At 64.4% G+C, this 57,671-nt stretch carries 48 protein-coding genes (1 of these 48 cut by a window edge); 36 read left to right on the forward strand and 12 right to left on the reverse strand.

What is annotated here, in order from left to right:
- Positions 1–589: 589 nt before the first annotated feature.
- The 8 genes from XH96_RS18585 to XH96_RS18620 all read left to right on the forward strand — a co-directional run bounded on the left by XH96_RS18585 (position 590) and on the right by XH96_RS18620 (position 9,534).
- Entirely contained in the window at positions 590–967 is a 378-nt protein-coding gene (locus XH96_RS18585; protein ID WP_194394174.1) for a DUF2946 domain-containing protein, read from the forward strand.
- A gap of 95 nt (positions 968–1,062) precedes the next feature.
- Positions 1,063–3,462 (forward strand): TonB-dependent receptor, encoded by a 2,400-nt coding sequence (locus tag XH96_RS18590; RefSeq protein ID WP_194393720.1) that lies wholly within the window; start codon positions 1,063–1,065, stop codon positions 3,460–3,462.
- 26 nt (positions 3,463–3,488) lie between these two features.
- Positions 3,489–4,700 (forward strand): sialidase family protein, encoded by a 1,212-nt coding sequence (locus XH96_RS18595; RefSeq protein ID WP_194393721.1) that lies wholly within the window; start codon positions 3,489–3,491, stop codon positions 4,698–4,700.
- The gene (locus XH96_RS18600) at positions 4,697–5,194 is read left to right on the forward strand and encodes a TlpA disulfide reductase family protein (RefSeq protein WP_194393722.1); all 498 of its coding nucleotides are present in this window, start codon (positions 4,697–4,699) and stop codon (positions 5,192–5,194) included. Before XH96_RS18595 ends, XH96_RS18600 begins: the two co-directional genes overlap by 4 nt.
- A gap of 27 nt (positions 5,195–5,221) precedes the next feature.
- Positions 5,222–5,758, forward strand: a complete 537-nt coding sequence (locus XH96_RS18605) for a copper chaperone PCu(A)C (RefSeq protein ID WP_194393723.1) — start codon at positions 5,222–5,224, stop codon at positions 5,756–5,758.
- A 390-nt stretch (positions 5,759–6,148) separates the two neighbouring features.
- Complete coding sequence (proS, locus tag XH96_RS18610; RefSeq protein WP_194393724.1) at positions 6,149–7,468, forward strand: proline--tRNA ligase; 1,320 nt, start codon at positions 6,149–6,151, stop codon at positions 7,466–7,468.
- Positions 7,469–7,541: 73 nt separating this feature from the next.
- Positions 7,542–8,822: a lipoprotein-releasing ABC transporter permease subunit gene (locus XH96_RS18615; protein ID WP_131868183.1), complete on the forward strand. Its 1,281-nt coding sequence runs from the start codon at positions 7,542–7,544 to the stop codon at positions 8,820–8,822.
- 7 nt (positions 8,823–8,829) lie between these two features.
- Positions 8,830–9,534: an ABC transporter ATP-binding protein gene (locus XH96_RS18620; protein WP_028177652.1), complete on the forward strand. Its 705-nt coding sequence runs from the start codon at positions 8,830–8,832 to the stop codon at positions 9,532–9,534.
- 94 nt (positions 9,535–9,628) lie between these two features.
- On the opposite strand, the gene XH96_RS18625 is transcribed toward XH96_RS18620, so the two are convergent.
- On the reverse strand, positions 9,629–10,708 hold the full coding sequence (locus XH96_RS18625; RefSeq protein WP_194393725.1) for a zinc-binding alcohol dehydrogenase family protein: 1,080 nt from the start codon (positions 10,706–10,708) through the stop codon (positions 9,629–9,631).
- A 108-nt stretch (positions 10,709–10,816) separates the two neighbouring features.
- Here XH96_RS18625 and XH96_RS18630 point away from each other — a divergent pair, with 108 nt between their 5' ends.
- Both XH96_RS18630 and XH96_RS18635 read left to right on the forward strand, forming a co-directional pair.
- Positions 10,817–11,590: a helix-turn-helix transcriptional regulator gene (locus XH96_RS18630; RefSeq protein WP_194393726.1), complete on the forward strand. Its 774-nt coding sequence runs from the start codon at positions 10,817–10,819 to the stop codon at positions 11,588–11,590.
- 266 nt (positions 11,591–11,856) lie between these two features.
- Positions 11,857–15,006 (forward strand): GAF domain-containing protein, encoded by a 3,150-nt coding sequence (locus XH96_RS18635; RefSeq protein WP_194393727.1) that lies wholly within the window; start codon positions 11,857–11,859, stop codon positions 15,004–15,006.
- Positions 15,007–15,237: 231 nt separating this feature from the next.
- Here the strand turns inward: XH96_RS18635 and XH96_RS18640 are convergent, their stop codons facing one another.
- Positions 15,238–16,644, reverse strand: a complete 1,407-nt coding sequence (locus tag XH96_RS18640; protein WP_194393728.1) for a PLP-dependent aminotransferase family protein — start codon at positions 16,642–16,644, stop codon at positions 15,238–15,240.
- Positions 16,645–16,761: 117 nt separating this feature from the next.
- Here XH96_RS18640 and XH96_RS18645 point away from each other — a divergent pair, with 117 nt between their 5' ends.
- The gene (locus XH96_RS18645) at positions 16,762–17,223 is read left to right on the forward strand and encodes a carboxymuconolactone decarboxylase family protein (RefSeq protein WP_194393729.1); all 462 of its coding nucleotides are present in this window, start codon (positions 16,762–16,764) and stop codon (positions 17,221–17,223) included.
- A 42-nt stretch (positions 17,224–17,265) separates the two neighbouring features.
- On the forward strand, positions 17,266–17,904 hold the full coding sequence (locus XH96_RS18650) for an HD domain-containing protein (RefSeq protein WP_194393730.1): 639 nt from the start codon (positions 17,266–17,268) through the stop codon (positions 17,902–17,904).
- A gap of 54 nt (positions 17,905–17,958) precedes the next feature.
- Here the strand turns inward: XH96_RS18650 and XH96_RS18655 are convergent, their stop codons facing one another.
- Together XH96_RS18655 and XH96_RS18660 are read right to left on the reverse strand one after the other, a co-directional pair.
- A complete protein-coding gene (locus XH96_RS18655; protein ID WP_194393731.1) occupies positions 17,959–18,225 on the reverse strand; it encodes a DUF3551 domain-containing protein in 267 nt (88 codons plus the stop codon).
- Position 18,226: 1 nt separating this feature from the next.
- On the reverse strand, positions 18,227–18,535 hold the full coding sequence (locus XH96_RS18660; protein WP_061879524.1) for a DUF3551 domain-containing protein: 309 nt from the start codon (positions 18,533–18,535) through the stop codon (positions 18,227–18,229).
- Positions 18,536–18,789: 254 nt separating this feature from the next.
- Between XH96_RS18660 and XH96_RS18665 the strand changes: the two genes are divergently transcribed.
- From XH96_RS18665 to fabZ, 15 genes are all read left to right on the forward strand, one after another.
- Positions 18,790–19,515, forward strand: coding sequence for an outer membrane protein (locus XH96_RS18665; RefSeq protein ID WP_194393732.1), 726 nt, complete (start codon positions 18,790–18,792; stop codon positions 19,513–19,515).
- Between the two features lie 470 nt (positions 19,516–19,985).
- On the forward strand, positions 19,986–23,489 hold the full coding sequence (gene dnaE, locus XH96_RS18670) for a DNA polymerase III subunit alpha (RefSeq protein WP_194393733.1): 3,504 nt from the start codon (positions 19,986–19,988) through the stop codon (positions 23,487–23,489).
- Positions 23,490–23,619: 130 nt separating this feature from the next.
- Complete coding sequence (locus XH96_RS18675; RefSeq protein ID WP_194393734.1) at positions 23,620–24,363, forward strand: carbonic anhydrase; 744 nt, start codon at positions 23,620–23,622, stop codon at positions 24,361–24,363.
- 364 nt (positions 24,364–24,727) lie between these two features.
- Positions 24,728–27,376, forward strand: coding sequence for a caspase domain-containing protein (locus XH96_RS18680; protein WP_194393735.1), 2,649 nt, complete (start codon positions 24,728–24,730; stop codon positions 27,374–27,376).
- A 212-nt stretch (positions 27,377–27,588) separates the two neighbouring features.
- Entirely contained in the window at positions 27,589–28,584 is a 996-nt protein-coding gene (locus XH96_RS18685; protein WP_124158102.1) for a 30S ribosomal protein S2, read from the forward strand.
- A gap of 132 nt (positions 28,585–28,716) precedes the next feature.
- Complete coding sequence (gene tsf / locus XH96_RS18690; protein ID WP_028177638.1) at positions 28,717–29,640, forward strand: translation elongation factor Ts; 924 nt, start codon at positions 28,717–28,719, stop codon at positions 29,638–29,640.
- A 60-nt stretch (positions 29,641–29,700) separates the two neighbouring features.
- Entirely contained in the window at positions 29,701–30,417 is a 717-nt protein-coding gene (pyrH, locus tag XH96_RS18695; protein WP_061879549.1) for a UMP kinase, read from the forward strand.
- A 68-nt stretch (positions 30,418–30,485) separates the two neighbouring features.
- Positions 30,486–31,049, forward strand: coding sequence for a ribosome recycling factor (gene frr / locus XH96_RS18700; RefSeq protein ID WP_061879517.1), 564 nt, complete (start codon positions 30,486–30,488; stop codon positions 31,047–31,049).
- Positions 31,050–31,059: 10 nt separating this feature from the next.
- Complete coding sequence (locus tag XH96_RS18705; protein ID WP_061879516.1) at positions 31,060–31,818, forward strand: isoprenyl transferase; 759 nt, start codon at positions 31,060–31,062, stop codon at positions 31,816–31,818.
- Positions 31,815–32,657 (forward strand): phosphatidate cytidylyltransferase, encoded by an 843-nt coding sequence (locus XH96_RS18710; protein WP_194393736.1) that lies wholly within the window; start codon positions 31,815–31,817, stop codon positions 32,655–32,657. The genes XH96_RS18705 and XH96_RS18710 overlap by 4 nt, the downstream gene beginning before the upstream one ends.
- A gap of 4 nt (positions 32,658–32,661) precedes the next feature.
- The gene (dxr, locus tag XH96_RS18715; protein WP_194393737.1) at positions 32,662–33,885 is read left to right on the forward strand and encodes a 1-deoxy-D-xylulose-5-phosphate reductoisomerase; all 1,224 of its coding nucleotides are present in this window, start codon (positions 32,662–32,664) and stop codon (positions 33,883–33,885) included.
- A gap of 44 nt (positions 33,886–33,929) precedes the next feature.
- Positions 33,930–35,081, forward strand: a complete 1,152-nt coding sequence (gene rseP / locus XH96_RS18720) for an RIP metalloprotease RseP (protein WP_194393738.1) — start codon at positions 33,930–33,932, stop codon at positions 35,079–35,081.
- 176 nt (positions 35,082–35,257) lie between these two features.
- On the forward strand, positions 35,258–37,798 hold the full coding sequence (bamA, locus tag XH96_RS18725; protein ID WP_194393739.1) for an outer membrane protein assembly factor BamA: 2,541 nt from the start codon (positions 35,258–35,260) through the stop codon (positions 37,796–37,798).
- Between the two features lie 125 nt (positions 37,799–37,923).
- Positions 37,924–38,991 (forward strand): UDP-3-O-(3-hydroxymyristoyl)glucosamine N-acyltransferase, encoded by a 1,068-nt coding sequence (gene lpxD, locus XH96_RS18730; RefSeq protein ID WP_194393740.1) that lies wholly within the window; start codon positions 37,924–37,926, stop codon positions 38,989–38,991.
- On the forward strand, positions 38,988–39,449 hold the full coding sequence (gene fabZ, locus XH96_RS18735) for a 3-hydroxyacyl-ACP dehydratase FabZ (protein ID WP_024341283.1): 462 nt from the start codon (positions 38,988–38,990) through the stop codon (positions 39,447–39,449). The genes lpxD and fabZ overlap by 4 nt, the downstream gene beginning before the upstream one ends.
- A 28-nt stretch (positions 39,450–39,477) precedes the next feature.
- On the opposite strand, the gene XH96_RS18740 is transcribed toward fabZ, so the two are convergent.
- Positions 39,478–39,801, reverse strand: a complete 324-nt coding sequence (locus tag XH96_RS18740) for a KTSC domain-containing protein (protein ID WP_194393741.1) — start codon at positions 39,799–39,801, stop codon at positions 39,478–39,480.
- Between the two features lie 176 nt (positions 39,802–39,977).
- On the opposite strand from XH96_RS18740, the gene lpxA reads away from it, so the two are divergent.
- The 3 genes from lpxA to lpxB are packed head-to-tail and all read left to right on the forward strand — an operon-like array spanning position 39,978 to position 42,827.
- Complete coding sequence (gene lpxA, locus XH96_RS18745; RefSeq protein ID WP_194393742.1) at positions 39,978–40,769, forward strand: acyl-ACP--UDP-N-acetylglucosamine O-acyltransferase; 792 nt, start codon at positions 39,978–39,980, stop codon at positions 40,767–40,769.
- Between the two features lie 19 nt (positions 40,770–40,788).
- The gene (locus tag XH96_RS18750) at positions 40,789–41,646 is read left to right on the forward strand and encodes an LpxI family protein (protein WP_194393743.1); all 858 of its coding nucleotides are present in this window, start codon (positions 40,789–40,791) and stop codon (positions 41,644–41,646) included.
- A complete protein-coding gene (gene lpxB, locus XH96_RS18755) occupies positions 41,643–42,827 on the forward strand; it encodes a lipid-A-disaccharide synthase (protein ID WP_194393744.1) in 1,185 nt (394 codons plus the stop codon). The genes XH96_RS18750 and lpxB overlap by 4 nt, the downstream gene beginning before the upstream one ends.
- Positions 42,828–43,387: 560 nt before the next feature.
- Here lpxB and XH96_RS18760 read toward each other — a convergent pair.
- Positions 43,388–44,824, reverse strand: a complete 1,437-nt coding sequence (locus tag XH96_RS18760) for an IS1182 family transposase (protein WP_194393745.1) — start codon at positions 44,822–44,824, stop codon at positions 43,388–43,390.
- Between the two features lie 664 nt (positions 44,825–45,488).
- Here XH96_RS18760 and XH96_RS18765 point away from each other — a divergent pair.
- The gene (locus XH96_RS18765; RefSeq protein ID WP_194393746.1) at positions 45,489–45,941 is read left to right on the forward strand and encodes a universal stress protein; all 453 of its coding nucleotides are present in this window, start codon (positions 45,489–45,491) and stop codon (positions 45,939–45,941) included.
- A 242-nt stretch (positions 45,942–46,183) separates the two neighbouring features.
- On the forward strand, positions 46,184–46,489 hold the full coding sequence (locus XH96_RS18770; RefSeq protein ID WP_194393747.1) for a hypothetical protein: 306 nt from the start codon (positions 46,184–46,186) through the stop codon (positions 46,487–46,489).
- Positions 46,490–46,727: 238 nt separating this feature from the next.
- On the opposite strand, the gene XH96_RS18775 is transcribed toward XH96_RS18770, so the two are convergent.
- From XH96_RS18775 to gltX, 3 genes are all read right to left on the reverse strand, one after another.
- Positions 46,728–47,045 (reverse strand): hypothetical protein, encoded by a 318-nt coding sequence (locus XH96_RS18775; RefSeq protein ID WP_194393748.1) that lies wholly within the window; start codon positions 47,043–47,045, stop codon positions 46,728–46,730.
- Positions 47,046–47,496: 451 nt separating this feature from the next.
- Positions 47,497–48,801, reverse strand: coding sequence for a citrate synthase (gltA, locus tag XH96_RS18780; protein ID WP_194393749.1), 1,305 nt, complete (start codon positions 48,799–48,801; stop codon positions 47,497–47,499).
- 145 nt (positions 48,802–48,946) lie between these two features.
- A complete protein-coding gene (gene gltX, locus XH96_RS18785; RefSeq protein ID WP_194393750.1) occupies positions 48,947–50,371 on the reverse strand; it encodes a glutamate--tRNA ligase in 1,425 nt (474 codons plus the stop codon).
- Positions 50,372–50,514: 143 nt separating this feature from the next.
- Between gltX and XH96_RS18790 the strand changes: the two genes are divergently transcribed.
- The 4 genes from XH96_RS18790 (at position 50,515) to XH96_RS18805 (ending at position 55,315) form a co-directional block, all read left to right on the forward strand.
- Positions 50,515–52,191 (forward strand): glutamine--tRNA ligase/YqeY domain fusion protein, encoded by a 1,677-nt coding sequence (locus tag XH96_RS18790; RefSeq protein WP_194393751.1) that lies wholly within the window; start codon positions 50,515–50,517, stop codon positions 52,189–52,191.
- A 6-nt stretch (positions 52,192–52,197) separates the two neighbouring features.
- Positions 52,198–52,584 carry a nuclear transport factor 2 family protein gene (locus XH96_RS18795; protein WP_194393752.1) on the forward strand — a complete coding sequence of 129 codons (387 nt, stop codon included), beginning with the start codon at positions 52,198–52,200 and terminating at the stop codon, positions 52,582–52,584.
- Between the two features lie 121 nt (positions 52,585–52,705).
- Positions 52,706–52,939 (forward strand): DUF2171 domain-containing protein, encoded by a 234-nt coding sequence (locus XH96_RS18800; protein WP_024341296.1) that lies wholly within the window; start codon positions 52,706–52,708, stop codon positions 52,937–52,939.
- A 96-nt stretch (positions 52,940–53,035) separates the two neighbouring features.
- Positions 53,036–55,315 (forward strand): ComEC/Rec2 family competence protein, encoded by a 2,280-nt coding sequence (locus XH96_RS18805; RefSeq protein ID WP_194393753.1) that lies wholly within the window; start codon positions 53,036–53,038, stop codon positions 55,313–55,315.
- 124 nt (positions 55,316–55,439) lie between these two features.
- Here the strand turns inward: XH96_RS18805 and XH96_RS18810 are convergent, their stop codons facing one another.
- From XH96_RS18810 to glp, 3 genes are all read right to left on the reverse strand, one after another.
- The gene (locus tag XH96_RS18810) at positions 55,440–55,874 is read right to left on the reverse strand and encodes a hypothetical protein (protein WP_027574385.1); all 435 of its coding nucleotides are present in this window, start codon (positions 55,872–55,874) and stop codon (positions 55,440–55,442) included.
- Positions 55,875–56,358: 484 nt separating this feature from the next.
- Complete coding sequence (gene lexA / locus XH96_RS18815; RefSeq protein WP_028177622.1) at positions 56,359–57,060, reverse strand: transcriptional repressor LexA; 702 nt, start codon at positions 57,058–57,060, stop codon at positions 56,359–56,361.
- 176 nt (positions 57,061–57,236) lie between these two features.
- On the reverse strand, positions 57,237–57,671 hold the end of the coding sequence (gene glp, locus XH96_RS18820; RefSeq protein ID WP_194393754.1) for a gephyrin-like molybdotransferase Glp. The gene runs 777 nt beyond the window's last position; the window shows 435 of its 1,212 coding nt (coding positions 778–1,212); its start codon lies beyond the right edge, outside the window; its stop codon occupies positions 57,237–57,239.

Genomic DNA, 57,671 nt, shown 5'->3' on the forward strand with positions numbered 1-57,671 from the left:
CCTTCGAGCGGAACATCGCCCGCGCTTCCGCATGCAGCTCGAACAGACGTTGGTAAACGGTCGGGGGATCGCCGCGCGGTGTCTAGGATTGGATGAGAGCCACGTTCATCGGCAGTTCAGCCGCGCGGGTAAAAAAAGAGCGGGGCCCTGGCCCCGCTCGAAAATTGTGTCGACCCTATTATCCCCGATTCTAAGATTTGCTCTTGATTGACGGGGCGACGCTGCGTTTTGCGCGCCAGGGGCTCCTCCCGAGACTTGGACCACCAGACTTCGCCTCGCGGCCAGCCTGAGCAAGGGGGATGCTAGATCAACTTTTCTCACTTGTCATCATTTTCGGCAACGAATGTTCAAAATTCGAGCAGTTAACGAAACGATCGAGCTCAAAGTCACCTAAATATATGACAAGTATAAGAAATTTGTGGACAGGCGGGATGGTTGCCCTGCCTTAAATGGCGGACGGGCGCCGGTGCTGGAGCGCGCCGACCACACTCTTCGAGAAATTTGCGCCGGGCCAAGAGGGCGGCGGAACTGACCTCGACTCGGCCCTGACTGCCGTGTTTAGTTGGCTGACGAACGAATGGTTCGGCGGATGCGCGCTCGGCTACAGAAATTCCTACCCATCGTCCTGCTCGCCCTGGTGATGCAGGTGCTGGCGCCGATCGCCGCGTGCTTGGCGGCCGGCCAGGCTATGGCCGATCCGCTTTCCGCCGCCGCCATCTGCCACAGCGCGAGCGAGCAGGGCGGCGGTCCTAACGATCCGACCGGCTCGCCGACCGCGCATGCCGGCGCCTGCGCGCTCTGTTGCCTGGCCCAGGCCAACGCGACGCTCGATTCGCCGCCGCAGGTTGCGCTCGCCACTTCCTTGCGTCACGCCGAACGTGTCGTGTGGCTCGCGGCGGATGTGTCCGCCATCCCCGCTTACAAGGGCTCGAGCGCCCAGGCTCGCGCACCCCCTCGATTTTCCTGACGTAGCGACAAACCGAACCATTGGCGCGCGCCGTTGCCGTGCCGATGGCGTGTGCAATGGACCGGCCGACGTGCCGGATGTCAGGAATTCAAGAGATGTTACGCATTCGTGCGATCAGCCGCGCGAGCCTGCCCGTGCTTTGCGGGCTGGTGTCCTCGATCGGCTCGGACGCGCTGGCTCAGGGCGCCTCGGAATCGCTTCCCGCGGTGACGGTTGAGGCGCCGCAGCCTTCGCGTCCCAAACCAACCACCCGGCCATCACGACTGCGCTCAGCTTCGGCGGGACGCGCAGCCAGACCCGTTGCGCAGAACGCGACCGCCAGCGCGCCGGCCCAAAACCTGGCCGCGTCTGCCGGCGCAGCGCGGGCTGGTCTCAATCAATCGCCGGCCGGCCAGACCGCGACGACCATCGATCGCAGCCAGTTCGACAATCGCCCGGCGTTTTCGGTCAGCGACGTCTTGCGGGACAGTCCGGGCATCTCGATCAAGCAGGGCAATGGTCCCCGTGATTCCGGAATCTCGATTCGCGGATCCAACGCCCGCAACGGTTTCGCCATCCGCAATCTCGTGATCTTCGACGATGGCTTCCCGGTGACGCAGCCGGACGGCCTGTCGCGGAGCGACCTCATCGATCCCCACGCCTATGGCGCGATCGACGTGATCCGCGGCCCGTCGTCGGCGCTCTATGGCAACTACGCGACCGGCGGTGCGCTCAATTTTCGGACGCGGCCCGGCGGCACGATTGACGGCGTCGAATATGGCGTGGACGGCGGCAGTTACGGCTACCTCAACAACTATATGGCGGCGGGCAAGAAGGTCGGGAATTTCGAGGGCTCGCTGTTCGCAAGCGACGTGCGGGGCGATGGCTATATCGGCAACAGCTGGTTCAATACGCAGACCGTCAACTTCCTCGGCACGCTGAAGGCGACGCCGGACGATCGTTTCACGGTCAAGGTCATCAACAATGATCTCAGCACGCGATTGCCGATCCGGCAGTCGCTGAACCAGTACGACCTCAACCCGTTCCAGCAGGGATGTGCCACCGGTCCCACCGCCGCGCCGGGATGCGGGACGGTCAGGCTGTTCAACAACGGCTTCAACGCAACTGCCGGAACCGACACGGAAACGGCTCTGCAGGCCGGCCTCGGCCGCAACGACCGGCGGACCATCGTCGGCGGCCGGTGGGAGCACGATTTCGACAACACGATGACGTGGCGCAACCAGTTCGTGTTCGACGACAGGAACATCAGCCAACCGACTGGACAGACCAGCTCGATCGGAGATTTTCCGTCGTACAATTACATGAGCGATCTCACCAAGCGCGGCGAGATCTTCGGGATGGAGTCGACCGCGTTCTTCGGCGCCTTCTACAACACTCTGACGGCGTCGAGCGACACGCGAAATGTGATGCCGGGGGGCAATGCCACGCTCGGCAGGCTCTCGAGCAATCTCTTCAGCGAAACGACCAATTATGGTGTGCGTGCCAGGGAAGAACTCAGGCTGACGACCTCGCTGACGGCGGTCGCCGGCATTGGTTGGGAGACCACGCTACTGAAGGGGACAAACACCGCGTATGCGTACGCGGGTCCCACCGGCATCACCACAACAACCCTGACGACCGCGGACCGGCAGTTTCAGAATGCTGCGCCAGAGTTGGCGCTCCTCTACAATCTCAACAACGAATGGCTCTTCCGCGGACGAGTTGCCACGGGATACGGCACTCCGCAGGTTTCGAACCTCTTCGTCCTTCCGACGGGTTTGTCCGGCAACAATACGCAGCTCCAGACCCAGAAGAATCTAGGTTACGAGCTCGGTTTCGATTGGACGCCGAACAACACGCTCAAGCTCAGCGCGACCGGCTTCTACGAGTTCTTCCGCAACGAGATCGTCAGTCAGGCGACTCCGATTGCGGGCATATCCTATACGTTCAACGCGCCACGGTCGGAGCACCGCGGCATCGAGCTGGCCGCCGACTGGAAGTTCTATCCAGGCTGGCGGTTCATGGCGGCGTATACCTATCTCGACGAGGTCTACACCGAGTATGTCGAGAACATCACTAATGGCGCGGTGTTCAGCTTCAACCGGGCAGGTAACAAGATTCCCGGCATCTCGCCCAACGAGCTGACGGCGCGAATTGGATATGACGAGTTCGCCGGGCCGCTTGCAGGTCTCGGAGGCTTTGTCGAACTGCAGTGGAAGGACTCCTTCTACATGGACAACGCGAATCTGCTGAAGGCACCCGGCTATGAGCTGGTCAATTTGAACGTTCACTACAAGACCGATCTGGTGTCGGACACCTTCAGATCGCTGAATCTGTTTCTCGAGGTCAGGAACGTATTCGACCGGACCTACATCGCTTCGGCAAACAACATCGCCAACACGGTGACGGCGGCTGGCCTTCAGAATCCTGCGAGTGTGCTCGCAAACACCACAGGATCGATCTATGCCGGCTCGCCGCGCGCCTTCGTTGCGGGTATGAAGGTGGCATTCAAATGATCGGGGTTCTCGAAGGGAACAGGGCCATGATCCGAACTGGCCTGCTCGGGATCGTCGCTCTCGCATGGCTGCAAGGTGCGGCGCTCGGACAGATGCGGGCTCCGCATGCGTCCGAAGCGGCGTGTGAGGAGCCGACGCTGCGCTGTGCAACCAAGGCGACGCCCGCATTCGCTCCGGACGGAACGCTGTGGCTGGTCTGGATGGCGGGAGGGCAGGTCTCGGTTGCGAGTTCGCAGGATGCGGGCCGCAATTTCTCGGTCCCCGTCCTCGTCACGACGAAGCGGCTGAACCTCGATTGGGGACCGGATGCGCGGCCGAAGATCGTGGTCGATCGCAAGGGCGGCATTGCCGTTGCGTTCTCGATCTTCAGGGACGAAGCCTTCAACGGCCAGGTGCTCTACACGCGTTCGACCGATGGCGGAAAGAGCTTCGCGGAGCTGAAGCCCATTACCGCAAGCAATGAGAGCCAGCGTTTCGAAGCGCTGGCGCTCGATCAGGACGGAACGGTCTTCGCAGCCTGGCTCGACAAGCGCAATCGTGTTCCCGCAAGAGAGGCGGGACGAAAATATGAGGGAGCAGCGCTGTTCTTTGCCTCGTCTCGCGATGGCGGCGCCACCTACACCGAGGCCAGTCTCGCCCGTGACGGCACCTGCGAGTGCTGCCGGTTGGGGCTGACGTTCGCGGCGCCCGGACGACCGGCCGTGATCTTCAGGAACATCTTCGATGGCGGCGTGCGCGACCACGCGATCATGACGTTCACCGACGTCTCGACGCCCGGGGAAATCCATCGGGTCAGCAACGACGACTGGCAGATCAATGCCTGCCCGCACCACGGGCCCAGCCTCACCATCGGGCCGAATGGAACCTATCACGTCGCCTGGTACACGAACGGGAAGGCTCGTAAGGGATTGTTCTACGCCCACTCGCGCGACGAGGGCCGCACGTTCTCTGCACCGATGGCGTTGGGACGGCCGGATCGCAATCCGACGCGCCCCTTCGTGCTCACGGGCCCGGCGGGGACGGTGATGGTGTGGAAGGAGTTCGATGGCGAGAAGACAACGGTCCAGATGACGATCTCTCATGACGATGGCGAGACCTGGTCGCCACCGAGGGCGATATCGAGCACGACCGACACATCCGACCATCCCTTGCTCGTCTCCAATGGCGGACAGGTCTACCTGTCATGGATGACGAAAGCGGACGGCTACCGCCTCACAGCGATCGAGGATCAACGATGAGACGTCGATTTGCAGCCATTCTGGGTCTGGGTATCCTGATTGCTTCAGCGTCTGCGCTCGGATCGCCTCCGGGCCTCAAACCGTTCGAACGCGGCACCTGGCAAAGCTTGCTCAAGGGGCATGCCGACCGCCCGACGCTCGTGCATTTCTGGGGCGTGACCTGCGGGCCCTGCAAAGTCGAGCTGCCGTTGCTCGGGAAGTTTGCGAAGGACCATCCCGAAATCGATGTCGTCACGGTCAGCGCGGACCTCGTGCCGAACCTGCCGGCCGCGACGCAATCGATGCTCGACAAGGCGGGACTATCGTCGACCGAGAACTTCATCTTCAACGACGGCTTTGTCGAGCGCTTGCGGTTCGAGATCGATCCTGCCTGGCAGGGCGACATCCCCAGGACGATGCTCATTTCGCGGGATGGGAGTATCACGACGATCGAAGGCTCCGCCGAAATGTCCGACCTGGAGAAATGGTCGGCGCAGCAGCTCTCCAAACACTGAAATTCAATCTGCAAAGGAAATACCGATATGAAGTCAAGGCTGAAGGATATGCTGCTCGCTGCGTTCGCTCTTGCACTCTGCGCAGCGCCGGCAATCGCCGACGACGTCAAGGCCGGCGATCTCGTCATTTCACAGGCGTGGAGCCGTGCGACGCCGGGCGGTGCCAAGGTCGCCGGCGGCTATCTGATCATCGAGAACAAGGGAACCGCTGCGGACAGGCTGGTCGGCGTCTCCGCCGATATCGCGGGGAAGGCCGAGATCCACGAGATGGCCATGGACAACGGCGTGATGAAGATGCGCCCGCTCGACAAGGGGCTCGCGATCGATCCCGGTAAGACGGTGAAGCTCGCGCCCGGCGGCTATCACCTGATGCTCCAGGAGCTGAAGGGCCCGTTCAAGCAGGGTGACAAGGTGCCCGTGACGCTGCAATTCGAGAAGGCCGGCAAGGTCGCCGTCTCTCTCGACGTCCAGGGCGTCGGCGCGCAGGCGCCGGGAGATGCGGGGCACTCGGGTCACTTGGACATGAAGAAGATGCCGGATCACTCGGGAATGAAGATGAAGTGAGGCCGATCCGGGCTCCCGGGAAGACCGAATATATCGAAGCGATCCTGCCTGACCCTGATGGCTGCGCTCGCCGCTTCACCGGTGGCGGCGCACGTCTCCCTTGGGATGCGCAAGCCACGGTCGGTGCGGATGTCGGATTGAACGCGCTGATCTGGCTGGCGCGAGTTGGCCTTCACGTGCCCCGGTCGTCTCGGGCTGCCGCTTCCGGCTGTCGTGACGGCCCTCCCTGGAACGTCGCCTTCGCAAGCAGCGCTTCAAGCTGAACCTGAAGCCGACGGAAAAATGACAAGGAATTTCGCTGCGTTAGCGGCTTTTCCTCATTCTCGGCCTTGTATTTTCGCTCTCAATCCGGTTTCACTGCGGACGATCACTGATTCCCAGAGTATTACCATGCGGTTGTCGCGGTTCTTTCTGCCCATCCTGAAGGAAAATCCGAAAGAGGCGGAGATCGTCTCGCATCGGCTGATGCTGCGCGCGGGCATGATCCGGCAGGAGGCGGCCGGCATCTATGCCTGGCTGCCGCTCGGCTTCCGTGTGCTGAAGAAGATCGAACAGATCGTGCGTGAGGAGCAGGACCGGTCTGGCGCGATCGAGGTCTTGATGCCGACCTTGCAGCTCGCCGATCTCTGGCGCGAGAGCGGCCGCTACGATGCCTACGGTCCGGAGATGTTGCGCATTGCCGACCGCCACAAGCGCGAGCTGCTGTACGGGCCGACCAACGAGGAAATGATCACCGAGATCTTCCGCGCCTACGTCAAGTCCTACAAGAACCTGCCGCTCAATCTCTATCATATCCAATGGAAATTCCGCGACGAGCAGCGTCCGCGTTTCGGCGTGATGCGCGGCCGCGAGTTCCTGATGAAGGACGCCTATTCGTTCGACCTCAACGAGGCCGCGGCGCGCGTCGCCTACAATAAGATGTTCGTGGCCTATTTGCGCACCTTCGCGCGGATGGGGCTGAAGGCGATCCCGATGCGCGCCGAGACCGGCCCGATCGGGGGCGACCTCAGCCACGAGTTCATCGTGCTCGCCGAAACCGGCGAATCCGGCGTCTTCATCAATCGCGACGTGCTGGACCTGCCGGTCCCGGGTGAGGATGTCGATTATGACGGCGACCTGACGCCGATCATCAAGCAATGGACCTCGGTCTATGCGGCGACGGAGGACGTTCACGACGCCGCGCGCTTCGAGCGGGAGGTGCCCGCGGACAAGCGGGTCAACACCCGCGGCATCGAGGTCGGGCAAATCTTCTATTTCGGCACCAAATATTCCGAGCCGATGAAGGCGCTGGTGGCGGGCCCCGACGGCGTCGACGTGCCGATCCACGGCGGTTCCTACGGGGTCGGCGTATCGCGCCTGTTAGGTGCCATCATCGAGGCCTGCCATGACGATGCCGGGATCAAATGGCCGGAGGCCGTCGCGCCGTTCCGCGTGTCGATCCTGAACCTCAAGCAGGGCGATGCGGCCGTCGATGCGGCCTGCGAGAAGCTCTATGCGGAGCTCACGGCCAAGGGCGTCGACGTGCTCTACGACGACACCGATCAGCGTGCCGGCGCCAAGTTCGCCGCCGCCGACCTGATCGGCATCCCCTGGCAGATCATGATCGGGCCGAAGGGGCTCGCCGACGGCAAGGTCGAGATCAAACGACGTAGCGACGGCGCGCGCGAGACCATGTCGCCTGCCGACGCTGTCGCCCGGCTGGTCGGCTGAATATTGTTCATCGCCCGAGATCGCGGCCGCCAATCCGGCCACAATTGACCCCGAATCATGGGATTATCGAGCGATGGATGAAACCATGACCGAAACCGTGCAAACTGCGCCTTTTGCGCCATTCGAGTGGATGCTGTCGGCGCGCTATCTGCGTGCGCGGCGCAAGGAGGGATTCATCTCGGTCATCGCCGGGTTCTCCTTTCTCGGCATCATGCTGGGCGTCGCGACGCTGATCATCGTGATGGCCGTGATGAACGGCTTCCGCAAAGAGCTGCTCGACAAGATCCTCGGCCTCAACGGCCACATCCTGGTGCAGCCGCTGGAATCGCCGCTGACCGACTGGAAGGACGTCGCCGAGCGCATCAGCCAGGTCGAGGGCATCCGCCTTGCGGCACCCGTCGTGGATGGTCAGGCGCTGGCGTCGTCGCCATGGAATGCCTCGGGCGTCCTGGTGCGGGGCATCCGCTCCGACGATCTCAACAACCTCACCTCGATCGCCAAGAACATCAAGCAGGGCTCGCTCGAAGGCTTCGACGACGGGCAGGGCGTCGCAATCGGCCGGCGCCTCGCCGACCAGCTTTCGCTGCATGCCGGTGACAGCATCACGCTGGTGGCGCCGAAAGGCGCGGTCACGCCGATGGGCACGACGCCGCGGATCAAGCCGTATAAGATCGTCGCCGTGTTCGAGATCGGCATGTCCGAATACGATCTCGGCTTCGTGTTCATGCCGCTGGCCGAGGCGCAGGCCTATTTCAACCGCAGCAACGACGTGACCTCGATCGAGGTGTTCACCACCAACCCCGACAGGATCGACGCCTTTCGCAAGGCGGTGACGGAGGCGGCGGGGCGGCCGGTGTTCCTGGTCGACTGGCGGCAGCGCAACTCGACCTTCTTCAACGCGCTCCAGGTCGAGCGCAACGTGATGTTCCTGATCCTGACGATGATCGTGCTTGTCGCCGCGCTCAACATCGTCTCCGGCCTGATCATGCTGGTGAAGGACAAGGGCAGCGACATCGCGATCCTGCGCACGATGGGCGCCTCGCAGGGCTCGATCATGCGCATCTTCCTGATCACGGGTGCCTCGATCGGCGTGGTCGGCACGCTGGTCGGCTTCTGCGTTGGCCTGGTGATCTGCCTCAACATCGAATCGATCCGGCAATTCCTGTCCTGGCTCACCAGCACCGAATTGTTCTCGCCGGAACTCTACTTCCTGTCGAAGCTGCCCGCTGAAATCGACGTCGGCGAGACCACGGCGGTGGTCGTCATGGCGCTGACGCTGTCGTTCCTGGCGACGCTCTATCCGTCGTGGCGTGCCGCGCGCCTCGATCCCGTCGAAGCGCTGCGGTACGAGTGAGGGGCTGATGGAGCAGCAGCAGGGGGCGGAAGATGTACCGGTCATTTATCTCCACGAGATAAAGCGGCAGTATCTGCAGGGCGAGGTGCCGCTGACGATCCTCGACGGCGCCAATCTGGCGCTGTGGGCAGGTCAGTCCGTCGCGCTGGTGGCACCGTCGGGCTCGGGCAAGTCGACGCTGCTGCATATAGCGGGGCTGCTCGAAGCGCCCGATTCCGGCGAGGTCTATGTCTCGGGCGCGCCGACCTCGCAGCTGCCCGACATCGAGCGTACGCAGCTTCGCCGCACCGACATCGGCTTCGTCTACCAGTCGCATCGGCTGCTGCCGGAGTTCTCGGCGCTCGAGAACGTCATGCTGCCGCAGATGATCCGCGGCCTGAAGAAGTCCGAGAGCGTCAAGCGCGCCAAGGAGATCCTGGGCTATCTCGGCCTGGGCGACCGCATCACCCACCGCCCGGCCGAGCTGTCCGGCGGCGAGCAGCAGCGTGTTGCGATCGCACGTGCGGTCGCCAACGCGCCGCGCGTGCTGTTCGCGGACGAGCCGACCGGCAATCTCGACCCGCACACGGCGGATCACGTGTTTCAGGCGCTGATGCAGCTGGTCAAGGCGACGCGGGTGTCGATGCTGATCGCGACCCACAACATGGAGCTCGCCGGCCGCATGGACCGGCGGGTCTCGCTGTCGAACGGCCAGGTGGTCGAGCTCGAATAGCAGAGCTGCGAAAACAACCCCATGCACAGTAGCCAAGTGCTTGGCGGGATTGGCGAAAAAAATCGACGACGACGCTTGGCCGTCGCCTGAGGGCTCAAGGTCTGATCACGGTCATTTTGAACGGTCCGCCATTGGCGGCGGCGTGTTCCACCGCTTCATTCGCGTGGTCGAGGTCGAAGGCCGTGGTCTCGTACGCGTCGAGCCTTAGCAGGCCCGCGCGCACCAGCGCGATCAGGCGGCTCGCCGCATCCGGCGGGTACATCCAGACGCCGTGGATGCTGATGCAGTTGCGCATGATCCAGGGGTAGGGCAGCTCGAGACCCGCGCCGCCCGCCATGCCGACGCCGCCCATCAGCACGACGCGGCCGTAAGCGCGCACCGTCATGACCGCCGCCCGCACGACGGTCGGGCTCACCGAAGGCGGCATGATGTCGAACACGCAGTCGATCGGGCCCGGCGCGGCGCGCCTCATGCTCTCGCGGTCGTCGTCCTCGTTACCGGTGAGCCTGACCGGCTTCACGCGGTCGCCGAAGCGACAGACGAGGTCGGTGAGGATCTTTTCGTTGCGGCCCGGCGCCACCACGCAGGCTGCGCCCATCGCCAGCGCAACGGATACCGCAGCGCTGCCGAAATTGCCGGTGGCGCCGCTCACCAGCACGGTCTCGCCAGGTTGAAGATCTGCGGCGAGGAAACCGCCATAGGGCACCAGCAGCGTGCCCAGCGCGCACCAGCGCGTCGCTTCCTCCGACGTGATCGCGCCGAGGCGTTTGACGTTCTCGGTCGGCAGGCGCATCTGCTTGGCGAAGGAGCCATGGCGAAAGTGCTTTTGCAGCAGCATGCCGCCGGGCCCGGCGGCGGTGAGGCCTTGCAGCGCGATATCGGGCGCAACGGAGTCATCGCGCGAGCGCACCGTCGGGTCGCAGAACACCCAGTCGCCGACGGCAAGTCTGGTCGCGTCCGGACCGATCGCGCGGACCCGGCCGATGCCGCCGGGGCCCGGCACGATCGGCAGGTCGAGCGCATAATTGCGCGTCCCGTCGAGGACCTCGTTCATGTAGGACAGCACGCGCGTGGCGATGACGTCGACGATCACCTCGCCGGTGCCGATGGTCGGGTCCGGAACGTCCTCGATCACGAGCGGCGATCCAAAGGATTTGAGCACGGCAGCTTTCATGATGTTCACCTCAAGGTCGGGTGACGCCCTATGCGCTGTCTTGGAGGGGACAGGAAGGCCTGGTATTATCCTAGTATTCCTTGGACCCTCCATTGCAGGACACGCGTCATGGCCGATCCACGCCGGGTTGAATTCGGGGACTTCCTGAGATCCCGCCGCGAAAAGCTGTCGCCGAAGACCGTCGGGCTTCCGATGGGCCGGCGCCGGCGTACCGCGGGGCTGCGCCGCGAGGAGGTCGCGCAGCTCGCCGGCATCGGCGTCGATTGGTACATCCGCCTCGAGCAGGGCCGCACGGTCAGCCCGTCCGTCACCACAATCGACGCACTCGCCCGCGCGCTGCGCCTCAGCAAGACCGAGCACGCGCACCTGAGGGCGCTGGCGCGCGACGGAGACAAGCGTCCGTTCACGCGCGAAATCGTGCCGCCGCCGATCCGGCGGATGATCGAGAGCCTGCACCAGCCGGCCTACATCACCGGCCGCCGCTGGGACGTGCTGGCCTGGAACGAGGCGGCCGAGGACGTCTTCGCCTTCGGGCGATTGCCGGAGCAGGATCGCAACACGCTGCTCCTCATGATGACCAACAAGCAGACGCGAAAATCCTACGGCGCCGGCTGGGCGGATGTCGCCAGGGCCATGGTGGCGATGTTTCGCGCGACCCACGACGTCTGGGCCGGCGATCCCGCCTTCACGGAGTTGCTCGCGCGACTGCGCCAGGGCAGTCCGGAATTCGTCAAATGGTGGGAGGCACACGATATCCGCAGCACCATCTCGGGCCGCAAGACCATGAACCATCCGACCAAAGGTGTGCTGCACTTCGAGCACACCAGCTTCCAGGCCAACGATGATCCCGCACTGAAGCTCGTGATCTATACGCCGGTGTAGGACGGAGGCTGATTCATAGAGCGTCTGTCTTCGAAACCATTCAGGCTTTCGAATGCGACCGCTGCAGATCTCGCTCCGAGCGCAATGAAGCGGCTTCAGCCGGATCCCAAGGGCCCGCGGAACCCAAGTGTCACCCGGAGGTTAATTGGTCGGTCAGTCGACATCGACGTCAGGTCGGGCTGACCCGATCGAATTGAACTGCGCAACGCGGAATACAGTTTCATCAGCCTATTGAGTGGAGGCAGAGAAGTGTCCGGGGAAGACCGATGACGACAGCGACCGGGCTGCTCTCGGCCGACCGTAATGCCGTCTTGGCCACCCTCGGCGACTACATTCGAGAAATCGGCAACCCCGACGATCTCGCCTATGCCGCGGCTGAGCTGCTCGGCCGCAGCCTCGATGTCAGCCGGGCAGGTTACGGCACCGTCGATACCTCAGCCGAGACCATCACGATCGCTCGCGACTGGAACGCTCCCGGGATCTCGAGCCTGGCCGGCGTGCTGCGCTTTCGCGACTATGGGAGCTATATCGAAGATTTGAAGCGCGGCGAAACGGTCGTCTGCGCCGACGCCGAGAAGGATCCTCGCGTCGGCGACCGTGCCCGTGCTCTCGAGGCGATCTCTGCACGTGCACTCGTCAACATGCCGATCTCCGAGCCCGACGGGGTTGTGGCGCTGTTGTACCTCAACAATGCCGCGCCGCGCGAATGGAGCCCTGAAGAGCTGGACCTCATCCGCGATGTTGCCGAGCGCACGCGCACCGCGGTCGAACGCCGCCGCGCGGAAACGGCCGTGCGCGAGAACGAAGCCCGGCTGCTCTTCCTGGACGCCCTCAACAAGGAGACGGCCAAGGTCCGCGATGCCGATGGCGTGATGGCGGTGACGACGAGGATGGTCGGTGAGCATCTCCGCGTTTCGAACTGCGCCTATGCCGACATGGATCCTGATCAGGACGGCTTCACCATACGCGGGGACTGGGCAGCCCCCGGTGCGATGCACATCCTGGGGCACTACAGCCTTGCCGACTTCGGCGTGAAGGCGGTGCGAGAGCTGAGCGCCGGCAGGCCCCTCGTCATCAACGACAATCTGAAGGAGATCGCGCCGGAGGAAGCCGCCGCTTTCCAGCGCATCGGCATAGGTTCGACCATTTGCATGCCCTTGGTGAAGGAAGGGCGGCTGACGGCCTTGATGGCGATACATCACCGGGGCCCGCATCTCTGGACGCCGCGAGAGCTTGCCTTGCTCACCGAGGTGACGGAGCGATCGTGGGCGCACATCGAGCGCGTCCGATCGGAGCAGGCAGCCCGGGAATCTGCCGAACGGCTGGTCCTCGCGAACAAGGCGGCCGGCATCGGCACCTGGGACTACGATCCGCTCAACGACATTCTCCGATGGGACAGCCGCTGCAAGGAGGTGTTCGGCCTGCCACCTGACGCCGATGTCAGCTATGAAGGATCATTCCTGAGGGGCATTCATCCCGAGGACCGGCAGCGCGCCCATGAGGCTGTATCGGCAGCCCTGAAGCCTCATTCTCCGGCAAGCTACAATATCGAATACCGGACCGTCGGTATCGAGGACGGCGTCGAGCGCTGGATCGCAGCAACTGGTCGCGCAATTTTTTCCGACGGCCAGGCTACCCGCTTCATCGGGACCGTGCTGGATATCTCCGCGCAAAAGAAAACGGAACGTCATCTCAGGATACTCAACGATACAGGGGCGTCGGTTGCCCACGAACGCGATCTCGATAAGATCGTTCAGATCGTGACTGATGCCGGCGTCGAGCTGACGGGCGCCCAATTCGGAGCCTTCTTCTACAACGTCCTGGCCGCGGACGGCGGCAGCTACATGCTGTACTCGCTGTCCGGCGTGCCTCGATCCGCGTTCGAAAAGTTCCCAATGCCGCGCAACACCCCCGTGTTCGAGCCGACGTTCAGGGGGACGGGCGTGGTGAGGTCCGACGACATTCTGCAGGACCCGCGCTATGGCAGGAATGCACCGCGCAAAGGCATGCCCGAGGGCCATCTTCCGGTTCGCTCCTACCTGGCGGTCCCCGTGATCTCGCGAAGCGGCGAAGTGCTCGGTGGGCTTTTCTTCGGTCACGCGGAGGTAGGTAAATTCCACGAAGAGCACGAGGCCGCATTGCTCGGCATTGCCGGTCATGCCGCGACGGCCATCGACAACGCTCGGCTCTTGACCAAGCTCGAGGCGCTCAATGCCGAGCTGGAGCAACGTGTCGCCGACGAGATCGGCGAGCGCATGAAGGCCGAGGAGCAATTGCGGCAATCGCAGAAGATGGAAGCCGTCGGGCAATTGACAGGAGGCATCGCCCACGACTTCAACAATATGCTGGCCGTGATACTGGGCAGCCTGAATCTTGCAAAGCGGCGGCTCAGCAAGGGAGAGGTCAGTGTTGACCGCTTCATCGAGGGTGCCATTGACGGCGCAAACCGCGCAGCCACCTTGACGCAAAGGCTGCTCGCGTTTTCGCGTCAGCAGCCTCTTGCGCCGGAGGTCCTGGACATCAACAGGATGGTCGGCGAGATGAGCGAGTTGCTCGAGCGATCGCTTGGCGAGCTGGTTCACCTCGAAACGGTCCTCGCTGCTGGTCTCTGGCGCGTCAAGGCCGATCCCGCCCAGGTGGAAAGCTCGGTCATCAATCTCGCGGTGAATGCGCGCGACGCGATGCCGAAGGGCGGCAGGCTGACGATCGAAACCAGCAACGCGTCGATAGATCGAAAATATGCCCGCGAATATGCACTGGCACCCGGGCAGTATGTTCTCATTGCGGTCACGGACAACGGCACGGGAATTCCGGCGGAGATGCTGGGAAAGGTCTTCGATCCGTTTTTCACGACCAAGGTCGTGGGCAAGGGCACCGGCCTTGGACTTAGTCAGGTCTACGGCTTCGTGCGTCAATCGGGCGGCCATGTCAAAATCTACTCGGAAGTCGACGTCGGCACGACCGTGAAGATCTACCTTCCACGTTTCATCGGCGAGGAGGCAATCCCGGACTCCTCGCGCGGGGTCATCCATCCCGGCGCAAGCCATCAGAACGAGACGATTCTCGTCGTGGAGGACGACGAGCGCGTCCGCAGCATCTCATCCGAAAGCCTGCGCGAGCTCGGCTATACCGTCATCGAAGCTGCGAGCGCGATGGAGGCGATCAGGACGATCGAAAACGGCACCGTTCCGGATCTGCTGTTTACGGATGTCGTCATGCCCGAGCTGACCGGCGCTGAACTCGCGGCACAGTTGTCGAAACGACATCCCGGCCTGAAGGTGTTGTTTACCACCGGCTACACGCGCAATGCGATCGTTCACAACGGGATGCTCGACGCCGGGAAGCATCTGTTGTCGAAGCCCTTTGCGATCGAAGACCTGGCCGCCAAAATTCGCAGTCTGCTCGACGAGTGTTGAGCGCGTCGTGTCATGCGCCCTTATTCGAGCACGCCGGCTTCCAGGCGGAATGGCTTTAGGTTGGATCGATCGCCGCGGGCCGTTCACCTCTCCCGCAAGCGGGAGAGGGAGTGCACCTCCGTCGTTGTAGCAATCAAGCTTCAGTCCATCACGTTTGCATGTCGTCTTCACAGACGGGCTTGTCCCGGCTTTCGCAAGAAGACCTTTGAGGGACACGCCGACGCGTATTGATCACGTCAGTCGATCGATGATCTGAAGGAGCCGATCGCAGGACGCCTCGATCTTCTTGGGAGGAGACATTGCGACGCCGAGCAACAGTCCTGGGCGCGCCGTGCCCTTCGACGCAGACCAGAGCGATAGCGGCGTAGGCGCGAGGCCAAGCGGTGCCGCTTCCCTGGCGATGGCCAGATCGGGTGCTCCCTCCGGCAAGCGCAGGATCGCCGCCAATCCGGCGATCGCAACGTTGGCAGTGCGCGGGCGCAGGTATTTCAGCAAACCATCGGCTTGCGCTGCGTAGACCCTTTTCGTGCGCCGAAGATGCCGCAGATAATGGCCGTCGCTGATGAAATCGGCCATCGCGAGCTGCACCGCGGGTCCAGGCGCCGGCGCGAGGCACGCCGCAACTTCGGCAAATCGCGATGCCAGAGCGGCCGGTGCAACGACAAAGCCCAGACGGAGGGCAGGAGTTACGGTCTTGCTGAAAGAGCCGATGTGAATGACGCGGCCGGCGCGGTCGAGCGAGGCGAGCGCCGGTGTCGCCCGGCCCTTGAGCTGAAGCTCGCTCAGATAGTCATCCTCGATCACCCACGCCTTGCTTCGCGTGGCCCAGTCGAGCAGGCGTGAGCGTCTTGCCAGCGACAATGTCGCTCCGAGCGGCGCCTGCTGCCCTGGCGTCACGACCACCAGTGCCGCATCAGGAGCATGCTTCAGGCCGAAATCGACATCGATGCCGTCGGCGTCAACGGGGATCGGCACGATCGATGTTCGCGCGAGCTTGAGGCCGTGCCGGGTGAAGGGAAAGCCCGGATCCTCCATCCAGGCCTTCTTCTGCTCGAGGCCGAGGACGCGGAGCGTCAGGCCAAGGCCGCCGCTGAAACCGCCGGTGATGATGATCTGGGAGGGCGCGCATTCGATCCCGCGCGCCAGCGCGAGGTAGGCCGCGATTTCGCGCCGCAACGCCGGCTCACCGCGCGGATCAGGATAGATCGCCGGTGCGCTCATCTCGATGCGGACCGCCTGCGCGCGTATCCGCGCCAGCAACGTCGCAGGAAGGGTCTCCTGCGCAGGCACGCCCATCTGGAAGATCGCCGGCCCGGCCGTGAGCTCCTGGTACATCTCCATGAACGAGCCTGGGGCCGGGGCCTTGTCCCGCCGCACCGGAAAGCGTGGCCGGTCCGCGACATGTGTTCCAGTCGCGCGCCTTGCGACGATCAGTTGGGCGGACGAGAGCTTTTCGTATGCGACCCGCACGGTGCCGCGCGCGACGCCGAGCTGGGCGGCCAGATCCTGCCAGGAAGGCAGGCGCGCGCCCGGGGCGAGCACGCCGCTCTCGATGGCGGCCTTGATTCCCTTGTGTATCTGCTCGGCCAACGGCGTCTTCGCAGATCGATCCAGTTCCAGGCGCAGCGGCTTGGTCATGCCTTCTTGGTACACGATTTTTGCGCATTCTTGGTACTTTTTTGTGGACCATAACAGGGACACCTAAGGGGGGGTAACGGGGAGTGTTCATCCCTCCGGTCATCAAGGAGCAAGCAGATGAGTGAACGTCTCGACTACAACCGCGTTGCACCGGCAGGCGCGAAGGCGCTGGGCGGTGTCTACGGCTACGTCATGCAGAGCGGGCTTCCCGTGACGCTGGTCACCCTGGTCTATCTCCGCGTGTCGCAGATCAACAACTGCGCCTATTGCCTCGACATGCATACGCGCGACCTGCTCAAGGCCGGCGTGAAGATCGAGAAGCTCGCGCTGGTCCAGGCGTGGGCGGAGGCCGGCAATCTCTTCGATGAACGCGAGCGCGCCGCCCTCGCATGGGCCGAGACGGTCACCCGCGTCGCCGAGACCAACGTTCCGGATGATGCCTATCGAGCCGCCCGCAGGGTCTTCAACGAGCGCGAGCTCGTCGATCTCACGATCGCGATCAGCCTGATGAATGCGTACAATCGCATGTCGATCAGCTTCCGGAAAACGCCGCAGGCCGTGCTCGAGAGTGCCGCCTGACCGCGAATGGCATCAGCCGAAACAGAAAGCAGGAGCCTGAAAATGACGAGCGTGATCTCCGGCGTCAAAGTTCCCGACAGTCAATTGGCGCGCGAGGCTGCCGAACTGGTGCGCAGCTACGAAGGCGAGATGTTGTTCAACCATTCGGTTCGCGTCTACATGTTCGGCGCGATCAAGGGGCTGCGTCAGAAGCTGAAGTTCGATCCCGAGCTGCTGTATGTCGCGGCGCTGTTTCACGACCTCGGTCTCGTCGATCACTACCACACCGAGACCAAGCGGTTCGAGGTCGACGGCGCCGACGCCGCGCGCGACTTTCTGCGGGCGCGCGGCATTGCCGAGCCGCAAGCCGACCTGGTGTGGGAAGCAATCGCGCTACACACCACCCCCGGCATTCCGCAATATATGAGGCCGGAGATCGCGCTCACCAACGCAGGCGTCCTGGTCGACGTCGTGGGCATTGGATATGACGAGTACACGCCGGAGCAGCGCGACCAGGTGATTTCCGCGTTCCCGCGCGGCGATTTCAAGAACGAGTTCCTGAAGGTGCAGACCTGCTCAGCGCTGAAGAAGCCGCAGACGACGTTCGGGACGGTCAACTTCGACTACATCGAATATCACGATCCGGGCTTCCGCAAGCCGAACGCGTGCTCGCGCATCCGCAACACGCCCTGGCTAAGCTGAGGGGATGCAACGGGCTCCGTCACGGGATGCCCGGCATCGGCCGAACGGCTTTGATCATCCGGCGCGAACGGCGGGGCGTCTCGGGCGGTGAGGGGCCGCCGGTTTGCTCGACGGAAAATACGGATTCACCACGCAACTCGCGGAGCGCCCGACGGCGAGATAGCGGCACTGCGCAAGCGATGCGTAGCTGCAGTCGAAATAGCCGACGGGGCCGTAGATCTGCATGCAGACCGGATAGCTCGGATCGTAGGTCTGTGCATGCGCAAGTCCGCCGGCCGAGAGCAGGGCGATCGCGATGAGCGCGAGGTGGACGCGGCGCATCTCAGCGCGGCAGGAAGTAGCCCGGCGTCTGTGCGCGCGGACGATTTTGATACGCGTATGGATCGTCGCTCTGTCCGACGAAATACGGATTGGCGATGCAGGTCAGCGCGCGACCGGATGCGCTCGCCTGACACTGCGCGTAGGTGTCGAACCTGCAATTGCTCAGTCCCGGCCATTCATCACCGGTGAGGCAGAATGGATGATTTTTGCCGAATGCGTGCGCCGGTGTGCTTGCACCTGATGCGAATGCAAATGTGACGAATGCGAGCGAAAATGTGGCGACAATAGGCAAGGGAACTCGACCGCGCATTTCGATTCTCCAATCACGCGAATGTGCGCGCGGCGTCGTTACGCGCACATGCAGCTTATGTCCTCTAGTCGACATTGGAACTCGTGAAAACACTTGTTTCATAGGGTTTCCGCACACCCGCTGATAAACATTCGTTAACGAGCGAGGTCCTTTCGACCAAACTGTTGCGTCGCGGTTACAGCAATTCCGTCGTCCACTGCTAAGAGATTGCGCACGGCCCGGGGGCCTACTGAAGAAACTGGAACGGGAATCAAATGAAGAAGAGTTTGTTGCTTGCCGCTGTCAGCCTCGTCGCGCTCAGCGCGGCTGCACCGGCGATGGCTGCTGACCTCGCGGCGCGGCCCTACACCAAAGCTCCGCCGGCGGCGATCGCTGCCGTTTACGACTGGAGCGGCTTCTACATCGGCGTCAACGGCGGTGGCGGTTCGGCGGATACGTCGTGGGACCTCGTCAACTTCGGTCCTGAAGGTTCGCACAACTCGACCGGCGGCACGGTCGGTGGCCAGATCGGCTATCGCTGGCAGACCGGCCAGTTCGTTTTCGGTGTGGAAGGCCAGGGCAACTGGGCCGACTTCTCGGGCGACAACATCAGCCTGATCGCCGCCGGCAATCGTAACCGGACCAGGATGGACGCATTTGGGCTCATCACCGGTCAGGTTGGCTATGCCTGGAACAACGTCCTGCTCTACGTGAAGGGTGGTGCGGCCGTCGTCAGCAACAAGTACGACGTCTACAGCGTTGCCACGGGTGCAAATATCGACAACGCGGACGAGACCCGCTGGGGCGGCACGGTTGGTGCAGGCCTGGAGTTCGGTTTCGCTCCGAACTGGACGGTCGGCGTCGAGTACAACCACATCTTCCTCGGCGACCAAAATGTCACCTTCGCCAGTGGTGCAGTCGACCGCATCAAGCAGGACGTCGACATGGGCCTCGTCCGCCTGAACTACAAGTTCGGCGGCCCGCTGCTGGCTCGCTACTAAGACAGCTCGCTCAACGCGAGCGGCTGACGAAAGCCCCGGCTTCGGCCGGGGCTTTTTTATTGAGTACATTCAGCGAGTTAACCATCCCGTTTCGCGCGGTCTCGGATCGCTTGACTCCCCTGAACAAAATGAGAACAATGTTCTTCATACGTTCCAACAAGGGAGCAGGCCATGTTCAGGGTTTTCGTGGAAGAAGCCGCCGCACTGGCGTCCATCACGCTGTTCGTCGGGATGATCGCGATCTGGGCGCAGGTGATTCCGCAGCTCTAGGCCGGTGAGCGTGCCGCTGCCGCTTGGGGAAAAGCGGGACGACGTGGCCGATCGGCCGCTCCGGCGTGGACTCTGGAGCAGTGACGCCCCAACATTGCGAGGCGAGTCGGCCGGGCGATGCAGGATCCTCGTTTGATCTGCCTGACATCTCCCGGCGTTGGCGACCGCTCCATTTCATCTCAAGAGGCCGTCACGCGACCATGCCGAGCGCCGGATTCGTTCACCTTCACGTTCACTCGGCCTATTCGCTGCTCAAGGGCTCGATCAAGATCGCCAAGCTCGCCGAGCTTGCCAAGAAGGACCACCAGCCCGCGCTGGCGCTGACCGACACCGACAATCTGTTCGGTGCGCTGGAGTTCTCCGACAAGATGGCGAGTTCGGGCATCCAGCCGATCGTCGGCTGCGAGCTGGCCATCGATTTCGGCGACCAGGATCCGAATGCGCGCAACGCGATGGGACCGTCGCGGGTGGTGCTGCTGGGAGCGCAGGAGCGCGGCTATCGCAGCCTGATGCGGCTGAACTCGCGCGCGTTCCTGGAATCGCCGGACAGCCATGCTCCGTTCATCAAGTTCGATTGGCTCGAGGGTGAGACCGAAGGCCTGATCGCGCTGACGGGCGGACCGGACGGGCCGATCTCGCTGGCGCTCGCCGGCGGTCATGCCGAACTCGCCGCGCAGCGCTGCGAGCGTCTGGCCGGCCTGTTCGGCGACCGCCTCTACGTCGAATTGCAGCGCCACAACTCCGAGAAGGAGCGGCGCGTCGAAACCGGCTTGATCGACATCGCCTACGCCAAGGGACTGCCGCTGGTTGCGACCAACGAGCCGTATTTCGCCACGACCGACGATTACGAGGCCCATGACGCGCTCCTCTGCATCGCGGGCGGGCGGCTGATCGCCGAGACCGAGCGCGAGCAGCTCACGCCGGATCATCGCTTCAAGACGCGCGCCGAGATGGCGGTGCTGTTCGCCGACATTCCGGAGGCGCTGGCCTCGACGGTGGAGATCGCCGAGCGCTGCTCGTTCCGGCCGATGACGCGCAAGCCGATCCTGCCGTTCTTCACCGTCGGCGCCGCGTCGAGCTCGGATGCGGCTGCGGTGGAGGCCGCCGAACTGAAGCGGCAGGCGGAGGAGGGGCTCGCCAACCGCCTGCGCGTGCATGGCCTGTCGCAGGGCACGACGGAAGAGACCTACGCCAAGCGGCTCGCCTTCGAGCTCGACGTCATCACCCGCATGAAATATGCGGGCTACTTCCTGATCGTGTCCGACTTCATCAAATGGGCGAAGTCGCAAGGGATTCCGGTCGGGCCGGGGCGCGGTTCCGGCGCCGGCTCGCTGGTCGCCTGGGCGCTGACCATCACCGACCTCGATCCGATCAAGTTCGGCCTGCTGTTCGAGCGCTTCCTCAATCCCGAACGCGTCTCGATGCCGGACTTCGACATCGACTTCTGCCAGGACCGCCGCGGCGAGGTGATCCAGTACGTGCAGCAGCGCTACGGCCGCGACCAGGTCGCGCAGATCATCACCTTCGGTACGCTGCAGGCGCGCGGCGTGCTGCGCGACGTCGGCCGTGTCCTGCAGATGCCCTATGGCCAGGTCGACAAGCTCACGAAACTGGTGCCGCAGAATCCCGCTGCGCCGGTGACGCTGGCCGCCGCGATCGAGAGCGAGCCGAAGCTGCAGGCGTTTCGCGACGAAGACCCGGTGGTGGCGCGCGCCTTCGACATCGCGCAGCGCCTCGAAGGCCTGACGCGCCACGCCTCGACCCATGCGGCCGGCATCGTGATCGGCGATCGCCCGTTGAGCGAGCTCGTGCCGCTCTACCGCGATCCCAAATCCGACATGCCGGTGACCCAGTTCAACATGAAATGGGTCGAGCCCGCGGGGCTCGTGAAGTTCGACTTCCTCGGCCTGAAGACGCTGACCGTGCTCGACGTCGCCTGCAAGCTGCTCAAGCCGCGCGGCATCGATGTCGATCTCGCGACGCTGCCGATCGACGATGCCGAGAGCTACCAGATGCTGGCCCGGGGCGACGTGGTCGGCGTGTTCCAGGTTGAAAGCCAGGGCATGCGGCGGGCGCTGATCGACATGCGCCCGGACCGTTTCGAGGACATCATCGCGCTGGTCGCGCTCTATCGACCGGGCCCGATGGCGAACATCCCGACCTACTGCGCGCGCAAGCACGGCGACGAGGAGCCGGAATATCTGCATCCCGTGCTGGAGCCGATCCTGAAAGAAACCTTCGGCGTCATCATCTACCAGGAACAGGTGATGCAGATCGCGCAGGTGATGTCGGGCTATTCGCTCGGCGACGCCGACCTCTTGCGCCGCGCCATGGGCAAGAAGATCCGCGCCGAGATGGACAAGCAGCGCGACATCTTCGTCGCGGGCGCGGTGAAGAACGGCGTGCCGAAGGGGCAGGCCGAGACCATCTTCGAGCTCCTGGCGAAGTTTGCCGACTACGGCTTCAACAAGAGCCACGCGGCGGCTTACGCGCTGGTGTCCTACCACACCGCCTACATGAAGGCGCATTATCCGGTGGAGTTCATCGCCGCGTCGATGACGCTCGATCTCAACAACACCGACAAGCTCTCCGAATTCCGCTCCGAGGCGCAGCGTCTCGGCATCAAGGTCGAGCCGCCCAACATCAACCGGTCGGGCGCGACCTTCGAGGTCGGCGAGAAGACCATCTATTATGCGCTCGCAGCGCTCAAGGGCGTCGGCATCCAGGCGATCGAGCAGATCATCGCGGAGCGGACCAGAGGCGGCCTGTTCACCTCGCTCGCCGATTTCGCCGCCCGGGTCTCGCCGCGCGCGATCAACAAGCGCATCATCGAAAGTCTCGCCGCCGCCGGCGCCTTCGATTCGCTGGAGCCGAATCGGGCGCGCGTCTTTGCCGGTGCCGACTCGATCCTCGCCGCCTGCCAGCGCGCGCACGAGGCAGCGACCATCGGCCAGAACGACATGTTCGGCATGTCGGCGGATGCGCCGACCATCATGCTGCCGCAGGTCGAGCCGTGGCTGCCGGCCGAACGGCTGCGCCGCGAATACGACGCGATCGGCTTCTTCCTGTCGGGACATCCGCTCGACGACTACGCGACCGTGCTGAAGCGGCTGCGGGTGCAGAGCTGGGCCGAGTTCTCGCGCGCGGTGAAGACCGGCGCCACCGCCGGCAAGGTCGCCGCCACCGTGGTCTCGCGCATGGAGCGGCGCACCAAGACCGGCAACAAGATGGGCATCATGGGCCTGTCGGATCCGACCGGCCATTTCGAGGCGGTGCTGTTCTCCGAAGGCCTCGCGCAATATCGCGACGTGCTGGAGCCGGGCGCGGCCGTGCTGCTGCAGCTGGGCGCCGAGCTTCAGGGCGAGGACGTGCGCGCTCGCGTGCTTCATGCCGAGCCGCTCGATGACGCCGCGGCCAAGACGCAGAAGGGCCTGCGCATCTTCCTGCGCGACACCAAGCCGCTGGACTCGATCGCCAAGCGTTTGGCCGGGCCCGACATGGCGGCCTCGAACGGCGGCGCGCCGAAAGTCGGCAGTCCCGCACTTGCGCCGCGCTCCAACGGCGACGGCGAGGTCTCGCTGGTGATGATGCTCGACCTCGAGACCGAGGTCGAGATGAAGCTGCCCGGCCGCTTCAAGGTCTCGCCGCAGATCGCCGGCGCGATCAAGGCAGTCGCGGGCGTGGTGGACGTGCAGCAGCTCTGAGGTCGCCGGCACCGCCGCAAACCAAAGCTTAACTATTTGGCTCGCGTGTGGTTTCGAAGTCGCTCGAGCGCAGCTATCAGTTGTCGACTCGACGAACTCGTTTGACGAGAAACCTGGAAGGGCAACGACCATGTGCGACAAATGCTCCGAAAATCTGCATCAACCTGTTGCTCCTTCCCGGCGCTCCATGATGCTCCTCGCAACGTCGGCGCTTGCGGCGGCGGCGTTTGGCGGGGCCGCCTTCGCCAAGGAGAAGAAGGCGCCGCCGAAGCCGCAGAACGTGCTGTCGCCCGATGCGGCGCTGAAGCGGCTGTTGGAAGGCAATGCGCGCTACGTGTCGGGCGTGTCGCGCCGCCACGACTTCAAGCATGAGCGCGAGGCATTGGTAGGCGGCCAGAATCCCTACGCGGCCGTGCTGAGCTGCGCCGATTCTCGCATCGCGCCCGAATATGCCTTCGACAGTGGACGCGGAGACCTGTTCGTGTGCCGCGTCGCCGGCAATTTCGCTGGCGACGAGACCGTTGCGAGCATGGAATACACCGTCGCGGTGCTCGGAACGCCCCTGATCCTGGTGCTCGGCCACGACAATTGCGGCGCGGTCGATGCGACCATCAAGTCGCTGAAGGACGACAAGCCGCTGCCGGGGCACATCCCCACGCTGGTCTCCGCGATCGCGCCGGCGGTGAAGACGGCGGCCCAGCAGAGCGGGAATGCGCTCGACAACGCCATTCGCCAGAATGTCCTCGACAACGTCGCCAAGCTGAAATCGGCCGCGCCGATCCTCAACGCGGCGGTCGAGCAGGGCAAGCTCAAGGTGGTCGGCGGTATCTATCGGCTGAGCACAGGAAGCGTCGAGTTGGTCGCCCAGGGCTGAGCCCACCCGAGCATCGAGGCCTGGCGGTCGCGCCTCTTTCCTCCAGAGGCCGGCCGCAAGGTCGACAAGCAGCAATCACCCTCGCGATGACGTCGGCATAAGATCCGGGGCCGGTCGATTTCTCGCCCGTTGACGAATCGGCTGCCCGGACGACCGCCGCCGAATTGAGATTGGCCGAGTGATCCGCCGGCGAGAGGACGCGTCGCGATATCGTCGCAGCGGGGCTGACGCCGGCGATGGGGCGGCCATGCCACCGCCTCAATCCAAGCTTTTTCGTCGTTCAAGCCTTTCGTTCAACCGCCGTTCAGCCGGCTGCGCGCCTCATGCGTGCCGGACCTCGACAACAATAGCGGGCGAGCAAGCCATGCGTGGGACGCTCAGAGCTTTCATCTGCCTTCTGCTGCCGATCCTGGCCCTCGCCGCCGGCGTACCGGAACCGGCGCGCGCCCAGCAGCCGGAAAAGCGCCTCGCGCTCGTGGTCGGCAACGGCGCCTACGCCAAATCGCCGCTGGCGACGACGGCCAACGATGCCGGCCTGATCGCGCAGACGCTCCAGGCGGCGGGCTTCGACGTGGTCGGCGCGCGCGATCTCGACGGCGACACGCTGCGCAAGAGCTTGCGCGATTTCATTCAGAAGGCCCAGGCTTCGGGCCCGGGCACCGTCGCGATGATCTATCTCGCCGGCTACGGCGTGCAGCTTGCCGGCGAGAACTATTTCATCCCGGTCGATTCCAACATCACCCGCGACACCGACATACCGACCGAGGCCCTGCGCATCAGCGACTATGCGCGCCAGCTCGCATCCATTCCGCTCAAGGCCGGCATCGTCGTGCTCGACGCGGCGCGCGCACAGCCCTTCATCGAGGGCGGTCAGCCGATCGCGAGCGGCCTGGCGCTGGTCGAGCCCGAGCCGAACATGCTGATCGCCTTCAACGCTGCGCCCGGCACGGTGGCGCCGGAGGAACCTGGGCCTTACGGCATCTATGCCCAATCGCTCGCCGAGATGATCCGCACCGGCGGCCTGCCGCTGCCCGAGGTGTTCGATCGCGTGCGCTTGCGCGTCAACGAGGCCTCCAAGGGCGCGCAGGTGCCCTGGAACGAGCAGAAGATATCGGCGCAATTCTCGTTCTTCGAGCGTGGGCCCGACGCGCCGCCGTCGGAGACCACGCCCGACCAGGTCGCTGCGATCCGCAACAAGCCGATCCGCGATCTCGGCGTGCAGGATGCCTATGCCGCCGCGCTCGAGCGCGACACGCTGACGGCCTATGAGGAGTTTCTCGCGGCCTATCCGAGTGACCCGCTTGCAAAGCGCGTCATGGCGATCGTGGCGGCGCGCCGCGAGGCGATCACCTGGCGGCGAACCTATCGCGCCGATACGCCGGACGCCTATTGGTCGTATCTGCGCCGCTATCCGCGCGGGCCGCATGCAGGCGATGCCCGGCGCAGGCTCGCGATCCTGACTGCGCCGCTCGAGCCGCCGCCGACTTTCACGATGCTGGACTACGACGTGCCGCCACCGCCGCCGGAGGAGGTCATCTATGTCGACCGTCCGGTGCTGTATTTCAGCGATCCCGATTTCGGCTTCGCGCCGCCACCGCCGCCGCCGGTCTATTATCTGCCGCCGCCGCCGCCGGATTTCGTCGTGCTGCCGCCGCCGCTGCCTGTTGTCGGCCTGTTCGTGCTGCCGCAGCCGGTGTTCGTGCCGATCCCGGTATTCGTCAGGCCGCCGGTCTATGTCGCGCCGCCGCCGAACAACATCATCTTTCAGAACATCCACAACACCACGGTCATCAACACCGTGATCAACCGCCCGCCGGCGCCGCCGCCGGCCGCGGGGCCGCCCGGTCCGGGCAATCTGGCCCCGGCGGTTGCCGGCCGCGCCACGCCGGCAGGTGCCGCCGTGCCGCAGGCAGTCGTGCAGCGCGCCGCGTTGATCCAGCAGGGCAAGGCGCCGATGCCGCCGAGCGCGACGATCCAGCCGACGGGGAGACCGGGTATCGCGGCTCCAGCTCCGGCCAGTGTCGCTCCTGCCACGACAGCGCAGCCGCCGGCTGCGGCCAGGCTGCCCCAAGCCAATACCTTGCCGGCACCCAATACCCCGCCGGGAACTCCTGGCGGTCCCCCGGCGGGCACGGCGCCCGGCGCCGTCATGCCGCGCGGCACGCCCGGTCCGGGCGCGACGGCACCCGCCGGCAACGTTCCTGCTGCGACACCTCAAGCGCCGGCGGCCACCAGGCTGCCGCAGGCCAACACGCTGCCGGTGCCGGGAACTCCGGGCGGACCGCCTCCGGCCGGGGCAGGGGGCGCGCCCGGCGCCGCTCCGCCTCATGGCAGACCAGCTGCCACCGCCACGACGCCCTCCGGCAACGTCCCGCCGGCATCACCGAGCGCGGCAACCGCTACAGCGCCCAACCACCCACCGGCTCCCGGAAGCTCGACGCCGCCGTCCGCAGGCCTGCCCAGGCCGCCGGGGCCGACAACGCCACCTGCGGCTGACCTGCGCGGCAGGCCGGCCGGGTCCCAGTCGGGCGCTTTGCCGCCGCCGAGCGCGGCCCCCGGCAAGCCGGTCGTCCCGCCCACGGTCAAACCCGCGGCACCGCCACCGCCGCCAGTGGCGGCGCGGGGGCCGTCCGGAGTTCGGGATCACCGGCCCGCACCACCGCCGCAGGCCGCCAGGCCTGCCGCACCGCCACCGCATCCTCAGGCCCTGGCGAAGCCGCCGCCGCCTCCGCCGCGAGTCGCGCCACCCCCGCCGCCGCGCACCGCGCCTCCGCCCGTGGCCGTGGCCCGACCGGCGCCACCGCCGCCCGTTGCTCGACCGGCGCCGCCTCCGATGGCGCGTCCTGCGCCACCTCCGCCTCCGATGGCACGGCCCGCGCCGCCGCCACCTCCGGTCGCGCGGCCTGCACCGCCTCCCATGGCGGCCGCGCCGCCGCGTGCGGCGCCGCATCCGCCGGCACGGCCAGCCGGCCCGCCACCAAAGACCTGTCCGCCTGGCCAGCCGAAATGCTAGGAGGCTGAAGGGGCAGGGATGACCGGGAAGCGACAGGAGCTTGCGGGCGGCCCGGACGGCCCCTTATTTCCTTGCTTCTGGCCGAAATGGCGCTATATAGCGCGCCATCTCACACGGAAACATGGCTCACAAGGCCGTCCGGTGGCAACCGGGGCGAGAACGCTCCGTTTTGCTCACACGTTTCCGGAGGAACCAACCGGAGAATTAGAACGATGGCGCTACCCGATTTCACCATGCGTCAGCTGCTCGAAGCTGGCGTGCACTTTGGTCACCAGTCTCACCGCTGGAATCCGAAAATGGCTCCGTTCATTTTCGGCACCCGCAACAACATCCACATCGTCGATCTCGCCCAGACCGTGCCGATGCTGCACCAGGCCCTCCAGGCCGTCAGCGACACGGTGGCCAAGGGCGGCCGCATCCTGTTCGTCGGCACCAAGCGCCAGGCGCAGGACGGTGTTGCGGACGCGGCCAAGCGCTGCGCGCAGTACTTCGTCAATTCGCGCTGGCTCGGCGGCACGCTGACCAACTGGAAGACGATCTCGGCCTCGATCAAGCGCCTGCGTCACCTCGACGACGTGCTCTCGGGCGGCGAAGCCAATTCCTACACGAAGAAGGAGCGTCTGACGCTTCAGCGCGAGCGCGACAAGCTCGACCGTTCGCTCGGCGGCATCAAGGACATGGGCGGTCTGCCCGACCTGATCTTCGTGATCGACACCAACAAGGAAGACATCGCGATCCAGGAGGCCCAGCGCCTCAACATCCCGGTCGCCGCGATCGTCGACACCAATTCGGACCCGAAGGGCATCACCTATGTGGTGCCGGGCAATGACGACGCCGGCCGCGCCATTTCGCTGTACTGCGATCTCATCGCGCGTGCGGCGATCGACGGCATCTCGCGCGCCCAGGGCGATTCGGGCATCGACATCGGCGCTTCGACCCGTCCGCTCGCCGAAGAGCTGCCGGCGGCGTCCTCGAGCGGTTTCCAGGGCCTTGCCGGTCCGCGCGGCACCGCCGACGACCTCAAGAAGCTCCCGGGCGTGTCGGGTGCGATCGAGAAGAAGTTCAACGACCTCGGCATCTTCCACTATTGGCAGCTCGCCGAGCTCGACCACGACACCGCGCACACGATCGGCGAAGAGGTCGGTCTGCCGAGCCGCGCGGACGCCTGGGTGGCCAAGGCCAAGGCGCTGACCGCGGAAGCGGAATAGTCAAAAAGGGCGATGGGTTGGCCGGATAGGATCCGGCCACCATTTCAGTTGACGCAAATTGCTGAGATGGCGCGCGGCGGGGCGCTATGATGCCACGCTGCGGCAAACCGGCAGGCACAAAGGATTTCAACGATGGCAACGATCACAGCGGCGATGGTCAAGGATCTGCGCGAGTCGACCGGCGCAGGCATGATGGACTGCAAGGCCGCGCTGACCGAGAACGACGGCAACATGGAAGCGGCGCAGGACTGGCTTCGCAAGAAGGGTCTGTCCAAGGCTGCCAAAAAGTCGGGCCGGGTCGCGGCCGAGGGCCTGATCGGCGCGCTCACCAAGGGCACCAAGGGCGTCGTGGTCGAGGTCAATTCCGAGACCGACTTCGTCGCGCGCAACGGCCAGTTCCAGGGCCTCGTCAAGATGATCGCCCAGGTCGCCTTCGACGCCGGTGCCGACGTCGAGAAGATCAAGGCCGCCAAGGTTGGCGACGTCACGATCGAAACCGCAATCAATGATGCGATCGCCACGATCGGCGAGAACATGACGCTGCGCCGCGCCGCCCAGCTCGAAGTGAGCCAGGGTGTGGTGTCGCACTATGTCCACGGGGCCGTCATCGACGGCGCCGGCAAGATGGGCGTGATCGTGGCGCTGGAATCGCCGGGCAAGGCCGACGAGCTTGCCGCGCTCGGCCGCCAGATCGCGATGCATGTCGCCGCCGCCAACCCGCTGGCGCTCGATCCGTCCGGTCTCGATCCGGCGGTCGTCAAGCGCGAGAAGGATGTGCTCGCCGACAAATATCGCCAGCAGGGCAAGCCCGAGAACGTGATCGAGAAGATCGTCGAGTCCGGCCTCAAGACCTACTACAAGGAAGTCTGCCTGCTCGAGCAGGCCTTCATCCACGACACCGGCAAGTCGGTGGCGCAGGCGGTGAAGGAGGCCGAGGGCAAGGTCGGTGGCGCTGTGAAGATCGCCGGCTTTGTGCGCTATGCTCTCGGCGAGGGAATCGAGAAGCAGGAAAGCGATTTCGCGGCCGAGGTCGCCGCGGCCAGCGGCAAGAAGTAAGCGCCGGAACGTTCCTTCCGGCGTGCCGCCGGAAGCGGCGCCCGGACAAGGAAGGTGCTCATGACTGATCCGGTCTACCGTCGCGTCGTGATCAAGCTGTCCGGCGAATATCTCGCGGGACAGCAAGGCTTTGGCATCGATCAACCGACCGTCGACCGGGTTGTGGACGATCTGATCGCGGCCCGCCATCTCGGCACCGAGGTCGCGGTCGTGATCGGCGGCGGCAACATGGTCCGCGGCGTCGAGGTCTCCTCCCGCGGGGTGTCGCGCACAACCGGCGACACCATGGGCATGCTCGCCACCATGATGAACTGCCTCGCGCTGGAAGCGGCGATCGAGCGCAAGGGCACGCCGGCGCGGACGCTGTCGGCCTTCGTCATGCCAGAGATTTCCGAGCTGTTTACCCGCACCGCGGCACACAAATACCTGGCCGAGGGCCGGATCGTGCTGCTTGGCGGCGGGACGGGCAATCCGTTCTTCACCACCGACACGACCGCGGTGCTGCGCGCCGCCGAGATCGGGGCGCAGGCGGTCCTGAAGGCGACCAATGTCGACGGCGTCTACTCCGCCGACCCGAAGACGGATCCGACCGCCACGCGGTTCGACCGCCTGACGCATTCGCAGGCGATCGAGGGTGGCTACAAGGTGATGGATGCGACCGCCTTCGCGCTTGCCCGCGAGACATCGCTGCCTATCATCGTATTCTCGATCGCGGAGCCGGGGTCGATCGGCGCGATTCTGCGCGGCGTCGGCCACGGAACCATCGTCGCCGGCTGACGGCTCGTCTGGCGCGCCCCGAGGGGAGGGCGTGGGAGCGGTCGCCGGGATTTTGAAGGAGAAACGTGATGCCCACCGGTAATTTCGACCTCAACGAAGTGAAGCGCCGCATGCAGGGCGCCGTCCAGTCCCTCAAGCACGAGCTCGGCGGCCTGCGCACCGGCCGCGCCTCCGCCTCGATGCTCGATCCGGTTCAGGTCGAGGCCTATGGCAGCCACATGCCGCTGAACCAGCTCGCCACCGTCAGCGTGCCGGAGCCGCGGCTGATCTCGGTGCAGGTCTGGGACAAGTCGATGGTCAAGGCGGTGGAGAAGGCGATTGTCGATTCCAATCTCGGCCTGTCGCCCGCGACCGAGGGCCAGGTGCTGCGCCTGCGCATCCCCGAGCTCAACGAGGAGCGGCGCAAGGAGCTGGTGAAGGTCGCGCACAAATACGCCGAAGCCGCCAAGGTCGCCGCGCGCCATGTCCGCCGCGACGGTCTCGACGTGCTCAAGAAGCTCGAGAAGAATCACGAGATGTCGGAGGACGATCAGAAGCGTCACGCCGACGAGGTGCAGAAGGCGACCGACGGTACCATCGCCGAGATCGACCAGTTGCTGGCCGCCAAGGAAAAAGAAATCCTCACCGTCTAGGGCCGCTTCCATGTCCAACGCCGCCGCGCCAGCAACGGAAGGGCCCGACCGGTCCGAGGCGCCTGCGCATGTCGCCATCATCATGGATGGCAACGGCCGTTGGGCGGCCGCGCGCGGACTGCCGCGTGCGGAAGGGCATCGCCGGGGTGTGGACGCGCTGCGCCGCGTGGTGCGTGCCTCGCACGAGCTCGGCATTCGCTATCTCACCATCTTCTCGTTCTCGTCGGAGAACTGGTCACGCCCGGCGAGCGAGATCGGCGACCTGTTCGGCCTGCTGCGGCGCTTCATCCGCAACGATCTGGCGAGCCTGCATCGCGACGGCGTCAAGGTTCGCATCATCGGCGAGCGCGAGGGGCTCGATAGCGACATCTGCGGGCTCCTCAACGAGGCCGAGGAGCTGACCCGCGACAACACGCGCCTGACGCTCGTCGTCGCCTTCAATTACGGCTCGCGGCAGGAGATCGCGAAGGCGGCGCAGAAGCTTGCCCGCGAGGTCGCGGAGGGCAAGCGGGATCCAGCCACGATCGACGCCGAGACGCTCGGGGCGCATCTCGACGCGCCCGACATTCCCGATCCCGATCTCATCATCCGCACCAGCGGGGAGCAGCGCCTGTCCAACTTCCTGATGTGGCAGGCCGCCTATAGCGAGCTCGTGTTCGTGCCGATCCACTGGCCCGACTTCGACAAGGCGGCGCTGGAAAGCGCGATTGCCGAATTTGCCAGGCGCGAACGCCGTTTCGGCGGCCTGGTCGCGAAAACCGCCTCGTGAGCGAACCGAACGCCGCACCGGCGGGCTCTCAGCCTGCCCCGAGCAATCTCGTGCTGCGAGTCCTCGCAGGATTGGTGCTGGCGCCGCTCGCCATTGCGCTCGCCTACGCCGGCGGCTGGCTCTGGGCCCTTCTCGTCACCCTGGTCTCGATCGGACTGTTCGCCGAATGGCTGATGGTGGTGGGCGCGAGCTCGGTCGCGCTGACGGGCGCGGGGACGATCGTCATTGCCATCGTGGGATTTTGCACGGCCTTCGGCGCCCTCAAGACGGCCGTCATCAGCGGCTTCATCGGCGGCGCGATCGTGACGCTGATTGCGCGGAGGAAGTTCTTCTGGGCGGCGACCGGGTTTGCCTATGCGTCGGCGGCGCTGCTGGCTTCGATCCTTTTGCGGCAGGATCTCGTCAACGGTTTCGCCGCGCTGATGTTCGTGCTGCTCGTGGTATGGGCGACCGACATCGGCGGCTATTTTGCCGGCCGCAGCATCGGCGGGCCGAAGCTGTGGCCGCGCGTGAGCCCGAAAAAGACCTGGTCCGGTGCGCTCGGCGGCTTTGCGGCGAGCCTTGCGGTTGCGGCGGGCTTTGCCGCCTGCGGGATCGGAAAGGTGGTTCCACTGCTGCTCGTCAGCGCCGTCCTGTCGGTGGTATCGCAACTCGGCGATCTCTTCGAATCCGCAGTGAAGCGGCGCTTCGGAGTCAAGGATTCCAGTCACTTAATTCCCGGCCATGGCGGGCTTATGGACCGCCTGGACGGTTTCGTCGCCGCCATCCTGGCGGCATGGATTATCGGCTTTCTCCGCCATGGTGTGCATAGCGCCGGAAGCGGTCTTATGGTTTGGTGAGGATATGAGCGCGGTCCCATTGCGTAACAACAGGCTTGCGGCGTCCGACGTCCGCAGCGTCACGGTTCTCGGCGCCACCGGCTCGATCGGCGACAGCACGATGGACCTGCTGCGCGCCTCGCCCGAGCGCTATCGTGTCGAGGCGTTGACGGCGAACGGCAATGTCGCGGCGCTGGCCAAGCTCGCCAGGGAATTCTCCGCACGCTACGTCGCGATCGCCGATACCTCCAAGTTTGCCGAGCTCAAGGCCGCGCTTGCGGGGACCAGCACCGAATGCGGCGCCGGCGAAAGCGCGGTGATCGAGGCCGGCGCGCGTCCGGCCGACTGGGTCATGGCGGCCGTGAGCGGCGCGGCGGGATTGAAGCCGGCGCTGGCGGCGGTCGATCGCGGCGCCCATGTCGCGCTTGCCAACAAGGAGTGTCTGGTCTGCGCCGGCGATTTCTTCATGCAGCGCGCGGCAAAGGCTGGCGCCTGCATCCTGCCGGCCGATTCTGAGCACAATGCGCTGTTCCAGGCGCTGAGTTCAGGCAATCGCGACGAACTGGTCCGGGTCATCATCACGGCCTCGGGAGGTCCGTTCCGGACCTGGAAGCCCGCCGACATCGAGCAGGCCACGCTCGAGCAGGCGCTGAAGCATCCGAACTGGAGCATGGGCCAGAAGATCACGATCGATTCCGCCTCGATGATGAACAAGGGGCTCGAAGTGATCGAGGCATCCTATCTGTTCGCGCTCGCGCCCGACGAGATCGACGTCCTCGTTCATCCGCAGTCGATCATTCACGGCATGGTCGAGTTCTCCGACTGCTCCGTCGTGGCCCAGCTCGGTGCGCCCGACATGCGGACGCCGATCGCGCACTGCCTCGGCTGGCCCGATCGCATCAAGGGACCGGCGGCAAAGCTCGATCTCGCCAAGATCGGCCAGCTGACCTTCGAAGCGCCGGACTTCGAGCGCTTCCCCGGACTGCGGCTGGCCTATGATTCGCTCCGGACCGGGAAGGGGGCGACCACCGTCTACAACGCCGCCAACGAGGTCGCGGTCGCCGCCTTCATCGCCGGCAAGATCCGGTTCGGCGCGATTGCCCGGCTGGTCGAGGCGACCCTTGACGATTGGATCAAAGGTGGGAACCAGGCGCCGCTGACGTCCGCCGACGATGCAATTTCCGTTGACCATGTTGCGCGAAATAGGGCTGCCGCCCTATTGCCTCAAATTGCCTTAAAGGCATCCTAGTTGGTTCGGTGCCAGGGCCTTGCGGCGCTGGGTGAGGGAAATCGATGATCGACTTTTTCGTCCATAGTTTCAATACGTTGAGCCATGGGCTCCTCGGTTACGCAATTCCCTTCCTGTTCGTCCTGACCATCGTCGTGTTCTTCCACGAGCTGGGCCATTTCCTGGTCGCGCGCTGGGCGGGTGTTCGCGTGCTGACCTTCTCGCTCGGTTTCGGACCTGAGCTGGTCGGTTTCAACGACCGCCACGGCACCCGCTGGAAGATCTCGGCAATCCCGCTCGGCGGCTACGTCAAGTTCTTCGGCGACGAGAGCGAGGCCTCGACACCGTCGTCACAGACGCTCGCCGCGATGACGGCCGAGGAGCGCGCCGGCAGCTTCCACCACAAGAAGGTCGGCCCCCGCGCGGCCATCGTCGCGGCCGGACCGATCGCGAATTTCATCTTGGGCGCGCTGATCTTCGCCGGCATGGCCCTCTATTACGGCAAGCCGAGCACGATCGCGCGTGTCGACGGCGTCGTCGCCGATGGTGCGGCGGCTGCGGCCGGCTTCAAGGTCGGGGACGTCGTCATCCAGATCGACGGCAAGCCGATCGAGAGCTTTGCCGACATGCAGCGAATCGTTGCGATGAACGCGGGTTCGGCGCTTGCGTTCCAGGTGAAGCGCGATGGCGCCATCGTCTCCCTAACCGCGACCCCGGCGCTGCTGGAGCGCAAGGATCCGTTCGGCAACAGCCATCGTCTCGGCGTGCTCGGTATCGAGCACAAGTCGCAGGCCGGGGAGGCCTCGACCGCGCCGGTCGGCGTCGCTGAGGCGCTCAAGATCGGGGTCGAGCAGGTCTGGTTCATCATCACCAGCACCTTCAAGTTCCTGGGTTCGCTGTTCGTCGGACAGGGCAATCCGAACGAGGTCAGCGGCGTCCTGGGAATCGCGAAGATGTCGGGGCAGGCGGCCAGCGCCGGGTTCCAGTTCGTCATCAATCTCTGCGCGGTGCTGTCAGTCTCGATCGGCCTGCTGAATCTGTTCCCGATCCCGCTGCTCGATGGTGGCCACCTGATGTTCTACGCGGCCGAGGTGGTCCGTGGCCGGCCCTTGTCCGAGCGAACCCAGGAGATGGGGTTCCGAATCGGGCTGGGCTTGGTCCTGATGTTGATGGTGTTTGCGACCTACAACGACATCCTGCGGATGGCCGCTTCCTGATAGAGGCTTTTTTGTGGCGTTGCTGTTCAGCAACGTCTTGGAATGAAATTGAAATCACGACGCTTTCGGCCGTTTGCGCCGTCGGCGAAATTGGCTACAAGCGGCCAGAACTTGGGGAATCTCCAGACCGGCGTTGGGGTTGGGTCTGGCAGGGAATGATAAGGGCGCGTTGCGCGATGAAGTTTGGACTGCGACTCCGGGGGGGCTTGCTCGCAACCCTGATCATGTTCGGCGCGCCGGTGATTGCCCCGGTTGGGGCTATTTTCGTGTCTTCGTCTGCATTCGCTCAGACCGTCCAGTCGATTTCCGTCGAAGGAAATCGCCGGGTCGAGGTCGAGACGATCCGCTCCTATTTCAAGCCGGGTCCGGGCGGCCGCCTGGATCAGGCTGCCATCGACGACGGCCTCAAGGCGCTGATCGAGACCGGCCTGTTCCAGGACGTCAGGATCAACCGCGGTGCCGGCGGCCAGATCATCGTCTCCGTGGTGGAAAATCCGGTGATCGGGCGCCTCGCCTTCGAGGGCAACAAGAAGATCAAGGACGAGCAGCTCTCCGCCGAAGTCCAGTCCAAGGCGCGCGGCACCTTCTCCCGCGCCATGGTGCAGTCCGACACGCTGCGAATCGCCGAAATCTATCGCCGGTCCGGCCGCTACGACGTGCGCGTCACGCCCGAGGTCATCGAGCAGCCGAACAATCGCGTCGACCTGATCTTTACGATCGAGGAGGGCGCCAAGACCGGCGTCAAGTCGATCGAGTTCGTCGGCAACAACGCGTTCTCGTCCTATCGCCTCAGGGACGTCATCAAGACGCGCGAATCGAACCTGCTGAGCTTTCTCGCCAGCGGCGACATCTATGATCCCGACCGCGTCGAGGCCGACCGCGACCTGATCCGCCGCTTCTACCTCAAGAACGGCTTCGCCGACGTCCAGGTCGTGGCCGCGCTCACCGAATACGATCCGGAGAAGAAGGGCTTCAACGTCACCTTCAAGATCGAGGAAGGCGCGCAGTACCGCGTCGGCGCGGTCAACTTCCGCTCGAGCATTCCGAACTTCGATCCAACCTCGATGCGCGCCTATTCGCGCGTCAATGTCGGCTCGCTCTACAACGTCGAATCGATCGAGAAGTCGGTCGAGGAGATGCAGATCGAGGCCTCGCGCCGCGGCTATGCCTTCGCCGTGGTCCGGCCCGGCGGCGACCGCAACTTCGAGGCGCACACGGTGTCCGTCGTCTTCAACATCGACGAGGGCCCGCGCACCTATATCGAGCGCATCAACCTGCGCGGCAACACCCGCACGCGCGACTACGTGATCCGCCGCGAGTTCGACATCTCGGAAGGCGATGCCTACAACCGCGCGCTGGTCGACCGTGCCGAGCGGCGCCTGAAGAACCTCGACTATTTCAAGAGCGTGAAGATCACGACCGAGCCGGGCTCGTCGAGCGACCGCGTCATCCTGATCGTCGACATGGAAGAGAAATCGACCGGCGACTTCTCGATCTCGGGCGGTTACTCCACCACCGACGGCGCGCTGGCCGAGGTGTCGGTCTCCGAGCGCAATCTGCTCGGCCGCGGCCTGTTCGCCAAGGCGTCGGTGACCTACGGCCAGTACGCCCGCGGCTACTCGCTGTCGTTCGTCGAGCCGTACCTGCTCGACTACCGCGTCGCGCTCGGTCTCGACCTCTATCAGCGCGAGCAACTGGCCAACAGCTACATCTCCTACGGCACCAAGACGCTCGGCTTCTCGCCGCGCCTCGGCTTCTCCCTGCGTGAAGATCTGGCGCTCCAGCTGCGCTACTCGATCTACCAGCAGGAAATCACGCTGCCGAGCTACCTGGCGAACTGTAACAATGTGCAGTTCCTGCCCGATGGCAGCGCGAATCCGTTGTTCAACCCGAGCCCGGCCTTTGCCAATGCCAACGGCATCAGCCTTGCGTCGACGAACGGCCTGGGCTGCTACAACGATGGCGAAGCCTCGCTGCCGGTGCGCAAGGAGCTTGCCAACGGCAAGACCCTGACCTCGGCGCTCGGCTACACGCTCACCTACAACACGCTGGACAACAACAAGAACCCCACCGACGGTCTGCTCATCGACTTCCGGCAGGATTTCGCCGGCGTTGGCGGCGACGTCTCCTATCTGAAGACCGTGGCGGACGGAAAGTATTACACTCCGCTGGTGTCGGACATTGTCGGCATCGTCCGTCTCCAGGGCGGTATTCTGACCAAGGTGGGTAGCGATCTGCGCATGCTCGACCACTTCCAGATGGGCCCGAACCTCGTCCGCGGCTTTGCCCCGAACGGCATCGGCCCGCGCGACCTGAATCCCTTCGGTACCCAGGACGCGCTCGGCGGAACAAAGTACTGGGGCGCTTCGCTCGAATTGCAGATGCCGTTCTGGTTCCTGCCCAAGGAAGTCGGCCTGAAGGGTGCGGTCTATGCCGACGCCGGCGGTCTCTACGACTACCAGGGGCCGACGAGTTGGACCGCGACCAACGAGGTCAATGCGCCCGGCTGTATCCCGTCGACCATCAATCCGTCGTCAGCGGGCACCTGTACCGGTCTCGTGTTTGACGACAGCAAGGTGGTCCGCACGTCGGTCGGTGTCGGCCTGATCTGGCAGTCGCCGTTCGGCCCGCTACGCTTCGACTACGCCGTGCCGCTGACCAAGGGCAAGTACGACCGCACGCAGGAGTTCCGGTTCGGCGGCGGCACCACGTTCTAATTCGATCAGCACGGCACGATCCGGATCACTGGAGCCGGTTTCCGAAAGGGATCGTGCCAATCCAAGACATGAGGCATGATGCGGCCAGACCGCTTCATGCCGAAGCCGGACCGCGACGGGGTGGAATGGCGCAGCCGATCTTCTTCACAAAGCCGCCTGCCACAGCGCTGGCCGATATCGCCACGCTGACCAAGGCGCAGCTGGTCGACCCCGACAGGGGCGGCCACGTCATCACAGGCCTGGCTTCGCTCGACGAAGCCGGCCCGATGCATCTGGCATTCTTCGACAACCTCAAATATGCGGATCAGCTCAGGGCAACCAGGGCGGGTGCCTGTCTGGTCAGTCCGCGTTTCGAGGCGGAGGTGCCCGCACATGTGGCCGTGCTGCGGGTGGCGCAGCCGTTCCGCGCCTTCGTCAGGATCGCGCGGGAATGGCACGCCGACGCGCTGCGGCCGCAATCCTGGGTCGGCAATGACGGCATCGCGCCCTCGGCGATCATCGATCCCTCGGCCCGGCTCGAGGACGGCGTGATCGTCGATCCCTTGGCCGTGATCGGCCCGGACGCCGAGATCGGCAGCGGCACGGTGATCGGCGTCGGAGCCGTGATCGGCCCCGGCGTCAAGATCGGCCGGGACTGCAATGTCGGCGCCCGCACGGCGATCCAGTGCGCCCTGATCGGCAACAACGTGCTGATCCATCCCGGCTGCTCGATTGGCCAGGACGGCTACGGCTTCATCTTCTTCGGCCCCGAGGGCCATCTGAAGGTGCCGCAGACCGGACGGGTGCTGATCCAGAACGACGTCGAGGTCGGCGCCAACACCACGATCGACCGCGGGTCCTTGCGGGACACCGTGATCGGCGAGGGGACCAAAATCGACAACCAGGTCCAGATCGGCCACAATGTGACGATCGGCCGGCACTGCCTGCTGGCGGCACAGATCGGCCTCGCCGGCAGCCTGACCATCGGCGACAACGTGGCGCTCGGAGCGAAGGTTGGCATCAACAATCACCTCAAGATCGGCGACGGGGCTCAGGTCACCGCCATGAGCGCTGTCAAGGACGACATTCCACCGGGCGGCCGCTGGGGCGGGCATTTCGCCAAGCCGACCAAACAATGGTTCAAGGAGATCATCGCGGTGGAGCGCCTGGTACGCGACAGCAAGGCCGAGCCGAAGGACGAGGGACGGGAATGACGGCGGAATCACCTGTTAAATTCGAGCTGGTGGATATCAATGCCATCCTCCAGACCCTGCCGCACCGTTTTCCGATGCTGCTCATCGACCGCGTGATCAACATCCGCGCCGATTACAGCGGCATCGGCATCAAGAATGTCACCTTCAACGAGCCGGCGTTCCAGGGGCATTTCCCCGAGCGCCCGGTCTATCCCGGCGTCATGATGATCGAGGCGATGGCGCAAACCGCGGGCGTGATCGGCATCAAGTCGGTCGAGGGCACCGAGAAGCCGCGGGCGGTGTATTTCCTCACCATCGACAAGTGCAAGTTCCGCAAGCCCGTGCTGCCCGGCGACACCATCGAATATCACATGCGCTCGCTCGGGCGCCGCAAGGCCATGTGGTGGTTTCACGGCGACGCCAAGGTCAACGGGCAGGTCGTCGCGGAGGCTGACGTCGGCGCCATGCTGACGGACTGAGCGGCCAAGCGCTCCCACACGGGGGGCCTCACGCGGGACAATCGTAGCGGCTGCCGGCCGTTTCGCGCCTGATATTCTGGTTGAAGAACTGGCCCATGGACGGCGCGCCCAGGAGGCGTTCGGCCGTGTCGGCCGTTACGCCGCAATAGCGGTCATAGGCGCCGTTAGCTGCGACGACGAGATCCTGCCGCGCGCGGTCGTAACAGACCCGCTGCAGCACGGTGCTCCTGGTGATGTCGCGGCACTCGAACGTGCCGAGATCGATGAGCTGGCGTTCACCGGTCTCGACCGTCTCGGACACAATCGATGTACCGGCGAGCTGCGCAAGCAGAAGGACCAGAGCCCTGACCACGATAGTTGAAGCTCCACATGAACGTGTTGATGGTCCGGCCGGACCGCTTCATCCGGCACTTGAAATACGCCGAGATGATACGTCACTGGACAGATCGGGCAAAGTCGCGCTAACCACCGGAAAACCAAGCGACTTCAACATATAACCAGACCTTCTTGACGAGTAAGATTGGCTTGATGAGCAAGATTGATCCCACCGCACGGATCGCGGACGGCGCCGTGATCGGCGAGGGCACCGAGATCGGACCCTATTGCATCATCGGCCCGAACGTCGTGATCGGCGCGAATTGCAGGTTGATCGGGCATGTGCATGTCACCGCGCAGACCTCGATCGGCGACGGTTGCACCATCTACCCATTCGCCTCACTGGGCACGCCGCCGCAGTCTCTCAGCTATCGTGGCGAGCTGACGCAGCTCAAGATCGGCTCGGGCTGCACCATCCGCGAATCCGTGACCATGAACGCCGGCACCGTTGCCGGCGGCGGCATCACGTCGGTCGGGGACCGCGGTTATTTCATGAACTGCAGCCACGTCGGCCATGACTGCCATGTCGGCAATGACGTGATCTTCGCGACCTCGGCAACGCTCGGCGGCCATTGCGAGATCGGCGACTTCGTGTTCATCGGTGGTCTCTCTGCCGTGCATCAGTTCACCCGCATCGGGCCGCAGGTCATGGTCGGCGGCGTGTGTGGCGTACGCGACGACATCATTCCGTTCGGTCTCGTCAACGGCCAGTATGCCGTACTCGAAGGCCTCAACCTGATCGGCATGAAGCGTCGCAAGTTCACCAAGCAGCGGCTCGCGACCGTGCGCGCGTTCTACCAGAAGCTCTTCCACGGGCACGGCACGTTCGCGGAGCGTCTGGAGGCGGCGCGTCCGCTCGCCGGCGAAGACCCCGCGATCGCCGAAATCCTCGACTTCATCGGCAAGGGCAAGCGCCCGCTCTGTCTTCCCGCCATCGCGAAGTGAGCTCGGGATGGCCGCGGACATGACATCGGCGGCTCCGGAGGTTTCGTCACCGGTCGGCATCGTCGCCGGCGGCGGCGCCATGCCGTTCGCGGTCGCCGAGTCGCTCGCCGCGCACGGCATCACGCCGGTGCTGTTTCCGCTGCGCGGGGCCTGCGATCCCGTCCGGGTGGAGAAGTTCCGCCATCGCTGGATCTCGGTCGGCCAGCTCGGCCGCGCGATGCGGCTGTTTCGCGAGGAGGGGTGCCGCGACCTGATCTTCATCGGGACCTTGGTGCGGCCCTCGCTGTCGGAGATCCGTTTCGACGTCAAGACGCTGCGCCTGCTCGGCAACGTCATTCGCGCCTTTCGCGGCGGCGACGATCATCTGTTGTCTGGTGTCGGCCGCATGCTGGAGCAGGACGGCTTTCGCATGGTCGGCATCAAGGACGTCGCACCGGATCTCCTGATGCCCGAGGGCTGCATCAGCCGCGCCTGGCCGAGCGACACCGGCAAGGCCGACATCGAGCGCGGGCGTGCGGTGCTGACCGCGCTCGGTCCGTTCGACATCGGCCAGGCCGCGGTGGTGATCGACGGCCATGTCGTGGCGGTCGAGGACATCGAGGGAACCGACGCGCTGCTCGCCCGCGTCGCGCGGCTGCGTGAGGAGGGCCGCATCCGCGCGGCCACGGGCCGCGGCGTGCTGGTGAAGGCGCCGAAGAGCGGCCAGGATCTGCGCTTCGACCTGCCGACGATCGGCCCGCGCACGATCGAGGGCGTCGCGGCCGCCGGCCTTGCGGGCATCGCCGTCATCGCCGGCAACACCATTGCCGCGGAGCCGCAAGCGATGATCGCGCTTGCCGACGCAAAATATCTCTTCGTCATCGGCCTGCCCGCGTGATGCAGGGGCGCGATCCCATGCGCAAGATCTTTCTGATCGCCACGGAGGAATCCGGCGACCGGCTCGGCAGTGCCTTGATGAAGGTGCTGCGCGCGCGGCTCGGTGACGGCGTGCAGTTCGTCGGCGTCGGCGGCCGCACCATGGCGCGCGAGGGGCTCGAATCCTTGTTTCCGATCGAGGAGCTGTCGATCGTCGGCTTTGCCGCGGTGGTGCAGCAACTGCCGAAGATCCTGCGGCTGATCCGCGAGACCGCTGACGCGGTGGCCGAGGCCGCGCCCGACGTCCTCGTCATCATCGACAGCCCCGACTTCACCCATCGCGTCGCCCGGCGCGTGCGTTCGCGCAGTCCCGGAATCCCGATCGTCGATTACGTCTCGCCGCAGCTTTGGGCGTGGCGGCCGGGCCGCGCACGGACCATGCTTGGTTATGTCGACCATGTGCTCGGCCTGCTGCCATTCGAGCCGGAGGAATACCGCAAGCTCGGCGGGCCGCCCTGCAGCTATGTCGGTCATCCCCTGATCGAGCAATTGTCCTCGCTGCGGCCGAACGCAGAGGAGCAGAAGCGCCGCGACGGCGCACCGCCGGTGCTGCTGGTGCTGCCCGGCAGCCGCCGCAGCGAGATCCGGCATCACCTCGACGTGTTCGGTGCGGCGCTCGGCCGGTTGCAGGCGGAGGGGCGCACGTTCGAGCTGATGCTGCCGACCATGCCGCATCTCGAAGCCACCATCCGCGAGGGCGTCGCGAACTGGCCGGTCAAGCCGGAGATCGTGATCGGCGAGAACGAGAAGCGTGCCGCTTTTCGCATCGCCCACGCGGCGCTGGCGAAATCCGGCACGGTGACGCTCGAGCTCGCGCTGTCGGGCATTCCGATGGTGACGGCCTATCGCGTCGGCGCGATCGAGGCGTTCATCCTGCGCCGCGCGATCCGTGTCTCCTCGGTAATCCTCGCCAATCTCGTCATCGGCAAGGATGTCATTCCGGAGTATTTGCAGGAGGACTGCACGCCGGAGAAGCTGGCACCTGCGCTTCGGGACGTGCTGACGGACTCTCCGCTGCGACGGCAGCAGGTCGAGGCATTCGCCCAGCTCGATCAGATCATGTCCACCGGTAACAAGTCGCCGAGCGTGCTCGCAGCCGACATCGTGCTCGCGACGATGCGGAAGAGTAGGCGAACCAACTAAAGTGTCTCATGAACATCTGCTTGCGACAGCACAACGGAAGCCGCTTGGCTTGGTCGCGATCGGCGGCTTGTGAACCATAGCTGACCTCGCGCCGCAACACGCAACCGTTCACGGACGATTGATTGGCTGCGCCTCCGCCACCAACGCAACCGCCTTGTATTCGGGTAAGCTTTCCTAGCGAAGCGACCGAAGAGACCAATGCACTTGGGCGAATTTGTTGCCTCATTTGTTTACCATTTTTGGCCACCGCCGTCTCGTCGGATGCCGAACGATACGAGTTCGCGGCTTTCCGATTGGGCCAGTTGGGGTTTGTTTGTAATCAATTTGGTTGCCGTTCTGTTTCTCGGCTATGCCTTCCTAGTCCAATAGTTTGGGACATGGTGTGCGGCCTCGCGGAATGTCCGCTGTTGGCCCAGGCCGTGTAAAAATCGCGCAACTTGGGGGGCAGCTTCGCATTTCGCGGCCGCCGCGCTTCTAATTCGGTGGAATCGACCTCCTGTCATCTCAGTGGCAACCAGGAGCTTCGTGTAGGCGCTGATTTGGTCGTGCAAAAGCCGGCCTCACGCCTGCATCGCCTCCAGCAATCCGCCTACGCCCACGATCATCATCACGCGCTTCATGTTGTAGGCGAGCACGTTGAGCGCCATCTCGGTGGCTACCTTTGGCAGCTTTTTCGTGAGAAAGTGCGTTGCTCCCATCCAACACTTCATCGTGCCGAACGGATGCTCCGCTGTCTGACGGCGGACCCCCATTGCACTGGGGTTGTGGTCGAGCCGATCCTGAACTTTCTCCAGAACGGCCTCGTGCTCCCAGCGTGAGATGCGGCGCTCGGGGCCCGTCGTGCACTGAGCTTTTAGCGCGCAGGTTTTGCAGGCGCTTGTCCAATAGCGGCGCAGTGTCTTCCCGTCCTCTACGTTCGTATAGTGATAAGTTAGCCGCTCGCCAGCGGGACAGCGATAAACATCGTCGGCGGCGACATAGACGAAGTCCTGTTTGCCGAAGCGGCCAGCAGCCTTGGCGCCCGAAGTCATCGGCTTCGGCAACGTCACCGTGATGTCGGCTTCCTCGCAGGCCCTGATCTCCTCGCCATCGTAATAACCGCGGTCTGCCACGACTTCGAGCGTCTCGACAGCCATCTCGTCGCGCGCCTGCCCAGCCATGTTGGCGAGTTGGTGGCGATCGGTCCCCACGTTGGTCACCTCGTGAGCCACGATGAGATGATGCCGCGTATCAACTGCAATCTGCACGTTATAGCCAACGATCCCGGTGTCTTTGCCACTTGTCGCCATCGAGCGCGCGTCAGGATCGGTATGCGAGATCTGCTTGTCCTCACTCTTCATCATCTCCGCATTGATCGCGTTGAGCCGAACGATCTCCTCCTTGAGCTTCTCGATCTTGCCCTTTAGCCGCTCAACCTTCGCCTCCGGCACCGCGTCGCCATGCCGATCGGCGGTCTCGAGCTGCGAGAGATAGCGAGCGATGCTCTCATCGATCCGCTCCAGGCGCCGCTTCATCTTGGCCTCGGTGAAGTTCTTGTCCCGCGCATTGACGGCCTTGAACTTCGATCCATCGATGGCGACGCTCGCTGCAACAAGCAGATCAAGCTTGCGGCACAGTGCGACGAACTCGCGGCAGACCTCACGAATGGCCTTGCCATTGTCCTTGCGGAAATCTGCGATGGTCTTGAAGTCCGGCGCCAGCTGCCCGGTCAGCCAGATCATCTCGATATTGCGCTGGCATTCTCGCTCCAGGCGTCGGCTCGACGGCACGCGATTGAGGTAGCCGTAGATGTAGAGCTTGAGCATCATACCGGGATGGTAGCCGGGTCGCCCCGTGTCGAGTGGCTGGACGCCAACGAAGCCCAGCTTATCCAGATCGAGCCCGTCGACGAACACATCAACCGCACGCACCGGATTGTCCTCGGCCACGTAGTCGTCGAGCAGTGCGGGGAACAACGGGCTTTGTCCGCGATCAACCCCTTCCACAAATCCCGCCATCGCTCGTCCCCGCCGATTCATTGGAGAATCATAGCAGAGGCAGAGTTTTCACACGGCCTGGGCCCGTGGCTGACCTCCGCCTCGCACCTTCCGCTTCCAAGGGCTGAGCGGAAAGCCTTACGGAGACGCCGAGGACAGCCTTTGACCCAGAACCGCTTCTTTAGGGCGCCTGACGATCCCATTACCGTAGCGATCACACGAAGTTCGGCTTCACGGGTCACGATGTCCAACATGAATGAAGTGCACCAGTTCCGCACGCTCGTCGAACTCAATTGACCCAGGCACGGTCATCACGGCTTGAACGCCATTGTCCGCCTCTGTCACCGTGGTGATGTCTCGGACGTATCCTGATCCCATGCAATTCCGGGCCTGCGAAAGCAGACGCTGACCGTAAACCGCGGCATTCTCATTTCCTCGGTCTTCAGCTCTTGGGCGCGAGTTTGATCGGACATTCGCGCTTTTTTCAAGCTGAGCCTGAACCAATCCGCTATACTACAACCTTCGGTTTCGTGCCACTTTTGCACCTTTGGTGCCCGCCCAGGGCGGACAATGTGGGCTATTTTCAAAGTGCACTGAGATGGCGAGGAGTGCCCCGGGAGCGGACGGCCACCACACAACGGATAAAGTCGGTGCGATGATGAGCTCAACCCAAGAGGGATCCACAATGTACACCAATATTCTGTTGAGCACGGACGGTTCGGATGTCGCGGCCAAAGGCGTGAAGCACGGCATTCTCCTGGCGAAGGCCCTCGGCGCCAAGGTCACCATCATCACCGTCACCGAAGAGATGTACATCGACTATGGGAGCGGGCACGCGGGAGCGATTATCCCCTCTCAGGACGAGATGGATCGATTTGTGGCCGCCAACGAGGATCAGGCCAGGAAGGTCCTCGACGCAGCTCGCGCAATGGCAACGCAACTCGCAGTTCCTGCAGAGCTCTTGCATATTCCAGATTCGCACCCGGCTACCGCGATCATCAACACCGCAGAATCTCGCGGTTGCGATTTGATCGTCATGTCCTCTCACGGTCGCCGCGGCCTCAGAAAGCTGTTCTTGGGCAGCCAGACATCTGAGGTCTTGGCCAGTGGAAGCGTGCCAGTGCTAGTCGTGCCGTAGCCTGAGAGGAGCGGCGAGTGAACGTCGGCTTCTGGCCCCTTTGCGAAAGTCTAGGCAGCGTCCCGTGTGGTCGGCTCTTAGGGGTAGACCGGAAGCAATTGGCCGGCGCTCCGAAGGGCGCTCATGACCCAATGCGGAAGTCGCCTCTCTTCATCTAAAATTTAGCATTCGGCACGTCAGAGGTTGCCGAAAATGTTCGCTACAACTTAATGAGGGTTGGCGGACCTGCCGCGAATTAGTTCATGAAGCGCTACAGAAGGCAATTAAAGCTAGGGCTTCGCACTAAAGCAGATAACGATGCTTGGAAGGATGGCCTTGAGCGCGACATCGCGTTCCTTAAGGAGCATGATCCGAAAGCGTTGAACGTTGCGCTCAATCACATGCCTCCGGAGGAGGCCCGCCGAAAATGGATTATGTTCAACGCTCAGCTCGGGCGCTTGCGGCAACGCGCCGAGAGCGACGAAGATGCAAAAAGGGAGCTTGCCAGCATGATTGCGGCGTTCCTCGGTTCACTCGCGACTCGCAAGAAGCCTTACGCTGGAAATTAACGAATGCACCAATGCAATAGGCAGGCGTAGATGTATGGTCTGCTTGTGGCCCACAGCCGAACTGCGTTTTGGGCAGCCGAGCCGGCTGCTCTCAGGGGAGAACCGGACGTGACGAACTGAGCGGCCGGATCGTCGCTTTTGGTCCGAAGCGATGGGCATCCAGGTTGACACGACACGCCCCGGACCGAATGCGAACTACGAGGCCATTTCGGGCCGCCACTCACCACGACCAAGTGTTCTATTTCGGAGTGCCGGTCTGGCCACCCGAACCGGTGGTCTGCTCACTTCCCGGCCGGCCCGGAGGATGCGCCGAAGCGGCCGACTTGTCTTGATCGGCCACATATCCGGATTCTCCGGAGTTGCGGGTCTTGATCCCTTTGTCCGCATCACGCTGCATCTGCTCGTTGGGCTGACCAGGCTTGAGCCCTTGGTCCACGTCGCGGTTCATCTCCTCCTTGGTTTGCTCACTGGGTGCGGCCTTTTGCTGTTGGGCCGTTGCTTGGAAGGTAATTGCGCTTGCGGCAACTACAATCAACGCGAGAATTGCTGTTCGCATGCTTCTCCTCCACGGCTTGCTCCGGCCCCTAAACGCGCCAACCTCCCAAGGTTTCCTAGTTCCAATCACTATTGTCTTGCGATCCTGTGCGTTGCGCTCAAGACGCCGATTGGGCCGTGGGCGACATGCGTTCGCGTTGCTTGTCGGCTCCCTCGGAGAGCAAAGCTGACCCCACGCGATTTTGCGTGCACCCGCACTGCGCAAGTCTGCCATCGACCCTGAAACACTGGCTGGTAATGCGCTGGCTTTCGTCGGCGGCAAGCAACAGCGCCATAGTGGCGACCGAGCGCGCTAGCGAGTTCGTGAAGCCGACGATCGCTGCCCGGCGGATCGGCCCGGACGGCCAGTCGACACCGAAAGGCCGTCACGAACCTCACAAGGGTACAGGTTGGGCAAACGAAAACGGCGCCATCGTGAGATGGCGCCGTTTCGAAAGCCGTGACGGCCGAACTTACTTGCGATCCTTGATCGGCACGTAATCACGCTTGGTGACGCCGGTGTAGAGCTGGCGCGGACGGCCGATCTTCTGCTGCGGATCCTCGATCATCTCGCTCCACTGGCTGATCCAGCCGACGGTGCGGGCGACCGCGAACAGCACGGTGAACATCGAAACCGGGAAGCCCATCGCCTTCAGCGTGATGCCCGAATAGAAGTCGACGTTCGGGTAGAGCTTGCGATCGATGAAGTACTGGTCGCTGAGCGCGATCTTCTCGAGCTCCATCGCCACCTTCAGCATCGGATCGTCGCCATGGCCGGTCTCCTTCAGCACGGCGTGACACATCTTTTGCATGATCTTGGCGCGCGGATCGTAGTTCTTGTAGACGCGGTGACCGAAGCCCATCAGGCGGACTTCGGAGTTCTTGTCCTTCACCTTGGCGATGAACTCGGGGATCTTGTCGACCGTGCCGATGTCGTAGAGCATGTTGAGCGCGGCTTCGTTGGCACCGCCATGCGCCGGGCCCCAGAGGCAGGCGATGCCCGCCGCGATGCAGGCGAACGGGTTGGCGCCGGAGGATCCGGCGATGCGCACGGTCGAGGTCGAGGCATTCTGCTCGTGGTCGGCGTGCAGGATGAAGATCTTCTCGAGCGCGTCGGCGAGCACGGGGCTCACCTTGTAGTCCTCGCAGGGCACCGCGAAGCACATGTTCAGGAAGTTCTCGGCAAAGCCGAGCGAGTTCTTCGGATACACGAAGGGCTGGCCGACGGTGTACTTGTAGGCCATCGCAGCCAGCGTCGGGATCTTGGCGATCATGCGCATGGAGGCGATCATGCGCTGCTTCGGATCGTTGATGTCGGTACTGTCGTGATAGAACGCGGCGAGCGCGCCGACGGCCGCGACCATGATCGCCATCGGATGGGCGTCGCGGCGGAAGCCCTGGAAGAAGCGGGCCATCTGCTCGTGCACCATCGTGTGATGGGTCACGCGGTGGTCGAAATCCTTCTTCTGCGAGGCGGTCGGCAGGTCCCCGTAGAGCAGGAGATAACAGGTCTCCAGGAAGTCACCATGTTCGGCGAGTTGCTCGATCGGGTAGCCGCGGTATTCCAGCACGCCCGCGTCGCCGTCGATATAGGTGATCTTGGACTGGCAGCTCGCGGTCGACGTGAAGCCCGGATCGTAGGTGAACAGGCCGGACTGGCCGTAGAGCTTGCCGATATCGACGACATCGGGCCCGACGCTGCCGCTGAGGATCGGAAGCTCGTAGTTCTTGTTTCCGACCGTCAGCGTGGCGGTCTTGTTGCTTGGTTTTGCGTCCATCGTAGGTCCCCGATGTGTGGTGAAACGGGCCGGAGCCGGAGGCCCCTGGGAAGATCATGGGGGCAGGCCGGAAGTTCCAGAATGTACGGGGAGATGGGTATATTATTGCTGTGTGCGCTGCAAGATCGCCGCACGCATGATCGACTTACGTCGTAGACTGGTCCTTGAGCCGGCCAAGGCTCTCCTGGCGTCCCAGCACGTCCAAAACCTCAAATATACCAGGCGACGTCGTCCGCCCGGTGAGCGCCGCCCTCAGCGGCTGGGCAACGGCGCCGAGCTTGAGACTGTTTTCCTCGGCAAAGGCGCGGAGCGCCGCCTCCGTCGCTGCGCCGCTCCACGTCTCGACTTTCTCCAGCGCGGAATGAAGCTGGCCGATCAGCTTGCGGTTCTCGGGCGTCAGCAGCGCTTGCGCTTTGGGATCGAGCTCCAGTGGCCGGTCGGCGAAGATGAAATTGGCGGCGTCGATCAGCTCGATCAGAGTCTTGGCGCGCTCTTTCAGGGCCGGCATGGCCTTGAGGAGCTGTGCGCGCGTGGTGTCGTTCAACTTGGCCTTGAGCTCGTTGCGTCCGGGCACGTGGTCGAGCACATCCTCGAACATCTTCACGAGTGCTTGATCGTCGGCATGGCGGATGTAGTGACCGTTGAGGTTTTCCAGCTTTGCGAAATCGAAGCGGGCGGCGGCGCGGCCGACGCTGGCGAGGTCGAATGCCGCGATCATCTCCTCGGTCGAGAAAATCTCCTGGTCGCCGTGGCTCCAGCCGAGCCGGACGAGGTAGTTGCGCAGCGCAGCCGGCAGGTACCCCATGGCGCGGTAGGCATCGACACCGAGCGCGCCATGGCGCTTGGACAGTTTCGAGCCGTCCGGGCCATGAATCAGCGGGATGTGGGACATGCTGGGCAGCGCCCAGCCCATCGCATCGTAGATCTGCTTCTGGCGCGCGGCGTTGATCAGGTGGTCGTCGCCGCGGATCACATGGGTGACACCCATGTCGTGGTCGTCGACCACCACGGCGAGCATATAGGTCGGGTTGCCGTCGCCTCGGAGCAGGACGAGATCGTCGAGGTTCTCGTTCTGCCAGACCACGCGTCCCTGGACCTGGTCTTCGATCACGGTCTCGCCGGTCTGGGGCGCGCGCAGGCGGATGGTGGGCTTCACGTCGGCGGGGGCGGTCGCGGGATCGCGATCGCGCCACATGCCGTCATAGAGGCGGGTGCGCCCCTCGGCGCGCGCCTTCTCGCGCATGGCGGCGAGCTCCTCGGCCGTGGCGTAGCAGCGGTAGGCCTTGCCGTCGGCCAGCAGCTGCTCGGCGACCTCGCGGTGCCGGGCGGCGCGGGCGAACTGGTAGATGACCTCGCCGTCCCAGCCGAGCTCCAGCCATTTCAGGCCGTCGAGGATGGCGGTGATGGCGGCCTCGGTGGAGCGCTCCCGGTCGGTGTCCTCGATCCGGAGCAGCATCTTGCCGCCGTGCTTCTTCGCATAGAGCCAGTTGAACAGCGCCGTGCGGGCCCCCCCGATATGAAGGAAGCCGGTCGGCGAGGGAGCGAAGCGGGTGACGACGGAATCGGTCATTCTTGGCAGGGCCTATGCATTGGAGGCGGTGGTGTATAGCAGGACCGGAGCATAACTAAAGCCCGACGGCGGACATGCTAGGCCTTGGCTCAGCCACGCGAATTTGGCAGAAGGGCCGCTGATTTCCCTACAGGATTTTCGTGATGACAGAACCGGTGGCGACTGAGGTTGGGCGCGATTTCATTCGTGACATCATCCAGGCCGACCTCGATCAGGGCAAGTACAAGGAGATCGTGACCCGGTTCCCGCCGGAGCCGAACGGCTATTTGCACATCGGCCACGCCAAGTCGATCGCACTCAACTTCGGCATCGCCCAGGAGTTTCCGGGCCGCTGCCATCTGCGCTTCGACGACACCAACCCGGTCAAGGAGGAACAGGAATACATCGACTCCATCCAGGCCGACGTGCGCTGGCTCGGCTTCGACTGGGGCAAGAACCTGTTCTTCGCCTCGGACTATTTCGACCGCCTGTACGAATGGGCGGAGCAGCTGATCCGCGACGGGCTCGCCTATGTCGACGACCAGACCCAGGAGGAGATCCGCCTCTCGCGCGGCACGCTGACCGAGCCCGGCAAGAACTCGCCGTTCCGCGACCGCAGCGTGGACGAGAACCTCGACCTGTTCCGCCGCATGAAGGCTGGCGAATTCCCGAACGGCGCGCGCGTGCTGCGGGCCAAGATCGACATGGCCGCGGGCAACATCAACCTGCGCGACCCCGTGCTGTACCGAATCCTGCATGCGCATCATCCGCGCACCGGCACCAAGTGGAGCATCTATCCGAGCTACGATTATGCGCATGGCCAGTCGGACGCGATCGAAGGCATCACGCATTCGATCTGCACGCTGGAGTTCGAGGACCACCGGCCGCTCTATGACTGGTTCATCGAGAAGCTGCCGGTGCCGTCCAAGCCGCACCAGTACGAATTCGCGCGGCTGAACCTGACCTACACGCTGCTGTCCAAGCGCGTGCTGACCCAGCTCGTCCGCGACGGCCATGTCGCAGGCTGGGACGATCCGCGCATGCCGACCATGGCGGGCATGCGCCGCCGCGGCGTGCCGCCGGCCGCGCTGCGCGAATTCGTCAAGCGCATCGGCGTTGCGAAAGCCAACAGCGTGGTCGATGTCGGCATGCTCGAATTCTGCATCCGCGAGGAGCTGAACCGCACGGCGCAGCGCCGCATGGCGGTCTTGAGGCCGCTCAAGGTCGTGATCGAGAACTATCCGGAAGGGCAGACCGAGGAACTCGAGGCGATCAACCATCCCGACGACGCCAGCGCCGGCACGCGCAAGATCACGTTCGGCCGCGAGCTCTACATCGAGCAGGACGACTTCATGGAGAACCCGCCGAAGAAGTTCTTCCGCCTGTCGCCGGGCAACGAGGTGCGGCTGCGCTACGCCTATTTCGTCAAGTGCACCGGCGTGATCAAGAACGATAAGGGCGAAGTGGTGGAGCTGCGCTGCACCTACGATCCCGCGACCAGGGGCGGCAACGCGCCCGACGGCCGCAAGGTCAAAGCGACCATGCACTGGCTGCCGGCGGCGACTTCGAAGCCCGCGGAGATCCGCATCTACAACCAGCTGTTCGCCAATCCGAGCCCGGACGCCTCGAATTTCGCGGCCGATCTCAATCCGAACTCGCTGGAGATCCTCTCCGATGCGCGGGTCGAGGCTTCCGTCGCGGAGAGCAATTCGACCGCGCCGATGCAGTTCGAGCGGCAGGGCTATTTCGTGCGCGACAAGGATTCGACCCCCGGCAAGCCGGTGTTCTCGCGCACCATCGGCCTGCGCGACACGTTCGCGAAGGAAGTCGCGAAAGGTTGATGCGCAATGAGCAGCGAAGCCGACGCCATCGTTTCCGCCGTCATCGCGAAATGGTGCGCCGGCTTTGCCAAGCTCGACGCCGTGGCGCTGTCATCGCTGTACTCGACGAACGCGTTCTTCTTCGGCTCCAACCCCAAACTCTATCGGGGCAGGGACGGCGTCGCCGATTATTTCAATGGGTTGCCGCGCTGGCGTAACCCGAACGCGGCCTTCTCCGAGGTGAACGCGGTGCAGGCCAGCCCCGATCTGATCAACATGGCCGCGACCATCTCGTTCGATCTCGCTGGCGAGCGGGACGATCTCGTCGTCAAGATGAGCTGGGTCCTCATCCGCGAGGACGGCGATTGGAAGATCGTCAATCATCACGCCTCGTCGCAGGCGCCGCTGATCTGATTGGTGGTATCTTGGTCAGGCTCATTCCGGGCTCGCGCCAAGTTGCGCGCCCGGAATGACGGACGGATGCGAACCGAAGCTCGCTCCGAGCGTTGAGGTGGCTCCACGCAAGGATCCCACCATGCAGAACATCGCAGAGCATATGGAAGTCATCGGCGCCGACGGCGTCCATGTCGGCACCGTCGATCGTGTCGAGGGCAACCGCATCAAGCTGACCAAGAAGGACAGCGGCGAGGGCAGCCACAAGGGTCACCATCATTTCATCGACAAGGGCCTCGTTGCCGATGTCGAGGGCAACAAGGTCCGGCTGTCGGCCAAGGCCTCGGTCGCGGTGACGATGGAAGAGGAAAAGTAGGGCGCTCTGCCGCCTGTTCCCGATCTGTACCGCTATTCGCCCGGTCGCACGTTCCGGTAGCCTCCGCACCCGTCGCGTATCGTAAGGTGCAGGGGAATGGCGGAGGCGGGCCGGCCAGTGCGCTCCCAGGGAGTTGCGGGGACGTGGCCGGTCGGCCGTGCCGCACCGGCCGGCGGCTTTGCGCCTGCGGGCTTTGGCATCTGGCCGGCAATCGTCGGAACTCTGCGCGAATGGGCTCGCGCCGAGGTCGGCCCAGGCCGGCTGCTGCCGTGGGTGCCGGTCGCCTTCGGCGGCGGCATCGCGCTGTATTTCGCCGCCGATCATGAGCCGGTGCTGTGGGTCGTTGCGGCGATGGCGGCCGTTCTCGCGCTTGGCGCGGTCCTGCTGCGACGGAGCCGGCTGTTCGCCCCGGCGATCATGATCGCGGCGGTCGCGGCCGGTTTTGCCGTCGCGACCTGGAAGACGGCGCGTATCGCCCACACCGTGCTGGCCAAGCCGCTTTATTCGGTGTCGCTGTCCGGTTTCGTGGAGGCGCGCGACATCCGCGAGCGCACCGATCGCTTCGTGTTGCGCGTGAGCGCGATGGAGGCGCAGCGCAGTGACGTCAAGCTCGACCGCGTGCGTCTTTCGGTGCGCAAGGGCACTGCGCCCGAGGTCGGCAGCTTCGTGCAATTGAAGGCGCGGCTGCTGCCGCCGATCTCGCCGGTGCGCCCCGGCAGCTACGATTTCTCGCGCGACATGTTCTTCCAGGGCATCGGCGCCTCCGGCTTCGTGATGGGCGCGATCACGGCCGCGCCGCCGCCGGATGCCGTCGGCTCGCGGCTGCGCTACGCGGCTTTCATGCAGGGCCTGCGCGATGCGATCGATGCACGCATCCGTGCGACGCTCGAAGGCGACAATCGCGCGATTGCGACCGCGCTGCTGACGGGGCGGCGCGACGCGATCACCGCGCCCGTGAACGACGCGATGTTCGTCTCGGGGCTCGGCCATGTGCTGTCGATCTCCGGCTATCACATGGCGGTCGTCGCCGGCGTCGTGTTCTTCGCGGTTCGCGCGCTCCTCGCGCTGATTCCGGGGCTGGCGGCCGGCTTTGCCATCAAGAAATGGTCGGCGGCCGCGGCGATGGTGGCGGCTGCGTTCTACCTGCTGCTGTCCGGCGCCGAGGTCGCGACGCAGAGATCGTTCTTCATGACGGCGGTGGTTTTGATCGCCGTGATGGTCGATCGCCGCGCCATCACGTTCCGGACGCTGGCGGTGGCCGCGCTGATCGTGCTCGCCGTCGCGCCCGAGGCGCTGGTTCATCCGAGTTTTCAGATGTCCTTTGCGGCAACGCTCGGGCTGGTGGCGCTGGTGCAGATCGGTATGCCGAACCTGCTGGCATCGCCTGATCATTCCGCAACTGCGCGGATCGCGCTGTGGGGCGGCCGCGAGATCGCGATGCTGTTCCTGGCCTCGTTGATCGCGGGGCTTGCGACCACGCCCTATGCCGCCTTCCACTTCCACCGCGTGACGCCATACGGCGTGCTCGCCAATCTCGGCGCGATGCCGGTGGTCTCGGCGCTGGTGATGCCGGCGGGGCTGCTGGGGCTGCTCGCAGCGCCCTTCGGGCTCGACGGTGCGTTCTGGTGGCTGATGGGGATCGGCATCGAGTGGATGGTCGCGGTCTCGCGCTGGGTGGCGGCACTGCCCGGTGCAGTCGGTCGCATTCCCGCGTTCGGGATCGCGCCGCTGATCGCGGCGAGCCTCGGGATCATCGTGATGGGGCTGTTGCGCACGCCTCTGCGCTGGTCCGGTGCCGTGGTGCTGCTTGCCGCGATACTCTGGGCGATGTCGGTGGGGCAGCCCGACATCCTGATTGCCGAGGATGGCGCGAGCGTCGCCGTGCGGGGCCGGGACGGGCGGCTGCATGTGATCCGCGCCAGCAAGGATGGCTTCCTGCTGAAGGAGTGGTTGGCCGCCGATGCCGATCCGCGCGATGCCGGCAGCGCCTCGTTGGCCGACGGTGTGTCGTGTGACGAGTCCGGCTGCGTGACGCCGCTCGCGGACGGACGGCTTGTCGCGTTGGCGTTGCGCATCGACGCTCTGGCTGATGATTGCAGCCGCGCCGCGCTGGTGGTGACGGCGCGGCCCACGCCGCCCGATTGCGCGGCGATGGTGGTCGACAGGCCGCGGCTCGCCAGTCAGGGCGCGCTGGCTCTGACGCAGAGCGGTGACGGATTCTCGGTTCGGGCGGTGAGGGCGCGGGGCACAAGCCGCCCCTGGCTGCCGGCCGGTGCCGGCGAGGGGGATTTCGACGGCAGCCTTGCGCCGAAGACGGCCGTGCCCCGCAACCGGGACGCAACGCCATCGGAGACGGACTTGCAGGCGGACGATTGAGGAGCGATGCGGGGGAGGTCGATCGGTCGGGATTTCGCAGGACGCAAACCATACCATCTCGCCGGCCTCGGCCGGCGATGGCATTTCATTCCAGGCCCACGACCATCGGCCGGGGGCGACGACGTCAGCCGATCGGCAGGCGCGTGATCGTGGACCGCGTGTCGGCGACGATCTGCGGCTTGTGCTCGCGTTCGCCAACCGGCTGGGTCACCGGCAGTTGCAGCACGGTCGCGCGCTGGCCTTCGACGAGCTGTGTCACCAGCACGTATTTGCCGTCGGGAAATTCGATCGCGTCATGATGGCGATCGGGAATGTGCGGGTCGATCTTGCCGAACTTGCCGACGCGGGAGTTCACGGTGCGCGTCCAGATCCAGCGATTGTCGTAACGGACGTTGTCGGCGAAAGCGAGCTCCGTTCCCGGCAGCAAGCAGACCGCGACGGAGAGATCGGCTTCGGAGGCGAAGCCGCGCGTCGAGGTGCCACGGAAGGTTGTCGTGACGATCGTCTCGCCGACTTCGGCGGGGCGTGTCGCGACAGCATGCAGGCTGTAGTCACACATCGGGTGCTCCTCATGCGAAGATAGCAACCCGCACCTCTTTTGGAGGCGCAGGCCTCTATCAGGGTGGAAGCACGCAACGCTCTGCTTCGTTGTAGGCAAATCTGCGGCTGAGCGCCGCATGCCACGATCACATTATCTTTCCCGGCTTCGATAGGAACAAAACCGGCGCCTGTGTATTCGGAAGGCGCGTGTCAGCGCCTCGCGGGCGCAGCAGCCTGAGTATTGCCGCTCGCTTGCCGAATGGCGGTGCGATTGTATGGCGACGGCTTACGTCGCCGATGCTGCGATCGGCGCCGCAACATCGTCCATGACAAGTCTGGCGCATTACGTGTCCTCGCACTCTCAGGCCGCGACGTGATGATGCGTCGTGCGGCGCGTGGAGGATGTGGCGCCGAAAGAGGGGGCCGGACAATCTGAGCAGAACCGGAAAAACCATCCAGCCGGAGCGGGTAGCGATCCGCTCCAATAGATATCGAACGACCGCTCAGTACTTGCGGTAAAGCCCGATCAGCTTGCCCTGGATCTTCACGCGGTTCGGCGGAAGAATGCGGACCTCGTAAGCGGCATTGGCGGGCTCGAGCGCGATCGAGGCACCGCGGCGGCGGAAGCGCTTGAGCGTGGCTTCCTCGTCGTCGATCAGCGCCACCACGATGTCGCCGGTATCGGCGCTCTCGTTGCGCTGGATCAGCGCCATGTCGCCGTCGAGGATGCCGGCCTCGACCATCGAATCGCCGCGCACTTCGAGCGCGTAGTGCTCACCCGAGCCGAGCATGTCGGGCGGCACGCTGATGGTGTGGCTGCGGGTCTGCAGCGCCTCGATCGGTGTGCCGGCCGCAATGCGGCCCATCACGGGCACTGCGACGGGACGCTCGCCCTCGTCCACAGGCGGGCTGGAGGTCGCGCGGACCTTGCCGAGATTGCCCTCGATGACGCTCGGCGTGAAGCCGCGGCGACTGCCGGCGGCGGCCTGCAGCTCGGGCAGCTTGATCACCTCGATGGCGCGGGCGCGGTTGGGCAAGCGGCGGATGAAGCCGCGCTCCTCGAGCGCAGTGATCAGGCGATGGATGCCTGACTTCGAGCGCAGATCGAGCGCATCCTTCATCTCGTCGAAGGACGGCGGCACGCCGCTTTCCTTCAGACGTTCGCTGATGAATCGCAGAAGCTCGTATTGTTTGCGCGTCAACATCTCGACCAAAGTCCCCCGGTTGATGTCGTTCAATTCCGAGACGAGGAAGTCAGCGACAAGCCGCTACATCCTCGAAACAAATCATGAACGGACACTATATGTTCGATATGTGTTCCGCAACTGCTTAATTTACGGTGAACAAGGCGAAGCTCGCGCGATGCGTGTGGCCGTGCAGCTCAGGCGGGCAGGCGCAGCACCTCGCAAGGCGTGCCGGCCTCGGCCCTCGGCGCGAACGGTGCGCGCACGAGAAGTACCTGCGCCGCCGCGAGATTCGCAAGCAGCGAGGAGTCCTGATGGCTCACGGGAAGAGCGACGAGCGTACCGTCGTCACGCTGTTCCAGGCGCGCGCGCAGATAATCCTCGCGCTGGTCATTGGCACCGAGATCGCGGCCCAGCACGGCGCGCTCGCGGCGATGATGAATCTCTGATCGGCCCGACAGGGCGCGAATCAGCGGCACCATAAAGAGGAAGGCGCACACGTAAGACGACACGGGATTGCCGGGCAGGCCGATCACGCGCATTGCGCCGAGACGTCCGTGCATCATCGGCTTGCCCGGCCGAATCGCGATCTTCCAGAACGACATCGAGATGCCTGCGTCCTTGAGCGCCTG

Source organism: Bradyrhizobium sp. CCBAU 51765, from assembly GCF_015291725.1.
GTDB lineage: Bacteria > Pseudomonadota > Alphaproteobacteria > Rhizobiales > Xanthobacteraceae > Bradyrhizobium > Bradyrhizobium liaoningense.

Bases quoted from the DNA above. Each gene is read 5' to 3' on its own strand.
- XH96_RS18660 (WP_061879524.1), bottom strand. From the start codon at position 18,535: ATGCGCGGTCGAGTTCCCTTGCCTATTGTCGCCACATTTTCGCTCGCA.
- XH96_RS18645 (WP_194393729.1), top strand. From the start codon at position 16,762: ATGAGTGAACGTCTCGACTACAACCGCGTTGCACCGGCAGGCGCGAAG.
- gltA (WP_194393749.1), bottom strand. From the start codon at position 48,801: ATGGACGCAAAACCAAGCAACAAGACCGCCACGCTGACGGTCGGAAAC.
- fabZ (WP_024341283.1), top strand. From the start codon at position 38,988: ATGACGGCGGAATCACCTGTTAAATTCGAGCTGGTGGATATCAATGCC.
- XH96_RS18615 (WP_131868183.1), top strand. From the start codon at position 7,542: ATGGATGAAACCATGACCGAAACCGTGCAAACTGCGCCTTTTGCGCCA.
- XH96_RS18595 (WP_194393721.1), top strand. From the start codon at position 3,489: ATGATCCGAACTGGCCTGCTCGGGATCGTCGCTCTCGCATGGCTGCAA.
- XH96_RS18680 (WP_194393735.1), top strand. From the start codon at position 24,728: ATGCGTGGGACGCTCAGAGCTTTCATCTGCCTTCTGCTGCCGATCCTG.
- dnaE (WP_194393733.1), top strand. From the start codon at position 19,986: ATGCCGAGCGCCGGATTCGTTCACCTTCACGTTCACTCGGCCTATTCG.
- XH96_RS18770 (WP_194393747.1), top strand. From the start codon at position 46,184: ATGAAGCGCTACAGAAGGCAATTAAAGCTAGGGCTTCGCACTAAAGCA.
- XH96_RS18790 (WP_194393751.1), top strand. From the start codon at position 50,515: ATGACAGAACCGGTGGCGACTGAGGTTGGGCGCGATTTCATTCGTGAC.
- XH96_RS18605 (WP_194393723.1), top strand. From the start codon at position 5,222: ATGAAGTCAAGGCTGAAGGATATGCTGCTCGCTGCGTTCGCTCTTGCA.
- dxr (WP_194393737.1), top strand. From the start codon at position 32,662: ATGAGCGCGGTCCCATTGCGTAACAACAGGCTTGCGGCGTCCGACGTC.
- XH96_RS18640 (WP_194393728.1), bottom strand. From the start codon at position 16,644: ATGACCAAGCCGCTGCGCCTGGAACTGGATCGATCTGCGAAGACGCCG.
- bamA (WP_194393739.1), top strand. From the start codon at position 35,258: ATGAAGTTTGGACTGCGACTCCGGGGGGGCTTGCTCGCAACCCTGATC.
- XH96_RS18630 (WP_194393726.1), top strand. From the start codon at position 10,817: ATGGCCGATCCACGCCGGGTTGAATTCGGGGACTTCCTGAGATCCCGC.
- XH96_RS18655 (WP_194393731.1), bottom strand. From the start codon at position 18,225: ATGCGCCGCGTCCACCTCGCGCTCATCGCGATCGCCCTGCTCTCGGCC.
- frr (WP_061879517.1), top strand. From the start codon at position 30,486: ATGCCCACCGGTAATTTCGACCTCAACGAAGTGAAGCGCCGCATGCAG.
- XH96_RS18675 (WP_194393734.1), top strand. From the start codon at position 23,620: ATGTGCGACAAATGCTCCGAAAATCTGCATCAACCTGTTGCTCCTTCC.
- XH96_RS18625 (WP_194393725.1), bottom strand. From the start codon at position 10,708: ATGAAAGCTGCCGTGCTCAAATCCTTTGGATCGCCGCTCGTGATCGAG.
- XH96_RS18650 (WP_194393730.1), top strand. From the start codon at position 17,266: ATGACGAGCGTGATCTCCGGCGTCAAAGTTCCCGACAGTCAATTGGCG.
- tsf (WP_028177638.1), top strand. From the start codon at position 28,717: ATGGCAACGATCACAGCGGCGATGGTCAAGGATCTGCGCGAGTCGACC.
- XH96_RS18765 (WP_194393746.1), top strand. From the start codon at position 45,489: ATGTACACCAATATTCTGTTGAGCACGGACGGTTCGGATGTCGCGGCC.
- XH96_RS18775 (WP_194393748.1), bottom strand. From the start codon at position 47,045: ATGCGAACAGCAATTCTCGCGTTGATTGTAGTTGCCGCAAGCGCAATT.
- lexA (WP_028177622.1), bottom strand. From the start codon at position 57,060: ATGTTGACGCGCAAACAATACGAGCTTCTGCGATTCATCAGCGAACGT.
- XH96_RS18760 (WP_194393745.1), bottom strand. From the start codon at position 44,824: ATGGCGGGATTTGTGGAAGGGGTTGATCGCGGACAAAGCCCGTTGTTC.
- lpxA (WP_194393742.1), top strand. From the start codon at position 39,978: ATGAGCAAGATTGATCCCACCGCACGGATCGCGGACGGCGCCGTGATC.
- XH96_RS18685 (WP_124158102.1), top strand. From the start codon at position 27,589: ATGGCGCTACCCGATTTCACCATGCGTCAGCTGCTCGAAGCTGGCGTG.
- XH96_RS18665 (WP_194393732.1), top strand. From the start codon at position 18,790: ATGAAGAAGAGTTTGTTGCTTGCCGCTGTCAGCCTCGTCGCGCTCAGC.
- lpxD (WP_194393740.1), top strand. From the start codon at position 37,924: ATGGCGCAGCCGATCTTCTTCACAAAGCCGCCTGCCACAGCGCTGGCC.
- XH96_RS18635 (WP_194393727.1), top strand. From the start codon at position 11,857: ATGACGACAGCGACCGGGCTGCTCTCGGCCGACCGTAATGCCGTCTTG.
- XH96_RS18750 (WP_194393743.1), top strand. From the start codon at position 40,789: ATGACATCGGCGGCTCCGGAGGTTTCGTCACCGGTCGGCATCGTCGCC.
- gltX (WP_194393750.1), bottom strand. From the start codon at position 50,371: ATGACCGATTCCGTCGTCACCCGCTTCGCTCCCTCGCCGACCGGCTTC.
- XH96_RS18620 (WP_028177652.1), top strand. From the start codon at position 8,830: ATGGAGCAGCAGCAGGGGGCGGAAGATGTACCGGTCATTTATCTCCAC.
- XH96_RS18805 (WP_194393753.1), top strand. From the start codon at position 53,036: ATGGCGGAGGCGGGCCGGCCAGTGCGCTCCCAGGGAGTTGCGGGGACG.
- XH96_RS18600 (WP_194393722.1), top strand. From the start codon at position 4,697: ATGAGACGTCGATTTGCAGCCATTCTGGGTCTGGGTATCCTGATTGCT.
- XH96_RS18800 (WP_024341296.1), top strand. From the start codon at position 52,706: ATGCAGAACATCGCAGAGCATATGGAAGTCATCGGCGCCGACGGCGTC.
- XH96_RS18585 (WP_194394174.1), top strand. From the start codon at position 590: ATGCGCGCTCGGCTACAGAAATTCCTACCCATCGTCCTGCTCGCCCTG.
- pyrH (WP_061879549.1), top strand. From the start codon at position 29,701: ATGACTGATCCGGTCTACCGTCGCGTCGTGATCAAGCTGTCCGGCGAA.
- proS (WP_194393724.1), top strand. From the start codon at position 6,149: ATGCGGTTGTCGCGGTTCTTTCTGCCCATCCTGAAGGAAAATCCGAAA.
- rseP (WP_194393738.1), top strand. From the start codon at position 33,930: ATGATCGACTTTTTCGTCCATAGTTTCAATACGTTGAGCCATGGGCTC.
- XH96_RS18590 (WP_194393720.1), top strand. From the start codon at position 1,063: ATGTTACGCATTCGTGCGATCAGCCGCGCGAGCCTGCCCGTGCTTTGC.
- XH96_RS18795 (WP_194393752.1), top strand. From the start codon at position 52,198: ATGAGCAGCGAAGCCGACGCCATCGTTTCCGCCGTCATCGCGAAATGG.
- XH96_RS18810 (WP_027574385.1), bottom strand. From the start codon at position 55,874: ATGTGTGACTACAGCCTGCATGCTGTCGCGACACGCCCCGCCGAAGTC.
- XH96_RS18705 (WP_061879516.1), top strand. From the start codon at position 31,060: ATGTCCAACGCCGCCGCGCCAGCAACGGAAGGGCCCGACCGGTCCGAG.